Raw genomic sequence first — 57,671 nt, forward strand, 5'->3', positions numbered from 1 at the left:
TCTGGCTCTGGCTCTGGCTCTGGCTCTGGCTCTGGCTCTGGCTCTGGCTCTGGCTCTGGCTCTGCAGGATGTTGTTGCTCAGGGCTGGAGTCAAGTGCATTTTGCTCGGAATGTGTTTGTTCATCCAAGTCGGAATCTAAAGCTGACTCTAGTGCATCAGAATCGACACTTTTATCTGTTTCGTTTGCTTCTTTCTTGTCTTTTCGAAACCAAGAAAACAAACCCTTCTTTTTTGCCATGTTGCAAACCTATATTTGATATTCAATTTGGCCGCTGCGAATGCAAGGACAAGCCTTTAGGCCTGATTTTACACGAAAGCAAGCCTTGGGGTTAAGCTCTTACCGAGCTTTTATAAAATAGCACTTAAAGTACCATTTATTGCGACAACAACTGCCGCGGTATGGCAACTTTAACTACTTAAAACCAACTCACATTGCGAAGGTTTTATTTTAGGCTTTTTCTTAGCCTTAGGAGGGCTCGGTTTTTTAAGAGAAGGGTCTTTCTTTTCGCGCTCAATTTGCGCATAGGTGGTTTTCCACCATTGCATATCATTACAACCATTTCCTGGCGGCGGAGGTGCTTGATCGACACAGCTTGTGTCGCCTTCTGGGCAGTTGAGCCGCACATGCATGTGATAGGTATGCCCCCACCATGGTCGAACTTTTCCAAGCCAAGCATCATCACTCCATTCCATGGCACATAGCTCTTGTTTGATAATGGGACTTACAAAAATTCGGGCGACGCGCTCATCACTAGCAGCCAGTTGCACCATCTGGGCATGTTTATCAGACCAGTTTTTAGGATGTACACGATAATTGGCAAGATCAACCATGCTTACAGCACTGATGTTTTCACGCTGCTTTATCGATAGCATTTTTTGCTGGCGCTTAAACCAAATGTCCGCATCAAGACCAATTTGGTGACTTGCGTGCCCTGAACTGAAATTACCACCACGGGGCATCGACATATCTCCCACCAACAGATAAGGCAGTCCAGCTTGATGGGTTAATTTCGCATAGTCTTGTACAAAATCGACCAACGACGGGTGGCCATAATAACGATTTCGCGAGGTTCGCATAACCATGTAACCTTCACCATCAATCGGCAAAGGTTTCGCACCTGCGAGGCAGCCATTACTATAACTACCAATAGCATCGGCCGGTTTATCGAGTGGCGATTTGAATGCTTCCCATGGATTAGCATTTGCACCATGGCTGATGAATAAAATGAAACCTAATAAATGGAGTTTGTTTTCAGCATGCAAGCTTTTAAAAGCTCGATAAATAAATTTAGTTAACTCGCGATACATGAACGAACTTTCCTTTTCATATCGATAACGACCATTAATGATGCCTTGAATAGTAACGGTCAACTCCATCGCCAACAAGCGCTAGCATTAGGCATTTTTACAGCTTTTACCAAAAGTTCGAACAGAGCGCGCACAGCTGCGTGTTACACTTATGACTATTCGCATCTTAAACTATTTCGAAATGCCAAAGTCTATTGTTAAATCCAGCGCTCAAAAAACGGCTGCAAGTGGTCAAATTCGCATTATTTCGGGCCAATACCGCGGCCGAAAACTCCCAGTCGCAGATGCTCAAGGCTTAAGACCAACCACAGACCGCATCAAAGAAACAGTGTTTAACTGGCTAAACATGGATTTACCAGACAGCCAATGCTTGGATCTTTTTGCAGGTAGTGGAGGTCTAGGTTTAGAAGCTGTTTCCCGTTTCGCGGCACACGTTGATGCCTGCGAACTAAGCCCTAAAATTGCAGCGCTGCTTCGAGATAACGCAAAGCGTTTAAGTTTGGATCCTAAACGCTATCAAGTTCACCAAATTGATGCCTTGGCATTTCTAGCAAGACCGACTACAACTTTATATGATATCGTTTTTATCGACCCGCCATTTCGACAAGGTTTGGTGTCGTCAAGCTGTGAGTTGCTGAATAATCACTTGCAGGAAAAAGCATTAATATATATTGAACACGAAAGCGATCTGAAGGATTGGATAACCCCTAGTACGTGGACCCAACTAAAAACCAAGACCGCTGGTCAGGTGACCTTTTCCTTATATCAAAACGTTAATTAACAGGACTTATTTACGTATGCTGGTAAAAATCGGCAAGCCATTGATGGCTTTAATTTGGTTAGGTATGTTCGCGGCCATCGCATTTGCACAGCCGCCTTCACCGAAGTATTTTCTTTTTGCCGCTATCGGTATTGCTATCTTGCATAGCCTACAATTTATTACAATCCGCAAAGCGTTGCGCGAGGCAGGGATACTCCAAAAAGGTGACGCCTTGCAAGTTGTTATATTCGGCTTTTTTGCCCTATGGCAAATCAGATCTCGCTTGGAAACGAAAACCACGGAAGGTGACTCTTGAAATCTTCAATAAGGACCGCATGTTTCGCAGCTCTATTAAGTTGTGGAGCAGCCCAAGCTAGTTATGTCACTGTTGTTGATGATGCAGCGATTGATCGTGGTGAAGATGGTTGGTGGGAAGTGCTGCCCTATGTCTTTTATACCTCTGGTATGGAGTGGTTTGCTGGAGTCGGCGGTGGAATGAGTGGCTACGGCCAACCTAACTTGAACCTTGTTGGTACGGCTTTGGTATCAACCAATGACAGCGCCCTTGGTTTTGTGTATATGTCTGATTTGCAAATGCCGCGCGCCAATCGTTTGTTTGTGGATGCACTCATTTACTCAACACGATTTACTAAAGACCAGCTTTATATACCCACAACTGGTAGAGGCCCAAATCCTGCAGGTAATCCAGGCAGCCCTGGTTCGAACGACTCGGATGTAGACGACTACGTTTTTGCCCATACAGAGGGACAAGAATACCGTTTATACCTGAACTACCTGTTGCCTATTGGTGATGGCGCAGGGGCCAATCCTGTCCATACTTATCATACCCGTAACGGAGTGGTTGTTCCCGGAAGCGAATCCGGAGGCCGAGAATGGAACCCCTTAACCAGCGGGCGTAGTTTTTTGAAACTTGAACCCTATTTCTGGGAACAAAATGTCCAAGATCAATCAGACTATACCTATGATGAGCCGGAACGTTCAGTGGGTTTGCGCTTTGAACTGATGTACGACAACCGAGATTATCGCTCCAACCCTACGCGTGGAAGTTATCAAAAATTTACGGTTAATCGTGACTGGGGTGATAGCAAAAGACCAGAATGGTACACCTGGGAATTCGAAGCATCAAAATATGTCGCGTTAGGCGAAAACAAATGGGCACATCAACAAGTGCTCGCCTTTAACTTTTGGACTATTGATACCCCAACGTGGAATGACACTAGCGTGGTTGGTGGTCAAAGTACCTATCAACGCCCAGCATGGTTTGCCGGAGCTCGTTTAGGTGGCTGGAAGCGTATGCGCGGTTATCAAACTAATCGATTTTATGATCGAAGCGCGATTTACTACAGCGGCGAGTATCGTTTTACGCCCAAGTGGAACCCCATGCCCTTAATCCCCTTCGTGCGCCGTTTCAATATCCCTGCATGGCATTGGGTAGCCTTTGGCGAATTAGGCCGTGTAGCGGATGACTATGACTTGTCTGAGCTACATAAAGATATGAAATACAGTGTGGGTGCAAGTGTTAGAGTCATGCTTGAAGGATTAGTGTTGCAAGGCTCCTATGCCGTAAGTGACCAAGACAGCAAAGTCTACGTGGGGGTTAATCACCCATTTTAAATGGCAGCGACGAAGCATATTAATCCGCCTAAGTCGCTGATCTTCAGCTCACAGCAATTAGTGAGAGTGGGAACAAATTTTATCGCTAGAGGTGTTAAAACCAGCATCGCTGGCGATGAATTTACCGCGAGCTTCCAAAAACTCGATAATCTCCGCCGCAGTTTTATCCTGCGCTTTGCAGGTATGGAAACGCGCATCCATTCCAAACTGCTGTTGTAATAGCTCAAGTAAGGACTGCTGAGTGAACGAACCTCCGTTTTCAATCATTAGTTCCATAACCGCATGCGCATGTATTGATTCAGACATCATCGTTGTTCTCAAATAGTTTAAGTGCGCTGATTATTGGCCAAATTCGAGACAAAAAAAATGCGCTGAAACAAGCTCAACGCATTTTCCTGAATTACCAGCTAATCAAACGATATTGTTTAAAGTCCCTGCGGCTTGTTCACGCTGTTTTTGACTCGAAAGAATTGAGCTCTCAAACAAAGCTTGATTTTGACTTTGCTGAGAACTTGCTTGAGCGTAGTTTGTATCCAACAAGCGGGAACGAGCTGCGGACTGAGCTTCAATAGCGGCTTGTGCGCTTCGGATTGCGGACTCTGCGACATTGCTTTGCGCACCTAATTGAGCTTGTAGACCATCGCTAGTCTGTTGCGCGGCCGCGTATGCGTCGCCTGCACCAGGACTGGTAATATCAACACCTGCGACAGCTGACGGATCACTTAGCCCTTCGGTGTTAGCATCAGCTTGGGCTTGCAGAGCGGCAAGGTCGTCATCATTATAAATGCCATTGCCCGCTTGAATCGCTAAACTTTGGTTTTGTTGCAGTAACTCTGTATCAGATTGCAGCTGTGCTGATTGGATGTTGTTCTGGCCAATTTGATTTTGATAAATCTGAGAATAGGCTTCGTCAGCATTGATTTCAGAACTCAAACGATTACCAATCTGCAAAGCAGCGGGATCAATAGACGCCTTGTTTACGCGCTTGCCGCTAGCAAGTTGCTCGTCTTGTTCCTCTTGCTTCTTTTGAACTTGATCCAGATAGAAGCTATTGCTACTTGAATTAACGTTATTCGTTATCATATTGAACCTTTGCTTAAAGCCTCAGTTGGCTTGTTTTGAGCCATGCCACCAAGAAAATAGTCTGAACTGTTTAATAATAGCACAAACCATATTAAGCAAGACTAAAGTAACCCTAACTTAGTCTGAGCCAACCCCGTCAAGAATTGTTTCCAGAATGAGCGCTTTGGCAGTTCCAGCACCAATCAAAGCTACTGCCGTTGACTTCATTGCATGTCGAACAATACCAGTCGAGCTGGCGTTTTTTCTCATATTCAGTGATTAAATTGCGAGCTAATTGAAAATCCTGCTTCTGGCAAAACAGCTCTTGTTCCAAAACTGCGCCTGGTAATTCGCCCAAACCACCACTAAGAAAACTTTGCGGGAACATCACTTCAAGCCCTTGCTGTTGAAAGGCACCACGGATCAGCTGGGCTTCTATTTGATGGCCAGCTCGATAGAAAACTACCCAGGTTCGGCTTCGCCACTGGATTTCTTTAGTCACGCGATATCCTTAATCAAATGCATCTTTACAATCAGGGCAATCTAACAGCAAGCGATAGCCAAGGTCGTCATAATAGCGAACTTCATTTTCAAGATCGGCAATCGTCAAGGGACTCTCCGCGACCCATTCTTGGCTGACAGTTAAACGCAGGGTATGTTTAGTCACCTCAAATTCAATAGTATCAGTCACGCTATTTTTTTTACCGCGACTTAAAATGACTGCCAAACGCAATAACAAGCATAACCTTAATAAGTTGGTATTTTGAATTGGAAACAATTTACTTGGGAAACGCTTACGGTGGGCGCGAACCAAGGCTGCCAAGGCCTGCTGCTCAGATCGAGAAAAGCCAGCTAAGTCAAAATGCTGGACAATATAGGAACCATGCTTATGAAAATCACTGTGGCTGATATCAAGGCCTACCAAGATTAATTTGGCCGCCCATTGTAGTGCCTGTGTTGCTTGTTGGGTATCCAAGTTCCAATTTTCGCTAGCTTGTTCCAAAAGATGACATGCATTCAGACTAACTAGTTCTGCATAATCTTGATCCACGTGAAAACGCTCACTGAGCTTTTGAATACTTGCAGGACGTATATCGTGATGATCCAAACGGCCTGTCAACTCATAAAGTAGTGCTTCCCTTATGGCCCACTGTGCGCTGATCATGCTTTCGATTCCTAAGCCTTCAAACAAGGCTCGCAGGACCACAACACCGCCTAAGAAGACCGGCTCGCGATCTTTGGACAAACCATCAATGCTTAGTTCTGTAGAGCTATGTTCTTGGTAAAGCTTCACTATTTTATTTAGAGATTTAAGAGTAATTGCACCTTCACTCCATTGTTGCGCAATGCACACTTGCGCAACCGCCTTGATGGTTCCAGATGCACCAAGGCATTCATCCCAGGTTTCGCGCAAAAAAGCTTGGACAACCGGTTGCAGTTGACCGGCGCAATAGACATGTGCTTTTTGAAGGCGTTTAGCACTCACTTTTGATTGTTTAAAAAACCGACGAGTGAGCGCTACGCACCCCATGTCTAAGCTTTCTTTAAGTTCGATGTCCAAGGCTTGACCCAATATAACTTCGGCACTGCCTCCGCCAATGTCGATAACCAAGCGTTTGCCTTGTTTCGGGGTTTTATAGCGTGCGACCCCAACGTAAACCAGTCGCGCCTCTTCATCCCCCGAGATAATTTCGATGGGGTGACCTAGCAACTGCTCCGCTTGTGCTAAAAACTGCTCACTTTTTTTTAGACTACGCAGGGTTTTAGTGCCCACAATTCTCACGTTGCCTGATTGTAGTTCACGCAAACGCTCACCAAAACGTGAAAGACACTCTAAGGCGCGCTCCCATGTTTCAGCATCGAGACTGCCGTCGGATTTCAACCCCCATCCCATACGAACCATCTCTTTAACCCTATCCCTAACCCGAAGCTCTCCGTCTTCCAAGTCAGCAATTAGGAGATGGAAACTATTACTTCCTAGATCGAGAGCGGCGATAGTTTGAGAACGCGGCTTAAGTAATCGACTAAAATTGAACACGCTCTTCTCCGAATAAGGGCAAAATTGCTATACAAAGTATGTCATAAAAACTCAGAATTTCTTATGGATCAAGCAGCAAGGCTTCAAAGCACTGTTCTTTCAGCGTAGGGGCATCGGCTCTAAGCTCTAGTACAAACGCGTTTTGATTCAGCTGCTGGCGAAGAAACTGCAGCCAATCTCGTTGATGATTAGCTAAGCTATCACTGGGACTTTTCACCTCAAACCAACAGTATCGCCCATCTTTATAAACAAAGAGATCTGGCATTCCACTGCGATAATGTCGTAAATCTAACCAAAGCCTTTGGAACAGTTGTCGCCACACTAGTTTTGGAATGGTTGACACCAACGTGGTTAAAATGGATACCGACATTCGATTCCAATCAACCCACGGATTAGCAATAGAATGCTTTTGTCGATAGCAAGTTAACAAATGTTCAAGCCAATCTTCACTTTCAAATAAGCGCCAAGCTTGCGCCAATTGTTGCTCTCGTAAACGGCAAAAATCTGGCGAATACAAATCATGGGGCCGGCGTTGATAAGGATGGCTAAAAGCCCCAGGTATGTTGGCGAAAAACACCGTCCAAAAGCTTAAGCCAAAGATACTATTTACTAAGCTATTCTCGAGATGCCAACCTTGCCAGCCAAATTGACCCAGTTGCGCCAACGCTTGCTGTTCAGGCCCAAGATCGCTTCCAAACCATTCCAGCTGCACTATTTCAACCTGATAGCGGACTGGTGCAGAGATCTCCATATCGAGGTGCTTACGTTGACGAAAGGCGAAAGCCCGAGCAAAACGCTGCAAGCCATCGTTAGCCTGTGGCGAGCTATATGCTATTAAACACTGCTTTGCCTTTGAGTAATTCGTTAGTTGTATATGGATTCTAGCCTGCCTTTCTTTGGCAAAGTCACTGCTACTTATGGCATACAGCTGCAAAGCTAGCTCAAAGTTAGTTTGGCGCTCATGTTCACGCGCAATAAGGTCTAGACAACGCTTTTGAATCGATCTTAGTTTACTTAAATCGAAACGAGCCTTTTGTAGCCAAGTCACTTGCTCGTCACTTGGCGAAATTGCCAATTCCAAATTGCTGGAAATGAGAAGTAACTGCCAATAGTCACTAAGCTGTTGAGAATTTTGCCAAAGGCGACTTTTGCGGTCCACTCGATAATCTTCGTAACTCACTTGTCCAATATCAGTTAACACAAACTCAGAAAGCTGTTGGCGAGAGTTTTCAAAGTACCAAGCTTGAAATTGTAGCCACGGGTTATCCTTAAGCTCAAGGATTGTATAAGGTGTGTTGGCTTTAATAGGCAGTTGCTTTAAAGCCAAATGGAACTCAGCTTTAGCCAGCTTTTTTAGCGGTTTAAGTTGCTCAGCGTTGAGGTCAATGCAGCTTAGTAACTCTAATTTAGTAAGGCATTCGCAATACGGTGACCAAGAGGCTTTTGAAATCAGGATTAATTGACTCTGCTCTAGAAACTCTATCGCCGTATCCAATTCATCAATCTCTGGATATTTTAGTTTATGCTGTGCGAAAACAATGGGTTTGCGCTGAAGCAAGCGAATATATAGCAATTGCGAATTAAACGGTAATGCTCGCAGCTTCGATATCCACTGGCTTTGCTGAGCATTGAACAAGTCTCCTAGGCGCAGTTCGACACTGTCAATGAGCGCCCAAAAATGCAGCCAATAGTAATGTTGTTGCGAATCAAAGTTGATCATATGGACAGTTTTTTTAATTGCCTTCTTTATTTTTTCATACTAGAGACATAAGCTTAGCCTTAGGAAACCATAAGATCACTAAAACAAGGAAACACGGATGAAATCCAATCTATTCAAGCTTAGTGTGATAAGCACGGGCCTTTTTCTCGTTGCCTGCAGCGTAACCACCCCCTCTAGCAATTATGACCCCGAAAAGAGCTACCAAATTACCATTATTCACACCAATGACCACCATGGTCGTTTTTGGTCGAATAAGTACGGCGAATATGGCATGGCAGCCCGTAAAACTCTGATCGACTCTATTCGAGCAGACGTAGCCGCAAGCGGTGGCCAAAGCTTACTGCTCTCTGGTGGCGACATTAACACCGGTGTTCCTGAGTCAGACTTGCAAGATGCTGAACCTGATTTCAAGGGTATGAGCATGATTGGTTATGATGCAATGGCTATTGGAAACCATGAATTTGATAACTCTATAGACGTGCTACGCAAGCAAGAAAGTTGGGCTAACTTCCCAATGTTGGCTGCAAATATCTATCAGAAAAGCACTGGAGAGCGCTTGTTCGCCCCCTACGAAATTTTTGACCTAGACGGCTTACAAGTTGCGGTTATGGGTTTAACAACCGATGACACTGTGAAAATTGGTAACCCTGAATATTTAGGCGATATCCAATTTACGAGTCCAATTGACGAAGCCGCAAAAGTGGTCCCAGAGTTGCGCGAAAAAGCTCAGATCATTATCGCAGCAACCCACATGGGTCATTATGTTGATGCCCAGCACAGTATTAACGCACCAGGGGATGTCACACTAGCGCGCGAAGTTAACGGCATAGATTTAATCGTTGGTGGACATTCGCAAGACCCAGTTTGTATGGCCGCACAAAACGAAGCCAACACTGACTTTAAAGCTGGTGATGCTTGTGTACCAGACACCCAAAACGGAACTGTTATTGTGCAGGCCCACGAATGGGGCAAATATGTTGGTCGCGCTGACTTTACCTTTATCGGTGGGGAGCTTAGCTTAGACAGTTACCAGTTAATTCCGGTTAATTTGAAGAAAAAAATCAAAGTTGACGGTGAAAGCAAACGCGTTCTAATTGCTGACGCTATCGCAGAAGATGCCGCTATGGTGGCCTTCCTTCAGCCTTACCAAGATTCAGGCGCAGAAGAACTTAATGCAATTGTATCTAATAGTAATGGTAAGTTAGAAGGCGACCGTAACGTGGTTCGCTTCCAACCAACGAATTTAGGCGAGCTGATTGCATTGGCGCAAATGACGTCAGTTAAAGCTGACCTAGGTGTGATCAATTCTGGTGGTATTCGCGATTCAATTGCAGCTGGTGATATTAGCTACAAAGATGTGCTTAAAGTACAGCCATTTGCCAACATTGTAAGTTACGTTGAAATGACGGGTTCTGAACTGAAAGACTACTTAGCCGCTTTGGCCGCTATGCCTATTGATTCGGGCGCGTTTGCTCAATTCGGCGGTGTTAGTTTTGACTATGCCAATGGCAAAGTGAGTAATCTTTATGTCTATGGCCGTGGTAAACAAAAAGTACAAGACGATCTCGTTTACCGTATGTCAGTGAACAGCTTCTCGGCCTCTGGTGGCGATAAGTACCCTAAACTATCTGACCACCCAGGTTTCGTAAACAGTGGTTTGGTCGATGCTGCAGTACTTAAAGACTATCTAGCAGACCTAGGTAGTGTGGATGTTGCAGACTATGAACCGGGCACTAAAGTAACGCGCCGTTAGACCAATGAAGTGCCGCTAGTGACGACTCGCGGCACTTCATCTCATAAATGACGTATCTTTATAAATATTTGACTTGTTTTACGCCCTTCAAACTACCTCGATATCAAAATTTCCCTTATTATTAGATAACTAAGCGCACGCGGCTCCATTCACTTCGCAAAGGCACTTTACGTTATGAGCAAACCGCATACGGTGCCTTTTAGTTGGCATAAGTTTGAAGTTAGACGCGCCAAGTTACGCCTTCCCAATCAACAACTTCAAGAACATACTTTTCTTCACCATCCAGGTGCCGTTGTTATTGTCCCTTTATTCGATAACCTTGATCTTTTATGTATTCGCCAATATCGAGCAGCCATTGACCAATGGATAATCGAACTGCCAGCAGGCACCTTAGAACCTAATGAAGCTCCAGAGCTAAGTGCCAAAAGAGAGTTGATTGAAGAATGTAATTACCAAGCACAAACCTGGCAAAAGCTAGGGGAGTTGCTTCCAGCACCCGGGTTTTGTGATGAACGCCAGTATATATATATGGCGCAGCAGCTCAGCCCCTGCCTTGGTCAATGCGACGAAGACGAGTTTATTGAGCCACTGCGCCTAAGCTTTGAAGAGTTTGAGGGCAAGGTATTTAGCGGTGAGATAATAGATGCGAAAACGATAGCAGCCTATTTTAAAGCCCGTCAGTTTCTCCTGCGAAAGGAGACCAACAATTAGTACCATTGATAAGGTTTATAAGAGGTTCTTGTCTAAGCTTAGGCTTCCTAAGCCCTCGATGATGTCGGTGCAGCCTTCGGCTGAAGATTATAGAAACCGCGCCGCTCTCGTCATGAATAACATTTTATTTTTTGGTAGCTTGGGATACACACTATTTTGGGGAAGTTTAGGTTTTGAACTTCTAATTGTGCTCAACATCAGCTTTACCTTTTGGTATTTTTTGTGTTTCTACCCTTTAAGCAAACAGCAAACCTTACTTGCCAAAAACATGCTTTTTTATGGTTTGATTCTGCACTGCTTTGCCTACAGTAATTTCTTATTTGATAAGCAATCTGGAATGCATTTATATGCCATAGCAATCATTCCAACCTCTTTTTTAGTTTATAGTAATGAAGAAGGTATTCACCGCATATCGGTGATCCTTTGTGCAGTTTTTTTGTTGTGGTCAACCGAACTCGGTTTGTTTCCGAATGGCTACTACAGCCTTAGCACCACTCAAAATACCATTGCCTTACTAATTGCCCTATCTACAATTGTTGCCGGCAGCATTGCTATCATGTTTGTTTTCGACGCAACCTTAAAGAACTATCAATTAGGTTTAACCCGCATCTCACAGCGCGACGCCTTAACCAATTTGCAAACTCGGCGCGTATTTATGGACAAACTTCAACTACGTTTCGGTGACACGGATAATGGGCCAAATAACGACTACTTACTCATGCTCGATGTCGATGACTTTAAAACCGTAAATGATAATTACGGTCACCATATTGGCGATAAAATGCTAATCCACATCAGTCAGCAAATGAGTAAGGGACTCAAAGAGCAGGACTTGTTAGCTCGATTTGGTGGTGAAGAGTTTGTGATTTTACTTTGCGAAAGAAGTATTGAACAAGTCAAACAATATAGTGAACAGTTACTTGAAGCGCTGCAACAAAACCCTCTAAAAATGGAATCTCAGCCAGCCCTTAAGCGCAGTGTTAGTATTGGGATTAGCGAAGTAGGACAGAACTATCATCTCAGCTTAAAAGCTGCAGATCGCGCACTTTATAATGCTAAAAACAATGGCCGAAACCGCTATGTTGTTGTCTAAATCAATACTCGAACGCATAAATTTCAGCCATATGACTCACCGAGTTTACTTGCTAATGCTCATTCTACTATCAAGCATACATGCTATTTTATTCGCTATTTTTGGTGCACCATTCTTAGTCAGCTTAGACTTTGTTGTCATCATCATTTACGGGCTTACTTTACTAGTCATCGAAGCTCGCTATCCGCTAATTTCTCGAACCATTTCTCATTTTTTACCCCTGCTACATTGCTTCGCCTATTGCACTATATTTCTCAGTCGCGATTCGGGAATGTTTCTATATTTACTGGCGTTAGTACCCGCCAGTTTCCTGTTTTTTGAAAGACGCGATTATTGGTTACGGACGCTGCTAACTTTTTTCGTTTTTGTTCTAAGCTCCTTGTCTCTTAGTTTTCGCATCACGCCGCCCTGGTATCAACTAGATGCTTTTCAAAATGGTATTTTGACGACACTCGCAGTTGGCGCTGTTAGTTTTTCACTTTACTTGTTCTATCTAAACTTTAGCCGCCGACTTGAAGATAAAAACCAAGAGCTCATTTACTTAGCTCAAACCGATTCGCTTACAAAGCTATCTAACCGCCGACACTTTATCGAACAAATTAAGTTAGCGATTCACGCAAAACCTGACTGCGCAGTGCTATTAATCGATCTGGATCATTTTAAAAACATTAACGACAGTTACGGTCATTTCGTCGGAGACATTGCACTAGCACAATCAGCAGAACTGTTTTCAGAACATATAGGAAATGAAGACCTAGTTGCTAGGCTCGGCGGCGAAGAGTTTGCGATTATGATTAAGAACTGCTCCCCGGCAAAAGCCGTAGAGGTTGCGCAGCAGATCCGTGGTGACTTTGAAGCACATAAATTTAAAGCTGAAAATGACCTTAGTTTTCATATGACGTTAAGCATTGGCATATCACGTTTGGGAAGTGACTATCAATCCAGCTTAAGCCGCGCAGACCGAGCCTTGTACCAAGCTAAGCAAGGTGGTCGAAATCAAGTGATTTTAGCAGAATAAGGGCCAACTGAAGTATTGTCCCTTATTCTATTTCGTCACTAGTCTTTAAGTTCAATCATAACCGGACAGTGGTCCGAACCCATCACCTCAGTGTAAATGTCTGCCGACTGTATACTTTCCCTCAGTACTTTGGATGCTAAAAAGTAATCAATTCTCCAGCCAACATTGCGTTGCCGAGCTCCGCCGCGGTAGCTCCACCAGCTGTACTTAATTTCCTCTGGGTTTAGAGCCCTAAAGCTATCAACAAAATCAGCTTTAACTAGATTATCCAAACCATCAATTTCGGCCTGCATATAACCGGCGCTTTTATTGTAGTTTGGCTTTGGACGCGCCAGGTCTAATTCAGTGTGTGCCACATTAAGATCGCCACAAACAACAACTGGCTTTTCTGATTCAAGGCTTTGCAGGTAGTTTAGAAATGCTTGATCCCAGCTCACTCTATAATCTAAACGTTTAAGCTCACCACCAGAATTTGGGGTGTATACGGTGACCAGAAAATAGTTTTCAAATTCAGCTGCGATAACGCGGCCTTCTTGGTCATGTGCTTCATCACCAATACCGTAACGTACTGAAATAGGCTCTGCTTTAGAGATAATAGCCGTACCTGAGTAGCCTTTTTTTACAGCCGAGCTAGAGTAGATATGCCATCCCTCTAATGACTCGAGTGCAGTAGCCACTTGATCATCCTGAGCCTTGGTTTCTTGAAGGCACAATGCGTCACATTCAAACCCCTCTAAGGCCTCAAAAAAGTCCTTTTTAATTGCGGCTCGAATACCGTTCACGTTCCACGAGACAAAACGCATAGTTATTTCCTTTTCCAAATTTTGTAGTCCACGTTGATTACCACAGCATACAAGGATAGTTATCTGGCTGCATCAATTTGTGCTTGGAGTCGCGCCAAACAAAGTTCACAAAAGTGAAACCTAATTTAGCTCTCGCTGTCATGAAATAGACTCAATCTAGCCACTCAATCATCTTAACAAGGAAGCTAGAATGATTTCATCGCGCCATCTCTATTCAGCTGGGCTCGGACTGAGCTTAAGCTTTGGGCTTAATTTAGCCTCATTTGCTCAAACCAATTTCGTTGACCAACAACAAGCCTATAACTTTAATCGAATTGCGACCTTTGCTGTTTGTCGTCAGCTTGATGAAAACTGTAACACCGACACTGAAACCTCCGCCGAAATCGTGACCGCGAGTAACGATGGCAATACACTCATATACTCTAATAGTCCCTATCAGTCTTTAGGCTTTGTCGATATAACTAAACCCCAACAAGCTCAAGCCTTAGGCGAACTAAAACTCGCTGGGGAACCCACTTCGGTTACCGTGCTTAACGACTGGGCACTAGCGGCTGTAAATAGCTCACAAGACTATGTAAATGTCAGTGGCCAGCTTGTTATCGTAGATATCAAAACCCAGACTATCGTCCATCAGTTTGAATTAGGCGGGCAACCGGATTCTATCGCAGTAAGCCCAGACGGTAATTATCTAGGCGTTGTAATCGAAAATGAACGCGACGAAGACCACCAAGCAACTGAAGGAAAGCCTTATCAGATGCCGGCCGGTGAATTTATTGTGTTTAATACCCAAGATCCAGACCCAAGCCTTTGGCAAATGAAGCGAGTTGCTCTTACCGGGTTAGCTGATTGGTACAGCGACGATCCAGAGCCAGAGTTTGTTGATATCAATAGCCAAAACATCGCGGTTGTGACACTTCAAGAGAACAATCATATCGTTCTTATAGATCTTAAGAGCGCCAGTGTAATCAATCATTTCAGTGCAGGCAGCGTAGATTTAGAACACGTTGACGTAGAAGAAGAAAAGCCTGCCTTAGTAGCCCTTAGTGGCAACTTGAAAGGCCTTGCTCGCGAGCCTGACGGCGTGACCTGGATTGACGACCAACACTTTGTCACCGCAGATGAAGGTGACTTGGCTGGGGGAAGCCGCGGATTTACAATATTTAACCGAGATGGCGTGGTTGTCTACGGCTCAGGAAATAGCCTTGATCATTTAGCAGTTCAATTAGGGCATTACCCAGATTCTCGTTCAAAGAATAAAGGTAATGAGCCAGAAAACGCCGAGTTTGCCCAGTTTGGCGACACGCCTCTGTTATTTGTTAATTCTGAACGCTCAAGCCTGATATTCATCTATGACCTTAGCGACATCAATCAGCCTCAACTACGTCAAATACTACCTACCGCAGCAGCCCCTGAGGGCGTTTATGCCATCCCTGAGCGCCAACTACTGATTGCAGCAAGCGAGAAAGATGATCGTGGTGACAAATTACGCTCGGCATTGAATATTTATCAGTACGCCAAACAATCACCAGACTATCCAAGTCTAGTCTCGGTAATCGAGCAGCAACGACCAATCGCATGGAGTGCGATGTCAGGCTTAAGTGCAGATTTAAAAGATCCCAAGTTGCTGTACGCGGTTAATGATAGCTATTACCAACAAAATCAGGTCTTTACGATTGACACCAGTCACTACCCTGCTCAAGTTGTGGCTGCACTTTCAATTAAAGATACCAATGACGTGTTAGCAACGACTCCGGTAGTCACCGTCGACGCGCAGCTTTCACCCGAACATCCAGAGCGGCGCAATGTTTTCGACTCTGCCGACTTAAGCGCGATGACCAATGCCGATAAAACTGTCAATATTGACCCCGAAGGTATCTCTGTCTCTCAAGATGGGGGATTCTGGGTAGCTTCTGAAGGTGCCGGTACAGTTGGAGATGATAAACGTCCAGTCATGAGTAGCAATCTGATTCTGAAACTTGATGACAATGCCGTCATCGAAAAAGTGATTCAATTGGAACCTCAGCTAAATCTAAACCAACAACGTTTCGGTCTCGAAGGTATCAGTGAGTATCAAGGTAAGCTGTATTTTGCGATCCAACGCCCTTGGAGTATGCAGAACTTCACACAAATTGGGGTCTACGATTTAGCCAGTGCCACGACCACAATGCTCAACTATCCCTTGGATAACGTTAGTTCCCCCAACGGTGGTTGGGTGGGGATAAGCGAAATCACAGCCATAGGTGAGCAGCAATTTTTGGTTTTGGAGCGAGACAATCAGTCGGGTCCAGATGCCGCGGTTAAGCGTATCTATAAAGTCGATTTAAGCCAGCTGAGCGAAGGTAGAAATCTAACTAAAACGCTTCATTTAGATCTACTCAAAGATACGCGCAATAGCGCGCTTAGCTTTGAAAAGTATGAAGGGATGGCCAGAACGATCGATGGGGCTCTTTATGTCATCAACGATAATGACGGCCTTAAAGATAATAGCGGCGAAACACAACTGCTTCGCTTAAAGTAACTCTGTTCAAGCTCTCTCACGCCGCCGCTCATAGCCCTTGAGCGGCGATCTCTACAAACGCAGCGTTAAGCCAGAAAATCGTTCAGTGCCTTGTTCTACGGCTTTGGTAAAGCTTAAGTCGTCAGCATACAAGGTGAAGTGCTGTTTTGCTCGGGTGATACCGGTATACAGTAGCTCTCGACTGACTTGTGCTTTGCCTTGGGGAGGTAGTAAAAGACTCACTGATTGGTATTCAGAACCCTGCGATTTATGCACCGTCATGGCAAATACAACTTGATGACTAGGTAGTCGGCTAGGCAATATCCAGCGCAGTTGCTTTGCGTTCTCAAACACCACCATTAAACGCCCCTGCTCATTAAGCGCAAAGATACCAATATCGCCATTGTAAAGCTGTTGTTCATGGTCATTCGCCAAGACCATAATTGGTAAGCCTGCGCTCCAGCCTTGCTGTTCGCCTAACAGGCCCATTTTTGCAAACCGCTGTTGTATACGCTGATTGAAGCCCTCAACTCCAAAGTCGCCTTCTCTAAGTGCGAGTAATAACTGGAACTGATTAAATCGTTTAAATACGTCCAGCATATCCGCACCTTGCTGCAGCGCTTCAAGGTAATCACGATAATGGTCTTGGGCTTGGTCGAGCGCCGTTTGGTAACTGTTTTGGTCGAGTTGATGCCAATCAATATCGGCGAACCCTCGCGCAAACTGTTGCTTACTAGACACCACATCAGCTCGATTTACCGATGCTGCAAGTTGTCCAATGCCGGAGCTTGCATCAAAGCGATAGCTTTTATGTAAAAGCGCTAAGTTGTCGTTAATTGCCCGCGTTGGACCTTGTGCTAATCCGTCAAAGCAACTACCGGTTGCTACAGCTAAATACGCTAATAAGTCTTGGCTTTTAGGCTGCTGGGCAAAGGAGCAAAGGTCAGCCATCACCGAACCCGCTTCTACCGAAGCCAATTGGTCTTTATCCCCAAGCAGGATAATGCGCGTGGATGAGTCCAGAGCATCGAGTAGTTTGGCCATCAAACTAAGGTCTATCATACTGGCCTCATCAACAACTAACAGATCCAATGCTAGCGGATTATCAACATGATGTATAAATTGTTGTCGCCCCGCTCGAACACCAAGCAGACGATGGATAGTTGTGGCCTGTTCGGGAATTGCCGAGACCACTTGCGCACTGGCATTAAGTTGTCCTCGAGCACCAGAAATCGATTCACTCAAACGGGCAGCGGCCTTTCCGGTTGGGGCCACCATAGCTATTTTAAGAGGGCTTAAGCCTTGTTCTATTTGCAATTGTTGAAGCAATGCGAGGAGTCGGGTTACGGTGGTGGTTTTACCGGTTCCCGGCCCGCCACTAATCACCAACAATTGTTGACGGCAAGCTTGCGCAACCGCAACTTTTTGCCAGTTTAGTACGGCCAATTCGGGTAAGGTTTTATACCAAGTTTCAAGCTGCGTTGGCGATTCTATCGCCGCAAGCTCATTCATAATTTGTGGATTAGCATCCACCCAAGCATTTTGCAGATCCAAGTAATGCTCTACATAATACGCACGTCGCTCGGGGCTTGTTTGGCTGAATATCTGCCACTGAAAACTCCAATCATGAGCGAACAAGCTATCAATTCCGCTGCGAACTAAATTGGGTTCGGGGCTAATCTTTAGCGCCGGCGCGCTAAAACGCTGCGCAACGCTACGTTCAAATTGCCAATATCGATTTAAGTAGAGCCTATCAAACTCTAGTACCAATGGGCGCTGTTCACCAACCACAGACGCAAGTTCTAGCTCGCTAATCCAATCGTGATGCGCTTCAGGCAAATCAAAATCGATGGCTAAATCGGTTTGTTGCTGCAAACGACTTAGCTTGAATTTAATATGAGCAATTTCTAAGCAGCTATTCCCATTTGCCAATTCTGAGCTAAGTAGCGCGGCAGCAATCACACTTGCATTGTTAGCGCCATGCTCGTGTAGGAACTTAGCAAAGTGAAAATCGAGTTCATCAAGGCGCTCATGGCTTAAGCAATGGTTCAGCCAACCAAGCGCAGATGCTGTATCAATGTGGTTCAACATGGTTGCGCATCCTCGCTAAAACTATGGCTACCATCTTGAAAAGCACGGTCTAAAGCCTGAATGAAACTCGCATCTGGCCTAGCAAAATAGACACCTTGATGTTGTTGCCCGTGCGCAGGACTATGCAGCGTTGCGCCAGGCATACCGCGCATAAATAGATAATACACACCACCAAAATGCTGCTCAAAGTCATAATCGACCACACGCTGTGCCAAAAATCGATGCAAAGCCAAGGCGTATAACTGGTATTGAAAATCATAGCGGTGTTCAATCATGGCCGTTTCCATGGCTTGATTGTTATAATCACTGTCAACATAACCAAGATGATTACTCTTATAATCAAGCACGTAGTATCGGCCTTCGTGTTGATAAACTAAATCGATAAATCCTTTAAGCATGCCTTTGATTTGTTGGAAATCTAAGCCGCGAGCTTTGGCACTTAGAGCGTCAAAATGTCGCAATAGTCGATTCATCTCCGAGCTTTTGAGATTGGCCATAGGCAGCACAAATTCCATTTCATTGAGTCGCTGCCCTGCTTGAATGTCTGCTAAACAATAGCGGCCATTATCGAGTAATGGCGTCTGTAGCACCTGAGTTCTAAGCTGTATTAGCGCGGGCAACCATTTACTATCATAGCCATGGTCTACCAGCAACAGCGCTAACTGCGCTTCAACTTCGGGCGCCGCTAGCTGAAAGTCTAATTCTTCAAATACCAAGTGCAAGAAGCTTCCCGCCTCACTACCACGCGGAAAATGAAACACATCTAAAACATCGAGGTCTTGCTCTAAGCTATCTTGTTGTAAAGCTAAATCTAAACCTTGAACTTCAAAACTGGCATCAAAGTTATGTCTGTCGTGGCGGCTTCGACTTAAGGCCGAATAACTGCTGATCCACCAATTATTATCGATACTTGACCTAAACGGCTTGGCTTCGAGTTGATCGGCCGCGCTTTGAATAGGCGCATAGATGGGTCGTTCATCGTCGATACAACTCTCTAAACTGGCGTGTTGGGTGGTTTGTAAAAAGGCTTGAACCTCTTGTTGTAGAAACGTTTTATCGCCACTTTGATTACGTTGTAGCAAATAGCCCAAGGCGCTTTTTTGCGATGAATAACTGTTAGAACTTTTGTTAACTTTTCCAATCGCTGCAATGCCAATAAAACAACAGTAGACAGCGCGAGTTAAGGCTACATACAACAGCCGTAAATCTTCGGCGAGACGTTCTTTTTCAGCGGCTTCTTTAGCTAATTCATCACCGTTTAGGTCAAACACCAGCTGTTCTTCGATATGATAAATGCATTCTCTAGCGGGCATAAAGCTAAAGGCAAAGGGCAAAAATACGATGTCATATTCAAGGCCTTTGCTTTTATGGATGGTTACAATCTGAACTAGATTTGCATCACTCTCTAAGCGAAGTTGTTGTTCACTTGCATCCCCGTCCGGCTCCAGTAGTTGTTGTGCAAACCAACGTTGTAGTGCCGCTTCACTTTCGAGTTTTGCGCTTTGTTGCTGTAGTATTTCAGCCAGCTGCAACAAGTTGGTTAGAACCCGATCGCCCCCCATTTGCGAGAGCAATTTTTCACCGAGTTTACGTTGCGCCAACCATTGGTAGAACATCGCTAATACTCCGTGACGTTGCCAAACCCGCTGGTGCTCGTGGTATTCATCCACTTGCTGCTGCCACAAGTTTTCGTCTTGGGTTAAGGCGTCTAATACGGCAAAGTCATAACCCAGCACCGGGGCTGCCAAGGCTGCTCGCATCAATCGTTCGTTATTTGGGTTTAGCACCGCTTGCATTTGCAAATACCAAGCCATGGCTTCTGGGCAACTAAATACGCTATCGCGATTGGATAAACTAACACTGGCAATGTTTTGTTTCGCCAATTGCTGGGCAACTAGCTCACCTTCTTTTCGAGTACGCACTAGCACGGCTATGCTACTCGCGCCAATTGGCTTTTGCTTAGGTCCAATAGTGCCTCGCCCTTCATCACCGGCTTGTAATAGACCTTGAATGCGTAGCGCACAATCTCGCGCTTGAGCCAACTTATAGGCGTTGTTACTCATCACGGCGTTGTCACCCTGAGCTTCAATCAGTTGTAGTGCTTTTTGTTCAATACCATCGATACAAATCCCAGCTATATCCTGGTTTTTCTCAGCGGCGCTCACCGGCTCAAAATCAATTGCATCTTTAAAAATAAAGGGATGAGTATGCCAATTGAAGACCGCGTTACTGGCGTCGACCATTGCGGCGCTAGATCGCCAATTAACCGGAAGCGTATAGTGATCGCTTAACTCTTGTCGGGCTTGCATGTAAGTAAAGATATCAGCCCCACGGAAGCCATAAATAGCTTGTTTCGGGTCTCCAATCAAAAACATACCTAAGTCTTGTTGTTGACCATAGAGCCGATTAAAAATGAAGTATTGCTGGGCATCGGTATCTTGAAATTCATCTATCATCGCAACTGGGTATAACTCGCGGATCCCGGTTGCCAAACGTTCTGCACTTTCGCCTTTTAAGGTCAAAGCCAGAAAACTTAATAGGTCATCAAAGCTTAAGCTTTGTTGTTGCTGCTTAAGCGCTTGATAACGCGCTTTAATTTGAGGATATAAGCTTGCAACAATCGCATCTTTAAGCCGTGTGGTATCAATTAACAACTCATCAATAAGGCTAAACACTGCATGCAACGGCGGCTCACATCCGTCCTTGGTTTGACTAATCAACTCCGCTTGCGAGAAACGGTAAACATTTTTATTCAGCTCATCGCTATCTTGGGTATTGGCCGCAAAGCTTTGAAGCTCTGCTAACCATTTCGGCAGAGTGTTCTTTTTATATACTCGACCATTAAGTTGAGCCTTACCCAGTAGTGTTTCAATCTCCTGTGCATGCTCTATCCATAGATGTTTAAAACGGCCTATCGCTTGGCAGCGCGAGTTAAACCAAGCCTCAAAGTCTTGGTCTAATGGCTGACCTTGCAGCTGAATCTGGGTTTGCGAAAACAAGCTACGCAATTGCCCAAGCAATTGCATTGGACCCTCGCTCCACAACTTCATCACTCGCGCTACCATTGCAAGGTCACTTTGGTAGAAGTTCTCGCGCCAAATGTCTTCAGCCGCTTGCAGTCGCAATTGCGCTTCACTGCTAATAAACTCGCTTTCAAAAGGCATGCCGCTCTCAAACGCGTGCTGCTTTAACATGCGCTGGCAAAACCCATGAATGGTAAATACGGAAGCCTGATCCATGTTTTGCTCAGCAATCAGTAAGCATTGAGCGTCCGCAAGTCGATCGCCGCTACTTTCGATCAAGGCATTGATTAATAGGTCGTCACTCTTAAAAATATGCTCTTGAGAGCGCAAGAAAGCGATCCGCGCTTTATGGATTTTATCTCTGATCCGAGAACGCAACTCAGCGGTAGCGGCTTCAGTAAAAGTCACCACCAGAATTTCTTCTATTTTTAGAGGGCGATGGTAGGCGTTTTCACCACCATGCCCAAGTAGTAGCCGCAATACCAAGCCAGAAATGGTATAGGTTTTACCGGTACCGGCACTGGCTTCAATTAAACGGCTACCAAATAATGGAAATCGAACAACATCTAAAGCATTACTCATAGTTATTGCTCTCCAAGTATTCAAATATTGGGTCCACAAAGGGGCTAGCAAGCGCTAACATTTCTGGCCACTGAGCACTGAAATCCGGCAGCAATTGATCAAGGTAAGGGTCCTGATTTTCTCCTACCATTATAAACCCGCCTTCAAAGCACTCTTTAGCCGCAAGCTCTGCTTTGGCTATTTTACTCGGGTCATCATCTAAGCCTTCGCCTGGCTTCCACAATTTAAGATACCAAGCCCACACGCTGCGAGGTGCCCAAATATTGGTTTGATTATGGCTGCGCTCATATAATTCGAGCCAAGCAAAAAGCAATTCTTTGGCAAGGGATGCGTCAATCGGGCGTAAACTGATCGACGAGCTACGGCCAAATAGCAGCGAGGGTAAGGGAGGATATTGCATCGCATGATAAGCCAAATGATTGAGCCACAACTGCGTGACATCCGGTGCGCGTAAACTACCGGCTCGGTATTGAATCAGAGCGGCGCTATGTGGTTCAACCCAGCCTTGCAAAGTAAAGCGCTCCAACTCAAGGTTAACGCGCTGCCGGGCTTTAGTTATGGGCAAGTAAGGATCTAAAGCCGACATCAAAGCATCCAACTCATGCCAGCGCTGACTTAATGTAAGTTCCCCGAAATGCGCATGAGGCAATAAACCACTGGCTAAATGTTGCAAACGCAGCGCTTCAAACTCTTGACCTTTAAGACGCGCTGTTAATAGTTGGCTATCGAGTTGATAACGCGAAAGTGGATCAAGCGCAAAGCTTTCCGCTTCAACTAACTGTTCTTCCAAGCGAGGATAGAAAACTTTTAATCGACGTTGAAAAAAGCAATGGCTTGGTGCGCGAGCGAATTTCTGTAAGTCTGCCAATTGTTGGTCAGGTTCAAGCTCTAGTTGCTCCAATACCGCGACTGCAGAAGTACTGCTGTCAAAACCTGATTGTAACTGCGACGCCAGTGGTAACCAGCGTTGTTGATATGAGAACAGCGAACTTTGTTTCTGATAATAACGTGGACTAAAAGCTTGCAAAGGATGCTGTGTTGAAAGTGCATTCAGCAGTTTGTTAGCGGATGTATCACTATCCAAATCGCGGTCTTGCTCGAGACAAAAGCATTGCCCGATGTATTCTTTTAGCTCAGCAAGTAGTACCGAGGGTTCTTGCTGGGTATCGTCCACAGCACTTTTAGCAATATACGATAGATATAATCGATCTTGGGCTGCACCTAAGGCTTCTAAAAATAAATAGCGGTCATCATCACGCCGACTTCTATCACCGCGCTGCGCCGGTTGACTGGCCATCAGATCAAAACCAACCGGAGCTACACTACGCGGATAGTCTTTATCATTAAGCCCCAATAGACAGACAACTTTGAAAGGGATCGCTCGCATGGGCAACAAGGTACAAAAGTTTAACTGCCCCGCTAAAAAGCGCTGACTACCGCGTTGTTCACTGAGTTGATTGCGGCAATAATCTAAGGCTACTTGTGCTGAAATAGTGGCCCGATACTGGCTTGACTCGGCACCAGCGTGAAATTTTTGAATCAGAGACAGTAATTGCTGTTGCTCTGCTAGTTCTTGCGCTTCAAAGTCATAAAAGTCATGAACCAGCCGCTGCAAACTAGCTTGCCATTGCTGGGCATCTTGCTCAGATAACCATAGTTTTTGTACCTCAATTAACGCATCAACAAAATGGGCTAAACGACCTAACACTCTAGCTTGTAACCCTTGCACTTCGTCAAAGGGCAAAACCCCCTCATGCAACCCAATATTCGAGTCCATGGCGTAGCCGAGCAACATCCGTTTTAAACCAAAAATCCAAGAGTTGCGCTCGCCTTCGGGCATAGACCAACGTTGCATGTCGTCAGCATCTAAACCCCAACGCACTCCACTTTCTAGTACCCATTGGCGCAGCATTGGTATGGCACTGAGTTCAATGCCAAAGTGCCTAGCGATAGCCGGTACTTCAAGTAAATTGAGAATGGTGCTTGCCCCGGCTCTATTTTGGCTTAAACCTAAAATCTCAATAAAACTTAACAGTACCGGACTTTCAACCGTGGCACTGCAATCAGAAATAGCAAACGGGATCGCTTGTTCACCAGAACGTGAGCTAAATACAGCTTGAATCAGTGGACTATAGGTATTGATATCCGGAACCATCACAATTATGTCGCGTGGCGACAGGCTTGGATCCTCAGCTAACATGTCCAACAGTTGGTCATGTAAAATTTCAAGTTCACGTCGCGGACTATGGCACAGCTGCAAACAAACACTACGGTCCGTTTCAGCCACAACACGCTTATGCTGGCTGGATTCGAAAGCTAAGGGATCAACCGGGTTCTCTAAATTCAATATATCTCTTTGTATATTCGCCAGCAGCGTATTTGCTTGCGGCTCTACAAATGGCTGTTGGTCAAGTTCATGCTTGTTCACTTGTGCGAGTAGCTCGATGTAATCGCGGCCAAGCTTACCCATAGACGCCAACAGAGGATTACCAACGCTTAAGCTGTCCTGTGGATTACTGTCTTTAATATCTCCCCAATACAGGCAACATGGATTGGTTAAGAACAAATGAATTTCAATATGCTTACCCAGTGCTTCCAAGGCTTTAAGGTAGGCTGGAGGCAAGGCCGAGATGCCAAACACGTATACTTGCTGCGGTAATTGCTCAAGCTCACCGACTTGACGTCGCTCTACGGCTTCAACAAAATCTTGAAACAAATTACTTCGATGATACGGATTGTGCATATTCTCAACCGTATCATCCACCAGCAAGCGCCATAGCAAAGGCTGCCAAGGATGGGCTGCGCTTATGTCACTAAGGTCGTCCCCTTCTTCCCAAGCTTGCGTCCATTGCGGCCGGTAAACTAAGTATTGATCAAAAATATCAGCAATCTTTTGGCATAATTGCCAAAGCTTACGCCCACCATGTTGCTCATCGCCCTCTAAGTAGAAGCGCAGCGGTGAAAATGGGTCTTGGTCTAGTTGCCCTGGTAATATTCGCATAAGGCGCCAGGCCATTGCTTCTTTGTTAAATGGGCTTTGTTCGGGCACATCATCAAGCACCAAATGAAACATTTGCCAAATGAAGCTCGCTGGTAGCGGAAAATCGGTATTGGCACTAATCCCCATGGTGCGTGCCATCTCAAGCTTTAGCCATTGCGCCATACCTGGGCTTTGAACCAGAATTTGCTGACGGGCTAAAGGATTAGCAAGGGGTTGTTTTTGAATCAATGAACAAAGTAGATGGGAAAGCACATCCAATTGATTACTTTGGTAGAAATATAGCAAGCGTTGCACCGAAGCCGAAGAACCAGGCACTACTTTACCGCAGCTGTAAGCCTTAGCAAACCGCAATACAACTTAACTTTTGCTATGTGTATTACGCTTGCTTTTCTTAGTTCCAACACATAATGATTAACTGCTAGAAAAAGCCAGCTTGAGCAACTTATCCATGGCCCTAAAATTTAGTGCCTCGAGTAAATGCTCCCGTTCAATCGTGTCTGATAAACCAATATCCGCAATCGTTCTGGCTACTCGCCATACTCGGTGCTGCGCTCGCAGCGATAGCTCAAGCTTTTGATTGGCTCTCTCAAATAACAGCATTAGGCTCTCGCTTAGGGGCGCAAACGTTTGTAATTCGCTACCGCTAAGATGGGCGTTTAGTTTGCAACTGCGGGTAAGCTGTTGCCGGCGAGCAGCAACCACCCTCGCTCTAATATTAGCACTGCTCCAATTCGGATCGGGTTTTTGAAGATGCGCTTTAAAAAAGGCTGTATCGGGCACACTGACTTCAACACTGAGATCAAATCTATCCAACAATGGTCCCGATATTTTACTTAGGTAGCGCTGAATTTGAAGCGGGTTACTACGCAACTTTGTGCCGCTCATATGACCGCATGGGCTTGGATTCATCGCCGCCAAAAACTGAAATTGTGCGGGAAACTCAACTTGCGCACGCGCTCGCGAAATATGTACTTTTCCTGACTCTAAGGGTTGGCGTAAGTGATCAAGTACCTGCCGCGGCGCTTCTGCCATTTCGTCTAAAAACAACACGCCATGGTGAGCAAGGCTGATTTCCCCTGGACGCGGGATGGTCCCGCCGCCAATTAAGGCTGCCGGAGAAGCGCTATGGTGGGGTGCGCGAAATGGCGGTACATACCAGTCCTGCTCGGCACGCCGGTGTTCTGTAAGAGAGTACAGCGCTGCAACTTCAATCGCTTGCAGCTTGGTTAAACTTGGTAAAATACTAGGCATGCGGCTAGCCAACATGGTTTTACCACTACCCGGAGGGCCAATAAACAACAGGTGGTGTCCGCCACTAGCAGCAATTTCTAAGGCTCGCTTGGCCTGGGTTTGTCCTATAACATCAAGAAAATCGGGATAGTTTGGCAACGCGATTATGTTTTCAATTGTTGCTTCACTAGTTGGCTGCTCAATTTTTCCTTGTAGAAAAGCGCATAGCTGCTGTAAATGTTGCAACCCATACACCTCGGATCCCGGAACTTTTTTGGCCGCAATCAATCCCTGCTGCGCAATAAACAATTGATGACCAACATTCGTAGCCGCCAAGCAAACTGGTATTTCACCACTTACCGGTCGCAGCTCTCCACTTAGTGCAAGCTCAGCAACAAACTCTTGGCTATCAGACTTAACAATATCGATGCAACCTGCAGCCTGTAAAATACCCAGCGCAATGGCCAAATCAAAACGACCACCTTCTTTGGGTAAATCGGCAGGCGCTAAATTGACCGTGATCCGCGAGCTTGGGAAGTCAAATCCACTATTAATAATCGCGCTACGTACCCGGTCGCGAGCTTCTCTAACCGAAGCCTCAGGTAAGCCAACGATATTAAACTGTGGCAGTCCATTCCCAATATGAACTTCAACATTGACCAAGGGCGAATCAATCCCAACACACGCCCGAGACTGAATTGTAGCTAATCCCATAGTTACCCAAAACTGTTAATGACTTAATTAACAATAGTGGATAATGACAGTTTAGCCAGCCCGCTTAGATTGTTAGCAGCTAGTTTGATGCTCGCTAATCGCTTTAAGTACCGCGTGTCTGTCAATCACGCCAACTAGTTTGCCAGCTTCAACGACCGGATAACTCTTGGGTTTTTGTTGTAGCATCTGCTCTGCTAGTTCAACAATGCTGGTATCGGGCAGTGCCAATAGCACGTCCTTGCGCATAACATCGCTCGCAAGCGCAGTCTGTTCGCAGTGATAAGTACTTTGCAACATTTGGTGCAAACAATCTTGCTGCGATATCCAACCAATGACTAAACCTTCACTGTCGAGTACTGGTCCACCGATTAGCGCATGCTTATTTAGAGACTCAACAATCGCAGCTACGGGTTGCTCAGGTTGAAAGCTTATCGGTGAGCGATTCATGTAGTGACTTACTTTTAGCTCTTTCATATAGACTCCTTGAAAGGCAAATAATGCGAATAATTTTTATTTGCCTAAGTGATCACACTATAGATATAGACCGGCGATAACAGAAATCGATTACAACAATGAATTGAATTGGCAAAACTGATTAATCCTTGATGATAGTCAGCGCTAGCTCTCGTTTCTTAACACGTATAGATTAGTGCTGCATCAATCATTGCTAGTATCTTCCAATATCGAGAACAAATATGAGGTGGCGAAAACCATGAATGTTGATTTAAGTAATAAATGGGCGCTAGTAACCGGAGCCAGTAGAGGTGTGGGATTACGAATCGCCAAGGGTCTTGCGCATCAAGGCTGCAAGCTAATTTTGCACGCCCGTGACGCTAAGTCCTGTGACGAGCTAGCTCAAGAGCTCAAATCACAAGGATGTACCGTTGCTCAAGTTGGTGCTGAGCTATCTGATAATAAACAAGTTGAAGCGCTGATAACCCAAGTCAACACGATTACCCAGCACAACTTAGAGGTTCTATACTGTAACGCTGCGATTATGACACCGTGGAGCGAGCCATTTAAGCAACAGGCGCAGGACTACGCACTAAGTTTTCAAGTTAATTGCATCGCACCCGCTAAACTTGCTGACGCCTTTATCCCACAAATGCTGAACTCGGGATTTGGCCGTGTGGTTATGATGACTTCCGGTATAGCCGACCAACCGCAACTGATGGCTTATAGTTGCTCTAAAGCGGCCATCGACCGTTATGTCCGTGACATGGTTTCAACGCTTGAGGGCAGCGATGTATTAATCAATTTAGCTGATCCTGGCTGGCTTACAACAGATCTAGGAGGCCCAGACGCACCCAATCATCCAGATAGCGTTCTTCCGGGAGTGTTGGTGCCTGTCGTCATCGAAAAAGCTAAAGGCAGTGGTGGTTTTTATGCTGTTCAAGAGCTCAAAGACTATCCGCTATAAGTCCAAACAATTATAAACGCTCAGCCTTTCGAGCCTTAAAGCACATTGCTATTGCTGACAGCAATAACAGGATAATGGAACTTGGTTCTGGAATACTGGGCGCAGGGGGCACATCAAACACAACAGGGCTAAATACTGAGTCCAAAGCCCACCAATTGATGTGCGAAACGCCTTGCTGCTGGGCTTGGTTCTTGCCTTTGGGCTGATTAAAAATACCGTCTGTTGACCAAGCACCGCTAGTTTGTCCCGGAGAGTAGTAGTAAAGCAAAAATGATTGCGCAGATTTTACAGTCATAAAGTTTGCTGCAACCGGGGTCAGCCACGTGCCACTTAGAAGACCACTATTAGCCTGATCACTGCCGTAGCTATCTTTTCCTAAATGGATCAAGCTCTCAATGACAAAACCATTGTCATCAAGAAAACTATAAGTACCATTATAGTTTCCATTTAAGGAACTGTGGCTTAGACCATAATCCGTCATAAACCCAAGTACATTTGCTACATCAGATAAACTCTCGCTACCCAAGCTGATATTGTAACTATAGTTATAGCTAGAACCCGCAATATCAGAAGCATTCCAGCTGAATTGATCGCCATCGTCAACCACACAAGGTGAGCCGCTAAGTAGGTTACTAAATCCCCCACTACTAACTGACAAGTTATTACATTTGAGCGGCGAAGCAATACTAGAGCTACTCACGCACAACAACAAAAGCGCGAACCAACATCGAACAAATTTTAGCGTTTTAGCTGCAAACATACGACCACCACCGACTACTATATATGCGTAACTACTTGCATATTTCACACCGACTATAGTTTTACTATCTTATTCAACCGCTTAAATCATAAGTCGGATTATTGATTTATCAACAGTAGCAAAGATTGTAAATATAACTGACACCTACGGTACTGGATAATCAGCAGGGATATTTTTATTCACAGCTTCGACTTCCATACTATGCTCGGCATTTATATATATTTGCAATGTTATAGACTGCATATAAAACCATGAGCAGTTCAATATGCCGCAATTTTGCTATTTGACGGGTAAAGCACAGTCCTTTACGCTAATCATTGCTACTTTGGCAACTTGTTCTGCTATTCGCTCTATGTTAAAACAGAAGCATATTTTGAGAGGATTCATATGTTGAATTTGGTTACAGTGATTATTGTCGAGGTCCTTGTGGTGATTATTCAAACACCACGCGGGGATGCTGGATTGTAACCAAAAATTACGACTAACAGTTTCTAACCCCCGCGTCGCAAGACTCGGGGGTTTTTTAATATTAAAGGGTAGAGTTCTATGAACGGTGCACAACTAATAGTCGAGACACTAAAGCATCTAAGTGTGACCCAGGTATTTGGTTATCCTGGCGGGGCAATAATGCCTTTATATGACGCTTTGTACGACGGCGGCTTAGCCCACCAGCTAACACGCCACGAACAAGGCGCAGCAATGGCAGCTATTGGCTATGCCCGTGCAGGACAATCAGTTGGAGTCTGCTTAGCGACATCTGGCCCTGGTGCAACCAACTTAGTCACTGGACTCGCTGAAGCCCAATTAGACTCAATTCCCTTAGTTGCAATCACCGGACAAGTACCCCAAACCTTTATTGGAACAGATGCCTTTCAAGAAGTTGACGTATTAGGTATGTCGCTAAGTGTGACCAAACATAGCTTTCTAGTCACCGATGTTAACGAGCTGCAAAGCACCATCGAACAAGCCTTTGAACTTGCTTGTAGCGGACGCCAAGGCCCGGTCCTTATTGACGTGCCTAAAGATGTGCAGCTTGCCGAAGTTGAAGCCAACTTCCCCTTGCAAATAGTCGCAGACCTAAACCATCGTTTGGATAGTGAGCTCCTAAACCAAGCTAAAGCCTTGTTACAAAACAGCCAGCGACCTATCGCCTACGTCGGCGGCGGCGTCGGTATGGCCAATGCAGTACAAGCACTACGCGATTTTCTAAGCCAAAGCCAAATCCCCAGTGTGGCTACTTTAAAGGGCTTAGGCTCTATCGCGCCAAACACGCCGGGTTACCTAGGAATGTTAGGTATGCATGGCACCAAAGCGGCTAATACTGCAGTCCAAGAATGTGACTGTTTACTCGTCATTGGGGCTCGTTTTGACGACAGGGTAACCGGTAAGCTAGATGAATTTGCAAGTCTTGCTAAAGTAATCCACCTTGATATCGATGCGGCCGAAATTGACAAACGACGCTTAGCCGACGTAGCAATCACTGACCCACTTAAGGCGGTACTTCCTAAACTGGCATGCACACCGTCGATTAGCCCATGGTTAGAGCACTTAGCGCAGTACCAAGCGCAATGGCCATGGCGATATGACCATCCGGGCAAAGGAATTTATGCCCCAGCGCTGCTTAAACAACTTAGCGACCAATTACCCAGTGACCGAGTAGTTGCCTGCGATGTAGGTCAACATCAAATGTGGGTCGCCCAGCATATGCAATTTAATAGTCCTCATGACCACTTATCCAGTGCAGGTTTAGGCACAATGGGGTTTGGTTTACCTGCCGCGATTGGCGCCAAGTTTGCGCGCCCGGATGCAACCGTGGTTAATGTTGCAGGCGACGGTTCATTTATGATGAACGTGCAAGAACTTGGCACCATAAAACGCGCTCAATTGCCGGTAAAAATGCTACTGATCGATAACAATCGTTTAGGCATGGTTCGACAGTGGCAAGAACTGTTCTTCAATGGCCGTTTCAGCGAAACGATTTTGGAAGACAATCCTGACTTTGTCACCTTAGCTAAAGCCTTCGATATCCCCGGTGAGACCATTGTTGAAAAAGGCCAAATTTCTGCAGCTTTGGATCGCATGCTTAACTGCGAAGGCCCTTATCTTTTACATGTACTCATTGACGCACAAGATAATGTTTGGCCTTTAGTGCCGCCAGGTGTATCCAACGAAAATATGCTGGAGGAAGTGTAATGTCTGATTCTCAAGTTCATCAACTAAAACTGGTTTGTAACAATAGCCCTGAAGTTATGGAGAGAGTTCTGCGCGTGGTCCGCCACCGTGGGTTTGTGCTTGATAACTTAAGCATGCAAAAGCTAGAACGCGAGCCGCAACAACAGCAACTGGAGATCCAGTTGCGCGTTACTAGCGTTAGACCCATTACCCAACTTCAAGCTCAACTCGAAAAACTCTTCGATGTTGCCGAAGTTACTTTGCAACAAGACACTAAGCAGCCACAACTAAAAAAAGCATAGGAAGTAATTATGGCCAATTCAGCTGAGTTTATTTGGTTCAACGGAGAAATCATGCCGTGGCAAAATGCCACGGTACACGTCATGAGCCATGCCTTGCATTACGGCTCTTCGGTGTTCGAAGGCATTCGCGCTTATGATACGCCTAAAGGCCCAGCGGTTTTTCGCCATGAAGACCACATGCAACGCCTTTTTGATTCGGCCAAAATCTATCGCATTCCAGTGCCTTATCAAAAACAAGAGTTAATGCAAGCATTACGCGAAACCATCCGAGTTAATGGCTTGGCTAGCGCTTACATTCGCCCAGTCGCTTTTTGGGGGGATGTTGGCCTCGGCATAAATGCCGGCACTGGAAAACCAGCAGATGTTGCAATCGCAGCAATGGAATGGGGATCTTACCTAGGTGAAGAGAGTCTAGAGCATGGCGTCGATGCGGCTGTCACGTCGTGGAATCGACTTGCCCCAAATACCATGCCTACAGGTGCTAAAGCCGGCGGAAACTATTTGTCATCTCAACTGATCTCAGGAGAAGCCCGTCGACACGGCTATACTGAAGGTATTGCACTTGATGTTAACGGAACCATCAGCGAAGGTGCTGGCGAAAACATCTTTCTGGTGAAAGATGGCGCTTTATATACCCCTCCAGTTACCGCATGCATCTTGCCGGGTCTCACTAGGGCCAGTATTATCACTCTCGCAACAGACAAAGGTTATACTGTGCATGAACAGTCGATCCCACGAGAAGCGATGTACCTTGCCGATGAAATGTTTATGTGCGGCACAGCAGCTGAGATCGTGCCAGTTAGAAGTGTTGACCAAATAGATATTGGGAGCGGTAAACGGGGCCCGATTACTCAAGAATTACAAACTAGCTTTTTTGGCCTTTTCAGTGGTGAAACTGAAGACCGCTGGGGCTGGCTCGATTACGTAAACGCAGAATAGGAGAATCACGGTGCCAAAATTACGCAGTGCAACCACGACTGAAGGTCGCAACATGGCTGGCGCTCGCGCCTTATGGCGAGCAACGGGAACCAAAGATAGCGACTTCGGCAGACCTATTATAGCTGTGGTGAATTCATTCACTCAATTTGTACCTGGTCACGTACACCTTAAAGATCTGGGGCAATTGGTTGCTGAATCAATTTATGAAGCTGGCGGGATCGCCAAAGAGTTCAATACGATTGCCGTTGATGATGGTATCGCTATGGGGCACGGCGGCATGTTATATAGCCTGCCCTCGCGTGACTTGATTGCTGACTCAGTCGAATACATGGTCAACGCACATTGCGCTGACGCTATGGTATGTATTTCTAACTGCGACAAAATTACCCCAGGTATGCTAATGGCCAGTATGCGCCTAAACATTCCGGTGATATTTGTGTCTGGTGGCCCCATGGAAGCGGGTAAAACCAAGCTTAGCGACCAGCTAATCAAACTAGATTTAGTTGATGCGATGGTGATGGGTGCAGACGAAAATGTCAGCGACGAAGATAGCGAAAAAGTTGAGCGCAGCGCCTGTCCAACTTGTGGTTCTTGTTCTGGTATGTTTACCGCTAACTCAATGAACTGCTTGGTTGAAGCCCTTGGTTTAGCTCAACCTGGTAATGGCAGCATGTTAGCAACTCACGCCGATCGTAAGGTCTTATTTGAGCGTGCTGGCGAACGTATTGTTGAACTGTGTAAGCGCTACTATCAAAATGACGACGAGTCTGTATTACCACGTAATATTGCAAGCTTCGAAGCTTTTGAAAATGCTATGACTGTCGATATCGCCATGGGCGGTTCAACTAATACCGTGCTGCACCTTTTGGCAGCCGCTCAAGAAGCTGGTATTGATTACAACTTGCAGCATATGGACGAACTATCCTTACGCGTACCACAACTATGTAAAGTTGCCCCTTCAACACCTAAGTATCACATGGAAGACGTGCATCGTGCCGGTGGTATTTTTGCCATTCTCGGAGAACTTGACCGAGCGGGCTTACTACATCGTGATGTCACAAATGTCTTGGGCGAAACCATGGCTGAAAGTCTAGCAAAGTGGGATATCAAGCAAACTCAAGATCCGGCTGTGCATGAATTTTTCAAAGCAGGTCCAGCGGGTATCCGCACCGTTAAAGCGTTCAGCCAAGACTGCCGCTGGGACAGTGTTGATGATGACCGCGAAGATGGTTGTATTCGTAGTATTGAAAACGCCTATAGCCAAGAAGGCGGCCTAGCCGTTTTACGCGGTAATATTGCCGTTGATGGCTGCGTGGTTAAAACCGCCGGTGTTGACGACGACAACCTAGTGTTCCGTGGCCCAGCTCGAGTATTCGAAAGCCAAGATGATGCCGTAGCAGGTATTTTAGACGGCACCGTGGTTGCTGGCGAAGTCGTTCTTATTCGCTATGAAGGTCCTAAAGGTGGCCCTGGCATGCAAGAGATGCTCTACCCCACCTCTTACTTGAAATCGAGAGGGCTTGGTAAGAAGTGTGCACTACTTACCGATGGTCGCTTCTCTGGTGGCACATCAGGCCTTTCAATTGGGCATGTTTCGCCTGAGGCTGCTAGTGGTGGTACTGTCGGTTTGGTTGAAAATGGCGATATTATTGCTATCGATATTCCAAAACGTAGTATCACGCTTGAGGTCAACGAAGCTGATTTGGCCGCTCGTCGAGAAGCCAAAGAAAGCGAAGGCTGGAAACCTAAACATCGGGTTCGTGAAGTCAGCACCGCACTAAAAATATATGCCAGCATGGCAACCAGCGCCGATAAAGGTGCTGTTCGTGATATTAGTAAACTGGACTAGAAATGCCTGCAAACACCCCAAGCGCTAACGAGTATTTGCGCCGTATACTGTTGTCACCTGTCTACGAAGTGGCCCGCGTGACACCATTACAGCAAATGAAAAAGCTCGAACAACGCCTGGGGCAACAGGTACTACTTAAGCGTGAAGACCTGCAGCCGGTTCATTCGTTTAAATTGCGCGGGGCATACAATTGTCTGGCGCAATTAAGCGATAACCAGAAACAAGCAGGAGTCATTGCGGCGTCCGCCGGCAACCACGCCCAAGGTGTGGCTATGTCGGCGCAAAAAATGGGCATTAAAGCCGTCATTGTTATGCCCACCACCACGCCCGAAATTAAAGTTTCGTCGGTGCGAGCGTGGGGAGCACAAGTGCGATTATTTGGCGACAACTTTGACGAAGCGAGCCAACATAGCCAGCAACTAGCAACACAATACGGCTATACCCGTATCCCTCCTTTTGACGACATCAATGTGATAGCCGGTCAAGGAACTATTGGCAAAGAGTTACTCGAACAAGATATGCACCTCGACGCGGTTTTTGTACCCGTTGGCGGCGGCGGCATTGCTGCTGGTATTTCTGTCTATCTAAAACAACTAATGCCACACGTTAAAGTGATTGCGGTTGAATCTGAAGATAGTGCTTGTCTAAAGGCTGCACTTGCCGCTGGGGAACCCGTCGACTTAGACCGGGTTGGTCTGTTTGCCGACGGTGTTGCCGTCAAGCGAATCGGCACCGAAACCTTTCGCCTCTGCCAGCAATATGTGGACGAAGTTATTACGGTTAATTCAGATGAAATTTGCGCAGCCATTAAAGATATTTTTGAAGACACACGCGCCATTGCCGAACCCTCAGGAGCACTTGCACTAGCGGGATTAAAGCAGTGGAGCAAGCAACAGGCTCCCAATCAACGTTTGGCGGCGATTCTAAGCGGGGCCAATCTTAATTTTCACAACCTGCGTTACGTATCTGAACGTACTGAAATAGGTGAGCGTAAAGAAGCAATTTTAGCCGTTACCATTCCTGAGCGCAGTGGTGCCTATCTTGATTTTGTGCGCCATCTAGGCGGGCGCGCCATTACAGAATTTAATTACCGTTATGCGGACGCCGATCGAGCAAGTATTTTTGTTGGGATCAGAGTCAGCGACGCCGACCAAGAACTGCCAGGACTGATCCAAAACCTAGAATCAGATGGCTACGAGGTGGTCGATTTGAGCGGCGATGAACTTGCCAAACAACATGTTCGATATATGGTTGGCGGGCGACCTAACTTAGAACTAAAAGAGCACCTATTTAGTTTCGAGTTTCCCGAGCAACCCGGTGCGCTACTTAAGTTCTTAAGCACCTTAGGCAGCCAGTGGAACATCACATTATTCCACTATCGCAACCACGGTGCTGCCTATGGTCGGGTATTAGCAGGATTTGAGTTAAGCCAAGATTCACTTGGCGTATTTCAGCAGTACTTAGAGCAACTCGGTTTCGACTACAGTGACGAAACCCAGAACCCTGCTTACCGGTTTTTCTTGCGCTAACAGCAAAATTGAGCTGCTGGTTAGCGTAGGTGACTATCAGCTTATAACGCGCTTACCACCAGCATGATCAATGGCAGGCTAAACAAAAATACGAGCGTGGAATAAAACCAACCCGTGTTCGCTAACTCTTGGTCAAGTCCAAATAAGACTGGAGGCAAAACCGACATAAAGCCTGTGGGCATGCAAGCCAGTAGAAATGCAACTTGCAAAACTAATCCATCCAAGCTATTCCAAAGACCGAAAACCCACACCGAGGCCATTGCGACCAGAGGGCATAAAATCATGCGGCTCACTGCCAAGCCCAAGCCTAGATTTCGCCAGCGGCTTAGTCGCGCAATCTTAAATACTAGCCCGACTGAGCAAATTAACGAGAAACTGCCTAAAGGCACTGCAATACTGGTGACCGTCGCCATAAAGTCAGGCCGTGGAATTTGTAGCTGATTTAGTAAAAAACCTAGGGCTACAGCACTCAAGGATGTAATGAGAATTGGATCTTGCCAAAATGGTTTTCGTTTGCCTTTATCAAAACTCCCCATGGCCCGCACCATTGGAAATATCACCCCGAAATAAATCAGCTCTTCAAATAGCTTATAAATCGGCACCAATGCCAAACCACTTTCGCCCAGAAATAGATAAACACACAAGCTCCCCACAGCACCAATATTCATAAAGGTGCCTACAGGTATCAACGCACCTTTTTGCTCAGAATTTAGTTTGAGTTTGCCCGCCACTATCCATGCGAGTACGCCACCCGAAGCGATAGTGAGTAGCCCAACAATAGGTAGTTTGAGCAGACTAGGGTCTAGATCTGGCAGTTGCCACATAGCAGAAAACAAGGAAAGTGGAATCGCAAATACCAATGCGATTCGGGTAAACAGTAAACTTAGAGTGCGTTGGTGTTGTGGGTACTTAAACTGAAGTATTTGACCAAGAGTAAAACCTGAGACAATTACCGCGATGGTAAACAACAGTGCGTGTAGCATTCAAGGGCCTTATCAGCGATAGATGGTCCAAACGAGTTCATTTGGATAAGACAACAGGCAAAAAAAAGGAGTGCGATGGCACTCCTTTCGACAATAGCTTTTAGAGCTTAGCGTGCTGCTTTGATGTGGTCAGCGATTAAAAACGCTAACTCCAAGGCTTGGTCTGCGTTTAAACGTGGATCACAATAAGTATGATAGCGCTCAGCTAGATCGTGTTCTGTGATCTGGAAAGCACCTCCAACACATTCAGTAACATTTCGACCGGTCATTTCGAAGTGGATACCACCCGCATAACTACCTTCAGCCTTATGGATTTGGAAGAACTGTTGTACTTCACGCAAAATGTCGTCAACTCGGCGAGTTTTATAACCATTTGGAGCTTTAATGGTATTGCCGTGCATTGGGTCACTGCTCCAAACTACGTTCTTACCTTCGCGTTGTACCGCCTTAATCAATTCAGGCAAGTGATCTCCAACTTTATCTGCACCCATGCGTACAATAAGGTTGAGGCGACCCGCTTCATTGGTCGGATTAATAATATCAATGATGCGTAAGAGTTCGTCTGGATCCGTTGTAGGGCCAGCTTTAATCCCAATCGCATTTTCAACACCACGTAGAAATTCGATATGAGCATGATCGATTTGACGGGTACGATCGCCAATCCACAACATATGCGCAGAACAGTCATACCATTTATCTGTCAAACTATCGCAGCGCGTTAATGCTTGTTCATAAGGTAATAACAAGGCTTCATGCGAGGTATATAAGGTTGTCTCACGCAATTGTGGAACACTGTTTGAATCAAGGCCACAAGCCTTCATAAAGGCCAGCGACTCTTCAATGCTGTTACTTAAAGTCTCGTAGCGTTCGCCAAGAGGGCTTTTCTTAACAAAATCCAAATTCCATTTATGAACTTGGTTCAGATCTGCAAGGCCGCCTTGCGCAAATGCTCGAATCAGGTTTTGAGTTGAAGTTGCTTGGTTATAGGCCAAGATCATACGCTCAGGATCTGGGACCCGCGACTCTTTAGTGAAATCAATCGCATTAATAATGTCGCCGCGATATGAAGGTAGGCTTACCCCATTAATTTCTTCCATATCAGCGCTGCGCGGCTTAGCAAACTGCCCTGCAATACGGCCAATCTTAACGACTGGCTTTTGACCACCAAAAGTCAACACAACAGCCATTTGCATTAAGGCCTTAAAGGCATCGCGAATATGGCTAGTTCTAAATTCGTCAAAGCTCTCTGCGCAGTCACCACCTTGAAGCAAAAATGCTTCGCCGCGTGATACTTTTGCAAGATCTTCACGCAATGCACGACACTCACCTGCAAATACAAGCGGTGGTTGATTAGCAAGGTTCTTTTCTACTTCTGCAAGCTTGGCTTGATCAGGGTAGTTCGGTAGTTGCTGCACTGGCTTATCACGCCAGCTAGAAGGGGTCCATTGACTCATTATATTGCTCTCAATTCATTGTGTTTAATTGTGACTAAAATTCTTCTTAATTTTTGATTCCAATCACATCATAAGGCTTTTAATGCCCTTGACTAGACCAAAGCCACAAGAAAATACAAAAAAATACTATTTAAGCCGTTTGCGCGAGATCAAAGCCTTAAAAATGGTATTACTCTTTAGTTATTGCGCGCTGCGACAAGACCTTTTAGTGCCAAATATCATTCAATCGTTGCTTGGTACTACACATAAATGCAAAAAGGCGACCAATGGCCGCCTTCAAAATTTTAAACCATAAATATGTAGTCTACTGTGCAAGTTCCAGTTTGTAGAAACTCGCTTGAGTATAGTCGCCTGCCTCTATGCCCTTATTCTCACAACCAGACGATCCTTGGTTACACTGGTTATATGCACCAGCTTTGTAATACATCCAATCGCTGCCGTAGCTGGTATCGAGTTTTTCTTGGCCTGGGTAAGCTTTAGCTAAGTCTACTTCAAAGTTCTTTTTAATCTCATTGGCTTCACCTGGGTTCTTGGTGAATTCGAGCTTCATGACAGTGCCAACAATATTAACTTCGTATTCGAATAGTTCGCCTAACAAAATTCCGTCTTCTGGATTCGCATCGCTTTTTTGCAAGTCATGGATACCAAATACATCATGAGAGATATCAAAACGGTCTTTTTTATCTTTAGGATTGATTTCATAATTCCAGAACAAACTGCCATGAGTATGGTTTGGCAATTTACGGTAATAGATTTTGAGTGGTTCATTATCTGAGCCGTGAATTTGTCCAATCACGGAAGCAAAAGCACCCATCTTTTTATCATCGCCACTTTGGCTTACCGCATCAACGGTCAGTGCTGCACTTAAACGTCCACCAATGGCCCCAAATTCGGATGCTTGTGGATGTGACGCCACAGCAAAATTGGTAGCAGGAGCTTTGTATTGATAGGCCTGTGTTGTATCTAACATCGCGCGCAGTTCACTACGAGTGTTCTTACTATTGGGAGTCGTAGGACCGGTATTGGGGGCAGCAAAGACCATAGCGCCTGTTTGCGCATCAGTGTAAAACCACTGCGGATGAACATATGGATAATTCACGTTATTTAACTCTGCTGCAGTAATTTCCATTTCCTTACCAGCACGCTCAGGCTTGTTATCACCAATCGGTAAGTTGATTTTCCACTTTTCCATCTCAAAGTTTTCAGATGGAGCTTTGCTTGGATCTAATTTGTCAGACAATTGCTGCTGATAAGGTGTCATTGCTGACCATGCGTTTACGCTCACTAGCGCTGCTAGCGCGATAACAGACTTTTTCATAGATTCCTCAATATTAAATTACCAAATCATTAAGTAATACAATACTACTCTTTGGTGAATTCGAATAGAAAGATGCGATTTTGGTTTCCAATTTTGTGAGCGCAGCCAAAAAATGACTTGAATTTGATGTAAATTGAGCAAATAAAGGAACGGTTGGGAAATGCAATAGAGTAGAAGTGGAAAGTGGAAAGTGGAAAGTGGAAAGCGGAAAGCGGAAAGCGGAAAGCGGAAAGCGGAAAGTGGAAAGCCTATCGCTTTAAACTGAAAGCAAAAGGCTTTGGTGCAATTGACGCTATTTAGATTTCTCTTCCAAGGCCGCTACTTTTTCTTCCAAGGCCTGTAATTTTTCACGAGTGCGTTGTAGTACTTGGGTTTGTACATCAAAGTCTTCACGGTTCACAACATCCATACGATTAAGCTGGGCTTGCAGTACTTGTTTTACCTTCGACTCGAATTCGTCGCCCACAGCCTTAAGTCCAGGGGGTACTAGGCCATTTATTTGTTTAGCTATTTCTTCAATTTTGCTTGGGTTGATCATCTTCAGTCCTAATCCATTTAGCTTGCTTGCAGTGTAACCTAGCCTAGCTGCTAGTCAAAACCTAGAGCTCAGTTCTTATGTTGGCATAACATGCATTAAGTAAGCTGCAGAAGTCTTGCGGCGATACGCCTATCGACAAACCGCGTTTACCACCACTGACAACAATTTGTGAAAATTGCTGTGCACTTGCATCAAGATAAGTAGCCAGACGTTTTTTTTGACCAAAAGGGCTAATGCCTCCTTTAACGTAGCCACTGACTCGCTCAGCTAAATCCAAGGGAGCCATCTGCAAGCGCTTTATTTTGGCAGCTTTGGCTAAGGCTTTAAGATCTAAACTAGAATCAACAGGCACCACCGCAACTATCAAATTTTTACTATTGTGCTCATCAACAGCCATTAAGGTTTTAAACACTTGCGACTCAGGCAGCGCTAGTTTTTGCGAGGCCTGCTGACCAAAATTATCAGCTTGACCTCGCCCTGCACTACTATGCTCGTATTCGTAAATCTTAAAGTCTATCTTGTGCTTTTCTAAATACCGAATCGCAGGCGTCATAGCGTTGATCCCGTTAAATAAAGTTAATGACTAGGAGCAGCAATCTGCCAAAATTTTTGTACCAATGGTTCATGTAATCGACGTGACAATACTGCGATCCCCAAATCAAAGGGCTCTAGTTCAAGGCCTAAGTTTAAACTTTGCACCCGGTCACGAACTGGACTATTTTCTAGTACCACTTGTGGTGCTATGCCAACACCTGAACCAAGCGCTACCATACTTACAATAGCCTCGTGCCCTACAACTGTCGCATAGACATTCGGTTCAATTCGCATTGCCTGAAACCAGCGTTCAAAGCGTAACTTAGCGGGACCGTGCTCCGGCAATATGAAGGGTATTTGCGACCAATCGATGGGTTTAGTGTCAAGCAGCCGCCTTGAGGCGCAATTCACCATCGGTGCAATAATCGAAAGCGGTACTTTAGCAATACTGGCAAATGCCATACTAAGTGGAAGTTGCTCGGGCCGCGCTGCAAGTGCGATATCAACTTCACCATCGGCAACTTTATCAATAGCCAAGGCCACATCACCTGTTACCAACTTGATGTCTGCATTGGGGCAAACAATACGATATTTATCAAGAATCTCAGGCAAGTGACTATAGCTTGCCGTCACTGAGCAATAGACTTTTAGCTCGCCACTTAGGCTGTGCTGTTTATTAGAAAACTCGGTTTGTAGGCCTCGCCACTGCTCCAACCAAAGTTCGGCAAAACTTCGAAACCGCCCACCAGCAGAAGTTAAGCTCACACTGCGTTTATCTCGAACAAAAAATTCGGCCCCCATCTCTTGCTCTAGTCGCTGGATAACCCGGCTTAAGGTCGAAGGAGTAACGTGCATCGCCTTACTGGTTTTGGCGTAATGCAGGCTGTGACTGAGGTGTAAAAATAGCTCAATACTGCGAGCGTCCATTCAAAGTGCCTTGAATTGCAATTATTGCAACACTCTATCGCAAAATAATCATTTTACGCAACAACAAAAGCCCCCTATAGTTTCAATCATACAACAGGTCAAAGACCGCAAACACAACATACTTTTAGCATCGAATCGCTTGGCGAATTGTAAACCAGATTAGGAAGAGACATGGCTAACTACTTTAATACCTTGAACTTACGACAAAAATTAGAACAACTTGGTAAGTGTCGTTTTATGGATCGCAGCGAATTTGCTGACGGATGTAATTACATCAAAGATTGGAACATTGTTATCGTTGGTTGTGGCGCACAAGGTCTAAACCAAGGCCTAAATATGCGCGATTCTGGTCTTCAAATTTCTTACGCCTTACGCGATGCAGCGATTGCTGAAAAACGAGCTTCTTTCGTTCAAGCTTCTGATAACGGTTTTACCGTTGGTACTTACGCTGAACTAATACCTCAAGCAGACCTAGTGTTGAACCTAACACCAGATAAGCAACATAGCAGCGTAGTGAACGCGGTTATGCCTTTGATGAAAGAAGGCTCAACACTAGCGTATTCACACGGTTTCAACATTGTTGAAGAAGGCATGCAAGTTCGCGAAGACATCGCAGTTGTAATGGTTGCTCCGAAGTGTCCTGGTACTGAAGTACGTGAAGAATACAAGCGTGGTTTTGGTGTTCCTACCTTGATTGCAGTACACCCTGAGAATGACCCTCGTGGTGACGGACTTGCGATTGCTAAAGCCTATGCTTCTGCAACCGGTGGTGACCGCGCGGGTGTGCTTGAGTCATCGTTTGTCGCTGAAGTTAAATCTGACCTTATGGGTGAGCAAACTATTCTTTGTGGCGTTCTACAAACGGGTGCAATTTTAGCCTATGACAAGCTAGTTGCTGAAGGACATGAGCCAGGTTACACCGCTAAACTGATTCAATTTGGTTGGGAAACCATCACTGAAGCACTTAAGCATGGCGGCATCACCAACATGATGGACCGTTTGTCTAACCCAGCTAAAATCAAATGTTTCGATTTAGCAGAAGAGCTAAAAGTAAGCATGCGTCCTCTTTTTGAAAAGCACATGGATGACATCATTGAAGGTGAGTTCTCACGTACCATGATGGCTGACTGGGCAAACGACGATGTAAACCTTCTAAAATGGCGTGAAGAAACCGGTCAAAGCGGTTTTGAAAAAGCCCCAGTAAGCGACGAGCATATCGAAGAGCAAGAATACTTCGACAAAGCGATCTTATTGGTTGCCTTAGTTAAGTCGGGTGTTGAACTTGCGTTTGAAACCATGGTTGCTGCTGGCATCATCGAAGAATCGGCTTACTACGAGTCACTTCATGAAACACCGCTTATCGCAAATACCATTGCTCGTAAGCGTTTGTATGAAATGAATGTAGTTATTTCAGACACAGCTGAATATGGTTGCTACTTGTTCTCTCATGCGGCGATTCCATTGTTGCGTGACACCGTTAACAACATGAGCCAAGACTATATTGGCAAAGGTTTTGAAACGGCTGACAACGGCGTCGACAACCAACGCTTAATCGAAGTTAACGATGCGATTCGTAACCACCCAGTAGAATGGATTGGTCAAGAACTACGTGGCTACATGACCGACATGAAAAATATTGCTGTTGGCGGCTAATTAGCCCGCTAAGTATCAAATTGTCAGCCCCTCACTCGAGGGGCTTTTTTTTGCCATTCCAATTATTTTACTAGCCTGAGTAAGCCCCGTTACGTTAACGTAACCGACTATCATTTAATCGCAGGGATCTAGCGTGAAAAATATGCCCTTCAATGTTTGGCTGCTTATGCTGTGTGCAGCATGCGCAATGTCCGCTGCACCACTGGTTGTTTTTAGTGGTGGTATTGTGGGTAACGCATTAGCGCCAAGCTCAGCCCTTGCTTCGCTGCCGATTGCTTCAATGGTCGTGGGAACAGCCATCGCGGTGATCCCTGTAAGTTTGCTAATGGGCGTTATAGGACGAAAACTTGCCTTTATGCTTGGTTCTGGGATAAGCATTGCTGGATCCTTGCTAACGGCCTTCGGCATAAACCAACAGAATTTTTGGTGGTTCTGCGCCGGTACTTTTTTACTGGGTGCTGGTTTAGCCTTTGTTCAACAGTATCGCTTCGCGGCGATGGAATCGGTTAGCCCTCCACAAATGCCCACTGCGGCCTCAACTGTTTTACTCGGAGGCCTCATAGCTGCTGTTATCGGCCCAGAGCTCGCTTTGCGCAGCAAAGATAGCTTCGAAACTGAGTTTGTCGGCCCATTTTTATGGCTGGCGTTGATTTATGCATTTTGTATAGCCTTGTTATTTTTATTCAGAGAAACAAAAAGTAAAAAGGTACATCAAAAAACTGAGGGCAGAGCGCTTATTCAAATTGCAAAACAACCGGTGTTTTTGCTAGCAGTAAGCTCTGCTGCCATTGGCTATGCGGTGATGAGCTTTATTATGACCGCCACTCCAATGAGTATGCATATTCACAGTGGCCATAGTCTCGAAGATACAAAGTGGGTCATTCAAAGCCATATTATGGCGATGTTCATCCCTTCATTTTTTAGCGGGCGTTTGATTAGTAAATTTGGTCCTGAACGCGTCATTGTGGCCGGGCTTATCGCTTTCGCAATGTGTATATTGATAGCCGTAATCGATCGAAGCCTATTGCACTATTGGTTTGCGTTAATTTTGCTGGGTGTTGGATGGAATTTCTTATTTGTAGCAGGCACCAGTCTACTGCCGCAAAGCTATCAAATTGGAGAGGCCTCAAAGGCTCAAGCAGCAAACGAATTTATAGTTTTTGGCCTACAAGCTTTAGCTTCATTGTCAGCCGGTTGGATACTATTCAGCTACGGATGGCAGACTTTACTGCTAGTTAGCATCCCCCTTTTATTATTGGTTCTTTTGAGCTTGATAAACCACTCGAAGTTGCTAAGAACCTAAAACAACAACGGTGTTCAAATCAGACGTTTGAACACCGTTTGTTTAACTATCAATTGAATAGCAAAATTGTATCTAGTAATAACTAGTCTTTTGAAGTTGCGCGGATTTTATGAATCGCCAAGTCAGCTCCCATGAATTCTTCTTCATCGCTAAGGCGTAATCCCGAAACTTTATTCACAACGCCATAGACGATAACGCCACCAATTAGCGCCACTGCTATACCGGCAATAGTGCCAATAATTTGAGACATCAATGATACGCCACCTAATCCACCGAGCGATTCTAGACCAAAAATTCCTGCGGCAATACCACCCCAAGCACCACATAAACCATGTAAAGGCCAAACACCCAATACGTCATCAAGCTTCGAGCGTTGTTGTAACCAAGTAAATACCCAAACAAATAAAGCACCAGCAATACCACCGGTAATCAAAGCACCAACGGGGTGCATTAAGTCAGAACCAGCGCACACTGCAACTAATCCAGCCAAGGGGCCATTATGTACAAAACCAGGGTCATTTTTACCTAGTAATAGAGCTACAATCGTTCCACCAATCATCGCCATCAGGGTGTTGACTGCGACCAAACCACTAATGCCATCAAGGGTTTGAGCAGACATCACATTAAAGCCAAACCAGCCAACGGTAAGAACCCATGCACCTAAGGCTAGGAACGGGATATTTGAAGGGGCAAAGGCAACGCCGGGCTTACGCCCCATGCGTGCTCCTAGAATGGTGATAGCCACTAAGGCTAACCAACCGCCCATCGCATGAACCACAACCGAGCCAGCAAAATCATGGAAGGCTGCGCCAAAGCTTTCTTCGAGCCAAGCTTGAAAACCATAATTCCCGTTCCATGCAATCCCTTCGAAAAACGGATAAACAAAAGCAACAATTAGCGAAGAGGCAATCAAGAACGGATAAAATCGCCCGCGTTCTGCGATACCACCGGACACAATCGCGGGAATTGCAGCGGCGAAAGTTAATAGAAAAAAGAACTTCACTAGCTCATAGCCATTGCCTTCAACTAATGACTGAGCTCCACTGAAGAAGTGATTGCCGTAAGCAAGGTAATAGCCAATAAAAAAGTAAGCTAAACCAGAAAAGGCGAAGTCGGTAATGATTTTAACGAGGGCATTTACTTGGTTTTTATTTCGAACAGTACCCACTTCTAAGAATGCGAAACCAGCATGCATTGCCAAAACCATAATTGCCCCAAGTAGCACAAACAAGGTATTGGTACTTTGCGACAAAATGCCTATCGCATCACTAATGTTATCCATCTATATTTCCCTTTAAACTCTATTTATTGTTGCTTGCGCCAAAATAGAGCAAAAATCGCGCCTAGTTTTCTACAAAACACCTCAGGCGGCACCAAAACAGGGAGAAATAGGCAGCAAATAGGGAATAAGCTTAAACAACAGCGAACTAAAAAGCGCTTTAGTAGTGCAGAGAAAGAGAGCGAACACTTCACTAGCGCACGCTTATGGTGCGCTAGTGAACCAATATAGTGCTTTTAGTTTTTAACTTGCTTGCGACGGCCAAGCCAGTAGGCGCAAGCTAAACCTAAAGCGAAACCAGCTATGTGGCCTTCCCATGAGATAGCTCTCTGGGTTGGAAAGAGACCCGTAAGGCTCGAATAAAAGAAGAAAACCACGACCACACTCAGCAAAATTGATTTCCAATTCTTTGCAATAAAACCGTAAGCCATCAAAAAGCCCAAGTAGCAATACACAATACCGCTAGCACCACCGACCATGGTTTGTCCTGATCCAATCAACCAAATCAATATACCGCCGCCTAGCCAACCGACTGCCGTTACAATTAAAAAATAGCGACTTGAATAAACACTAATTAAACTTCCAAGAACAATCACCCCAAGGCTATTCGATACAAGGTGGGGTATCGAAAAGTGCACCAAAGGATGAAACAAAATGCCACTGAAGTGGCCTAACTTGCGCGGGTGTACACTCATTGCAGAGATAAGCGACTGCGGAAGTAGAATTTCTAATATGAACATAATGACCAGCGCAGCACTAAAAAATAGTGGCAGTTTAACCGCTTTGCGCCAGGGTAAATCCTTAAACATCTGAGTATCCTTTGCTTATCTATTCGCTACCAAAATTTGGGTAACTGTCGAACCCTAAGTCTAAAGATATTTGCGCCGCATGTTCAAACATTTGGGCCAATACTTGTTGTTTATTACTCGAATCAAAGCGAATTGTTGGGTAGCTGACGCTTAATCCTGCAATAGCGACTCCAAATCGGTCAAAGATAGGAACCGCAATACAGCGAATCCCGAGCTCTTGCTCTTCATTATCCTCTGCATAACCATTTAGTTTGACTTGATCAAGACAAGCTGCAAATAAAGCGCCCTTACTAATCGTATTTGGCGTATGCACCTCAAAGCGCATTTGACTTAAAATTAGGGCTTGCATATCGAGATCTTGAAAAGCAATTAATACTTTACCAATAGCCGTAGTATGTAGCGGATTTCGTCGACCAATGCGGCTATGCATTCGTAGACTGTAGGCCGAATCAATTTTATCTACATAAACGATGGCGTCGTCATCAAAGCAGCCCAAATGAACCGTCTCTTTGGTTTGCTGAGCCAACAGCAGCATGTGCTTATGGGCAAACTGAGTTAAGGCATTTTCTTTAAGACTTAAACACCCTAGCTGAAACAGTTTAGGACTTAAACGATACTTTTCTCCATCGTCATTTTGCTGAACAAAACCAAGCTGTTTCATCGTTTGCAAAAAACGATAGACCGTTGCTTTGGACATCGATAAGCTTTGTGCCAGTTCGGTAACGCCTAATTCGTCAACTTCTCCCAGCGTTTGCAATATACCAAACACCTTAATCACAGAAGATACTGAATCTGGTGACGACGTCTCATTCATTGTATGACCTCAAAACAGCTATTAAATCGAAATTTTCTTAACATATATCGCGCATGCTAGACTATTTTTTAATTTTGTCATACAAATACCTTTCAATTTTTGAAACAATGTTTTAAATTATACTTAATTCAACTAAATGATGCACAAGTGGGCAAATGTTTGAGCACCAGCAACTTATAGCTCAGTTTTTTGGCTTTGTAAGCCTTACTTTGGGTATCCTTAGTTTGTGGCAAAAAAACGATGTCCGTTTAAAGCAGTTTATGTGTGGTCTGAATTGTTCCCATACTTTGCATTTTTTCCTGCTTGACGCATATCCAGCAATGATAGCAGCCGCTATTTCTGCACTACGCTCAGCTTTATCGATAAAGTTTCGTTCATCATGGATGGCGGCTATATTTATAGCTTTAACGATAATCCTTAGCTATCCACAGATTGAAACGTGGACCGATTGCTTTCCGATTATGGGAGCAAGCATGGGAACGCTGGCATTCTTTTGCCTAAAAGGCATCAAAATGCGCTTAGGTTTGTTGGTAGGCATGTGCTGCTGGCTGACCAACAACATTATTGTTGGCTCGATTGGCGGAACCTTATTAGAAGCGACGCTAATGGTCGTAAACTTAAAAACGATATATCAGATGTGGAGGCACTCACAACCAGCTGCCGCATTAGTATGTAACAAACTATAAAGATAGAGAACCCTTATGACTACAAATCCAAAAGTTGCCATTATCGGCGAGTGCATGATTGAACTGTCAGAAAACAAAGGACAGGTGGCACGTCGTTTTGGTGGTGATACTTTGAACACCGCTGTATATCTTTCACGCCTTTCAGCCTTCTCCCCGTACTATGTAAGTGCGTTAGGCGACAACGACCCATTTAGCCAAGAAATGGTAGATGCTTGGAATAGTGAAGGGGTTGATACCTCTTTGATCCAGCGCCTACCAAACTACCTTCCCGGCCTCTACTATATTGATGTCGATGAAAGCGGCGAACGTAGCTTTTTTTATTGGCGTGAGCAGGCTGCGGCTAAGTTTTGGCTCGATCAAGACTGCAGCGAAGACACGCTCGCGCAGCTAATGACAATGGACTGGATTTACTTAAGCGGAATTAGTATCGCTATTTTGTCTGACGAAAGCCGTGAAAAGTTTTTCACATGGCTAGCCGCGTTTCGGGCTAATGGTGGCAAGGTTGCATTCGACAACAATTATCGCCCTCGCCTATGGCAAAGCAAAGAACATGCACAAGTGGCTTACCGACACATGATGGGATTGTGCGATTTGGCTATCTTAACCTTCGACGATGAGCAAGACTTGTTTGGCACAGATACACCGCAAACCTGTATCGACAACTCGCATCAAAGTGGTGTTAACGAAGTTGTGATTAAGCAAGGCTCTAATCCATGCCAGATCTCTTACCCAGAACACTTTTTGAGTGTAGCAGCACAAAAAATCACCAACGTGGTCGATACTACGGCCGCCGGTGATTCGTTTAGTGCAGGCTACTTAGCCGGTCGCTTAGCCGGGAAAGATCCACAAGCAAGTGCTGAAATCGCCCACCGTGTTGCTGGAACTGTTATCCAACATCGCGGCGCAATCATTGACCAACAGTTTATGCCGCAAATTGGCTAATACCGAATCAAAACCAAAGGAAAAAAAATGTCTAATTTAGTTGAATCGTTACGCGCGATTAAAGTTGTTCCAGTAATCGCTATTAACAACGCTGAGCATGCGGCACCCTTGGCAAAAGTTCTAATCGAAAATGGTTTGCCATGTGCTGAAGTTACGTATCGTACACCTGCAGCAGAGCAAGCGATCCGCAACATGCGCGACGCTTACCCAGATTTGATTATCGGTGCGGGTACAGTTTTAACCTCAGCTCAAGTTGATAGTGCTATCGACGCTGGTGTTGATTTTATTGTAAGCCCTGGCCTGAACCCTACTACGGTTAAATACTGCCAACAGCGCGGTGTTACAATCGTCCCTGGCGTTAACAGCCCAAGCCAAGTAGAGCAAGCGATGGAACTAGGTCTAGAGACATTAAAGTTCTTCCCCGCTGGTCCTTCAGGCGGTGTAAACATGCTCAAAGCACTAACAGCTGTATACCCAATTCAATTTATGCCTACTGGTGGCGTTTCACCAAGCAACGTACACGAATATCTTGATATCCCAGCAGTATTTGCTTGTGGTGGTACGTGGATGGTTCCAAATAACTTGGTAGACGAAGAGCGTTGGGACGAGCTTGCTGAGCTGGTTGCTAGCGTTGCTAAATTGTTCGACTAAGTAATTAATCGCTACTGAGAAATGAAAAACCGTACTACGCTTAATAGCTTAGTACGGTTTTCTTTATTTGGCTGTTAGCAAGTGGCCAAGGGTTCTAGCTTAGGGTTCTATTACTCCCGCTAGCTAAGCGGTTGTTTGTTCATCGATAATTTGTAGCAGCAGTGCTTTAACATCGCTAGATTCACGAGCGCCGTTGATTAAATACTTTGAGTCGACAATCACAGAAGGCACGCTGCTAATTCCTGCTTGCGTCCAACGATTTAGTTCAGCGCGCACAAAGGTGTTTAGTTCATCATTGGCTAGAACTTCACCAGCCTCCGCTGCACTTAAGCCCGCAACTTCAACTGCAGCAAGTAACACTTCATCGTTCTCAATATTTTGTTGCGCAGTAAAATAGCTGTCAAACAAAGCTAGCTTTAAAGCGGTTTGTTTATCGAAATCCTTGGCCCATAACAGCAATTTGTGCGCATTAAAAGTGTTGTAAATTCGGCTTTCATCGTTGAAGTTAAACTCAAATCCAATATCGCTGCCAATATTTTGTAGCTGTTGGCGAGACTGTTGACTTTGTTCAGGACTAGATCCGTATTTTTCTTGAATGTGTTCACCCAAGTGCTGTCCACCAGCTGGCATTTGTGGATTCAATTCGAAAGGTTGCCAGTTAATCGAGAACTCGGCTACGTCACTAAGCTCACTAATAGCCGTTTGCAGTCGCTTGTAACCAACAATGCACCATGGGCACACGACGTCAGAAACAATATCGAGTTGAACTTGGGTTTTACTTGTCATTTTAATATCCAAATACTTGTTGGCCTTTTGACCAAACTTTTTCAATTGCCAAATGCTGTTCATCGACCAGAACTAGATCCGCATCATAACCACCGCTAATCAGCCCTTTTCTATAAAGACCAAGCGCAGTTGCTGGGTTTTGCGTAATACTCATCAAGGCTGTTGAGAAATCGACACCGTAATCGCAATGAGCCTCGCACACCGCTTCATACAAACTGGCAATTCTCCCGACATCAACCCCGATCGCACGTCCAGTATCGTCAAAAACCGGTAAGCTGGCGTTAGCATCTGAACTCATGGTAATTAAGTTTGGGGCAACCCCTGCATTTATCAACTGGGCTAAAGCGCTAGCACTTTTTACCTCTCCTAAGTCCAACAACTGCTGATTACTACTGGTGGTTAAATCGACATAACCGCCAAGCTTTGCAAAACGGATGGCATTAGCACATAAACTGGGGTTACGATTCATATGAGTTGGAACAAAGTGACTGATGTGAATATCGGCTTGTTCTGCAATTTGTTCTAGCAGCGCAAGTTGCTCGCTGCCATCCCCCATATGACAAAAGATGACCCCTTTTTTGCCTGCAAGCGACGCACTGGTAATCGTTCGTTTCGCAATGCTCAATAAATCTTGATACTCCAGTACGGAGCCGCGATGGTCACTAAGGGCGATTTCACCAACACCGATGATTTCAGGGATATAAAGCAGATCGGTCTCTAAACTCTGAGTTAGTGTTGCCAAGGGGATGTGGTAAGAACCACTGTAAAAGTAGGTCGATAGGCCCTTGGCTTGCAGCTCTCGGGCTTTTCCCAGTACGTTACTTAAGGTACGAGTAATTGAATCGGTACCCAAAGCACCAACTAAGGTCGTGACCCCTGCAGCAGCAGCCTCAGGTGCAAGCAGTTCAGGAGTTCGATTCCCAAAACCACCCTCTCCACCGCCGCCACAAAAATGCACCAGACCATCAACAAAACCAGGTAATAAACGTTTTGCCCGACCATCAACACAGCTAAGCAGTCCTTGCTGCTTTGCGACGACCAGCCCTTCCGGCAGTTCTTCATAGATTGCAGATATTTTATCGGCTGCTATCAGAACTTGCCGTTGTCCTAGGTACTGTGGTGCAAACAGTTCAACATTTTCTATTAGAGTTAACATGTTATTGCGCAGTGGTTTGTGGGAACTGGCTAAACATTTGGTCAATTTGCTCATTGATAAACACACTGCGTTTATCAGTGCTCATCGTTTGGCTAAGTTTGCGTTGCGACTGTGCTCGCCAAACAACTTGACGCGATTGAGAGTCAGCGACTTCGACGACTAGTTTGCCATATTTTACTTCGCGGTAGCGCTCAGGTGTACGCATGCCTACACCATAACGATTACTCGAATATCCAACGCCAAAGCTTCCACCGTAACTTTGCAGCTCAGACTCTTCCAGAATATCAAAGCTCACGAGCAAGTCCGGATCAGCATCGACTTTCTCAATTCCTTTTAACTTCAATTGGCTGGTCACTGCATTTTGGGCGCGCCCCGCGTCCAAGCTTAGAATGTTTTCATTCTCAGCATCATCGTAGCCAAGAAATGCAAAGGAGTTGTATTGCGATAAATCAACACTGCTATCGTAATCATAAATAGGGCTTGGTGTACAAGCAGCCAAACTAAAAAGCACTACTAATGCCGATACAAGTTTTTTCATAGAGATACCCATATTTGAAAATAAAGTTGAAAATTTGATATTCGAGTTTGTCGAACTTTTATGTATTACGGCACAAAAATCAACAAGAGTCCAAGAAGACGTATCTTTTGCCAAAGCTAGATGGCTGTTATAATCGCCAACCTTTTGCAAAAGCGCCACACTAACATGTCTGATTATCAAACTCGCTTCGCTGGCATTGGTCGTTTATACGGTCAGCGTGCCCTCCAATATTTTCGAGGCAGTCATGTCTGTGTCATTGGCATCGGTGGCGTGGGATCATGGTGTGCTGAATCCTTGGCACGCAGCGGAATCGGCAAAATCACTCTCATCGACTTAGACGATGTTTGCACCACCAATACTAATCGCCAAATTCATGCCCTTCGCAGCCAAATTGGTGAATCCAAGACGGCGGTGATGCGTACTCGTATTCTAGATATCAATCCCGAGTGCGAATGCCTTGAAGTCGAAGACTTTATTACGCCTTCCAATCTCAATGACTATATTAGTGACGAATTTGACTACGTGATTGACGCTATTGATAGTGTTAAAGCTAAAGCTGCTCTTATCTCTTTTTGTAAATATCGCAAAATTAAGCTCATCAGCATTGGCGGAGCCGGTGGTCAAATCGATCCAACCCAGATCGTTATTGGTGACTTAGCCAAGACCATTCAAGATCCCTTAGCTAAGAAAGTACGCTCTGAACTGCGACGCTTCTATAACTTCACTAAAAACCCTAAGCGAAAGTTTGGCGTCGACTGCGTTTACTCAACCGAGCAGCTTATTTATCCAGACAACGACGGTGAAACTTGTATGGCCAAAAATACCCAAGACGGTAGCATGCGCATGGACTGCTCAGAAGGATTTGGTGCTGTAACTCACATTACCGCAAGTTTTGGTTTTTTTGCCGTATCTAGAGTATTGAAGAAGCTCGCGGAACAATCGGCTAAATCCTTATAATTAGCTAATCAACTATTCATTGTCAGCCAGCTGCAACTCATAAATTAGGGCTTATCAATCACTTTTCGAGCCACCAATGGCTCGAACCTTATTTCCCCCCTCGTCAGCGCTGTTGATAAATTAAACGAATTAATCCAAAAACCCTCACCTAGATCAATAAATATTAGATTTTAGAAATTTATCGGTATTTTTAACGCTCTCGTCACAAGTTTATACAACCACCTCATGATACATTTGCCGCGTGTTCAAACTGGATAACTTAATAGAGATAGGTTTTTATGTGGAATAAACTAAATAAGTCCATGATGATATGCCAGATGGCATTTGGTCTTTCTTTCTACGGCGTGATGGTCATTTTGACCCGCTTTTTCTTGGAAGACTTACAATATAATGAAGCAGACACCATGATGGTTGTTGGTGCATTCTCTGCAATCGGCCCCTTGTTTGCCATTGCTGGCGGTTTTATTGCTGACAAATTTTTGGGAGCCTATCGCTCTTTAACCATCGCCTATTTTGCCTTTGCGGCGGGTTACGTTCTACTCGTCCTCGGCGCAAGTACAACCAATGTGCCCATGAGTTTGGCTGGTATCGCGCTTGCTAGTTATGCGCGCGGTTTAATGTCGCCAAGCTACCCAAGTTTGTTTAAGCGTACCTTTAACAGCCAAGAGCATTTCGAAAACTGCTATCCAGTGAATTATTCGGTTAACAACGTTGGCGCATTCCTAGGGCAATACCTATTCCCAATGTTTGTTTTGGTTATCGGTTTTAGCGGTGGTTTTGTCTTATCAGCAGCCATGGCAACCCTAGCCTTTGTTATCCTGGTTATTTCTCGTAAATCATTTGTAGAAATTGGTTCTGAGATAGACCAAGAGCCAGTTAGTGCTAAAAACTGGGCTGCATTTAGCGTGTTGTCGCTAGCAATGATTGGCTTAGTGTTCTTCATGTTCTCAAACATGGATATCGGCCAAAATGTTGTATACGCAATCGGCGCTGCAGCGATTCTTTATTTCATTAGCTTAATGTTCAAAGCTGGTCGTTCAGACGCTCTCAAGATGGGCACCATTTTGATAATGACCGCTTTAACCACTGCATTTTTCGTTTACTACGGACAAATGATGACCTCAATGACCATGGTGACTATTAACACCATGCGCGGCGATCTATTCGGATTTATTCCAATTGCTCCAGAGGCGGCGATGTCGATGAACCCACTATGGTGTATGGTTGCAGGTCCAGTTATTGCGCTAGTTTTCTCAAGTCTTGAAAAGCGCAATATCAACTTAACTACCGCCACTAAAGTTGCCTTCTCGTTTGTATTAACTGCAATCGCGTTTGGCATATTAACCTTTGCCGTGAAGAACGTAGGCAACGATGTAGTGATTCGTCCAGAAATCTTCTTAGCGATTCACTTCTTCCAAGCCTTTGCCGAAGTGATTGTTGGCTCCATGGTAGTTGCGTTTATCTTGTCGGTTGCCCCTAAACACATTGAGAACTTCTCGGTGAGTTTGTTCTCGGTAGCTATCGCACTTAGCGGTATTGTTGGGGCGGTTTTCTCAACCTCTATCGCACTTGAGAAAGACCAAGAAATCACTCAAGAAATTGTACAAAACGTATATGGCGGTTACTTTAGTACGCTTACGTTCTGGGCAGTTGTGATGGTTGGCATCGCTTTGGTTTCATCGGTCATTATTCGTAAAATGCTTGCAGCTGGCGATGATGAAAACAACACCACGCTCGAGCAAGTTGAAGCCTAATCGGTACTGGCTCTACTAACTAAGCGCCTTCGGGCGCTTTTTTATTACCCAAGCTAAATCAACTGCTTTATACTACCGCGCAAACATTTAGAGAGACTCAATACCATGGCTAATACTGCTGCAGCACTGCACATTCTTGTGAAAGACAAAGAAAAAGCTGACGACCTACTTCAACAAATCGAAAAAGGTGCCGACTTTCAGGCGCTTGCTAAAAAGCACTCCACTTGCCCATCAGGCCGTAAAGGTGGTGATTTAGGTGAGTTTCGTCGCGGACAAATGGTCCCGGCCTTTGACAAAGTTTGTTTTGAGGGCGAAATACTTAAACCAAGCCTGGTTAAAACACAGTTTGGCTGGCATATCGTGAAAACCTTATACCGTTCGTAGGACTTCCTTAAGCGATAAGACAGTTTTACTGACATAAAAAAGCCGCGAGTCGTTCGCGGCTTTTTGCTATTTAGGTTTAGTTGCTGCTACAAATGCTCTACTTCTGGCAAGGCTTTATGGTTTGCCCCTAACAGAGTGTAGATGGTTGGCAATACAAACAATGTAAAGATGGTGCCGATTGATAGTCCTGCACAAATCACCATGCCGATATCAAAACGCGCCGCAGCCCCTGGTCCAACAGCGAGTAGCAGTGGAATAAGACCCGCCACCATCGAAATAGTGGTCATCAAAATCGCCCGCAGACGAATACGCGCTGCATATTGAATCGCCTCTACTTTGCTCTTACCAAACTCCATTTGCTGCTCTTTAGCCACTTCACACATTAAAATACCGTGCTTGGTGATTAAGCCGACCAAAGTAATCATGCCGATTTGGGTGTAAATATTCATCGAGGCTAAGCCCCAGCCCATCAGCAGCAGCGCGCCACAAATCGCCAAGGGTACCGACACCATGATCACCAGCGGGTCGCGCCAGCTTTCAAACTGCGCAGCTAGGACTAAGAAAATAATCGCCAAGGCTAGCGCAAAGGTAACGTAAAGCGCCGAGCCCTCTTGCACAAATTGTCGTGATTCACCTTTGTAGTCAAAAGTGTAGCCCGGTGGCAGTATGTCTGCCGCTTTTTGCTCTAGGAAATTCAAGGCATCGCCCATCGCTTGTCCTGGCATAAGTACCGCGTTCAGTGTCACCGTGTTTGACTGATCCATTTGTAGCAAGCTTGAAGGCTCACCATTAAGTTTCCAATCGATTAAGTTGACCAAGGGAACCGGCGCGCCCGACACACTGTTGACATAGTAGTTACCGATCAACTCAGGCGTAAGACGATCGCCACGTTTAACCTGAGGAATAACCTCGTAACTTCGACCATCGATATTAATGTGATTGATGTAACCGTCGCCCATGAGCATCGACATAGTATTGGCAATATCTTCCATTTTCACGCCATAGGCGCCAGCTTTGTCGCGGTCAACTTCAACGCTCAGCTGCGGAGTTTTGTACTTAAGGTCAAGATCTGAGAATACAAAGTAGCCCGCTTGCGTGGCTTCATTTTGTAACTCGGTTGCCATTGCCAAGATTGAGCGATAGTCGCCAATACCTTTAATTACCATTTGTACTGGATAACCGCCACTAGAGCCGGGCAGCACTGGCATAGGAAACGAAGTAGCACTCACGCCAGCAATGTCTTTACCGGTGTCTTTGACCATATTCATTAAAGTGTCTTGGTCATGTTCACGTTGATCCCAAAGCACCGACCGAATAATCCCAAGACCACTGTCAGCAGATGGGATACCCGCCATGGTGAAGGTACCTTCAATATCATTGATCTCAAGCGTGCGTCGACTCACTTCGTCCATGTATTGGTCGATGTAATCCAAATTTGAGCCTGGCGGAGCTGATACCATTAGAATACTAGCGCCTTTATCTTCGGCGGGCGCTAGCTCTGATGGGATTAATTGCATCAATGGGTACAAACTTGCAAATACAATAATGGCGAAAATCACAATCGCGGGACGTCGCTTTAGAGTCACCGCTAAAGTACTTGCATAGGCATCATCGAGTCGATCTAGAAACCGATGAACAGCAAGTTCGAAACGACCAGGGTTTTCGTTCTTCTTCAAGATCCCAGCACACATTACCGGCGATAAGGTAAGCGCCACAAAACCTGACACAAAAACTGCGCCAGCGAGGGTCAAGGCAAACTCTTTAAACAGTGCGCCAGTCAAGCCACCTAGTAAAGCGATTGGAGAGTAAACCGCAATCAAGGTTATGGTCATTGAAATAACCGGAACCGCAATCTCACGAGTCCCGATAACAGCAGCATCAAAGGGAGATTTCCCCATTCGAATATGTCGGTCGACGTTTTCAACCACCACAATCGCGTCATCGACCACCAGCCCAATTGCCAAGACCATGGCCAATAGTGTCAATAGATTGATGGAAAATCCTAAGACTTGCATCGCCAAACACACGCCAATCAATGACAAAGGAATAGCAATCACCGGAATAATAACTGCGCGCAAATTTCCCATAAACAGGAAGATAGTAATAACCACAATTATGGTGGCTTCGACTATCGTGGTTAATACTTCATTGATTGAGGATTCAATGTATTCCGTGGAGTCATACAATAACTGCA

At 45.2% G+C, this 57,671-nt stretch carries 48 protein-coding genes (1 of these 48 cut by a window edge); 22 read left to right on the plus strand and 26 right to left on the minus strand.

Translation table 11 applies throughout. The features are described from left to right. Positions 1–409: 409 nt before the first annotated feature. Positions 410–1,372 (minus strand): penicillin-insensitive murein endopeptidase, encoded by a 963-nt coding sequence (gene mepA, locus DBZ36_RS02310; RefSeq protein WP_233558080.1) that lies wholly within the window; start codon positions 1,370–1,372, stop codon positions 410–412. Between the two features lie 88 nt (positions 1,373–1,460). Between mepA and rsmD the strand changes: the two genes are divergently transcribed. The 3 genes from rsmD to DBZ36_RS02325 are packed head-to-tail and all read left to right on the plus strand — an operon-like array spanning position 1,461 to position 3,704. Further along, complete coding sequence (rsmD, locus tag DBZ36_RS02315) at positions 1,461–2,090, plus strand: 16S rRNA (guanine(966)-N(2))-methyltransferase RsmD (RefSeq protein WP_407641477.1); 630 nt, start codon at positions 1,461–1,463, stop codon at positions 2,088–2,090. A gap of 16 nt (positions 2,091–2,106) precedes the next feature. Further along, positions 2,107–2,385: a DUF1145 domain-containing protein gene (locus DBZ36_RS02320; RefSeq protein ID WP_120353307.1), complete on the plus strand. Its 279-nt coding sequence runs from the start codon at positions 2,107–2,109 to the stop codon at positions 2,383–2,385. After that, complete coding sequence (locus DBZ36_RS02325; protein WP_120353308.1) at positions 2,382–3,704, plus strand: BamA/TamA family outer membrane protein; 1,323 nt, start codon at positions 2,382–2,384, stop codon at positions 3,702–3,704. Before DBZ36_RS02320 ends, DBZ36_RS02325 begins: the two co-directional genes overlap by 4 nt. Positions 3,705–3,761: 57 nt before the next feature. Here DBZ36_RS02325 and DBZ36_RS02330 read toward each other — a convergent pair whose 3' ends face one another. From DBZ36_RS02330 to DBZ36_RS02350, 5 genes are all read right to left on the minus strand, one after another. Further along, positions 3,762–4,013 (minus strand): YecH family metal-binding protein, encoded by a 252-nt coding sequence (locus DBZ36_RS02330; protein WP_407641478.1) that lies wholly within the window; start codon positions 4,011–4,013, stop codon positions 3,762–3,764. A 102-nt stretch (positions 4,014–4,115) separates the two neighbouring features. After that, positions 4,116–4,787: a flagellin gene (locus tag DBZ36_RS02335; RefSeq protein WP_120353309.1), complete on the minus strand. Its 672-nt coding sequence runs from the start codon at positions 4,785–4,787 to the stop codon at positions 4,116–4,118. A gap of 136 nt (positions 4,788–4,923) precedes the next feature. Next, positions 4,924–5,268 (minus strand): putative signal transducing protein, encoded by a 345-nt coding sequence (locus DBZ36_RS02340; protein WP_120353310.1) that lies wholly within the window; start codon positions 5,266–5,268, stop codon positions 4,924–4,926. Positions 5,269–5,277: 9 nt separating this feature from the next. Then, the gene (locus tag DBZ36_RS02345) at positions 5,278–6,804 is read right to left on the minus strand and encodes a Ppx/GppA phosphatase family protein (RefSeq protein ID WP_120353311.1); all 1,527 of its coding nucleotides are present in this window, start codon (positions 6,802–6,804) and stop codon (positions 5,278–5,280) included. A 61-nt stretch (positions 6,805–6,865) separates the two neighbouring features. Next, positions 6,866–8,524: a VRR-NUC domain-containing protein gene (locus DBZ36_RS02350; RefSeq protein WP_120353312.1), complete on the minus strand. Its 1,659-nt coding sequence runs from the start codon at positions 8,522–8,524 to the stop codon at positions 6,866–6,868. 97 nt (positions 8,525–8,621) lie between these two features. On the opposite strand from DBZ36_RS02350, the gene ushA reads away from it, so the two are divergent. The 4 genes from ushA (at position 8,622) to DBZ36_RS02370 (ending at position 13,099) form a co-directional block, all read left to right on the plus strand. Continuing rightward, positions 8,622–10,277: a bifunctional UDP-sugar hydrolase/5'-nucleotidase UshA gene (gene ushA, locus DBZ36_RS02355; protein WP_120353313.1), complete on the plus strand. Its 1,656-nt coding sequence runs from the start codon at positions 8,622–8,624 to the stop codon at positions 10,275–10,277. Between the two features lie 174 nt (positions 10,278–10,451). Further along, positions 10,452–10,988, plus strand: coding sequence for an NUDIX hydrolase (locus tag DBZ36_RS02360; RefSeq protein WP_120353314.1), 537 nt, complete (start codon positions 10,452–10,454; stop codon positions 10,986–10,988). A gap of 28 nt (positions 10,989–11,016) precedes the next feature. After that, a complete protein-coding gene (locus DBZ36_RS02365; RefSeq protein WP_147394986.1) occupies positions 11,017–12,081 on the plus strand; it encodes a GGDEF domain-containing protein in 1,065 nt (354 codons plus the stop codon). After that, positions 12,053–13,099 (plus strand): GGDEF domain-containing protein, encoded by a 1,047-nt coding sequence (locus DBZ36_RS02370; RefSeq protein ID WP_158589010.1) that lies wholly within the window; start codon positions 12,053–12,055, stop codon positions 13,097–13,099. The genes DBZ36_RS02365 and DBZ36_RS02370 overlap by 29 nt, the downstream gene beginning before the upstream one ends. A gap of 38 nt (positions 13,100–13,137) precedes the next feature. On the opposite strand, the gene DBZ36_RS02375 is transcribed toward DBZ36_RS02370, so the two are convergent. Continuing rightward, positions 13,138–13,902, minus strand: a complete 765-nt coding sequence (locus DBZ36_RS02375; protein WP_120353317.1) for an exodeoxyribonuclease III — start codon at positions 13,900–13,902, stop codon at positions 13,138–13,140. Between the two features lie 190 nt (positions 13,903–14,092). On the opposite strand from DBZ36_RS02375, the gene DBZ36_RS02380 reads away from it, so the two are divergent. Next, positions 14,093–16,420: an esterase-like activity of phytase family protein gene (locus DBZ36_RS02380; protein WP_120353318.1), complete on the plus strand. Its 2,328-nt coding sequence runs from the start codon at positions 14,093–14,095 to the stop codon at positions 16,418–16,420. A 51-nt stretch (positions 16,421–16,471) separates the two neighbouring features. On the opposite strand, the gene recD is transcribed toward DBZ36_RS02380, so the two are convergent. The 5 genes from recD to DBZ36_RS02405 form a co-directional block, all read right to left on the minus strand. Next, complete coding sequence (recD, locus tag DBZ36_RS02385; RefSeq protein ID WP_120353319.1) at positions 16,472–18,490, minus strand: exodeoxyribonuclease V subunit alpha; 2,019 nt, start codon at positions 18,488–18,490, stop codon at positions 16,472–16,474. Next, positions 18,484–22,095 (minus strand): exodeoxyribonuclease V subunit beta, encoded by a 3,612-nt coding sequence (recB, locus tag DBZ36_RS02390; protein WP_120353320.1) that lies wholly within the window; start codon positions 22,093–22,095, stop codon positions 18,484–18,486. The genes recD and recB overlap by 7 nt, the downstream gene beginning before the upstream one ends. After that, positions 22,088–25,411 (minus strand): exodeoxyribonuclease V subunit gamma, encoded by a 3,324-nt coding sequence (gene recC / locus DBZ36_RS02395; RefSeq protein WP_158589011.1) that lies wholly within the window; start codon positions 25,409–25,411, stop codon positions 22,088–22,090. Before recC ends, recB begins: the two co-directional genes overlap by 8 nt. 96 nt (positions 25,412–25,507) lie before the next feature. Continuing rightward, on the minus strand, positions 25,508–27,040 hold the full coding sequence (locus tag DBZ36_RS02400; protein WP_120353322.1) for a YifB family Mg chelatase-like AAA ATPase: 1,533 nt from the start codon (positions 27,038–27,040) through the stop codon (positions 25,508–25,510). Positions 27,041–27,112: 72 nt separating this feature from the next. Continuing rightward, the gene (locus DBZ36_RS02405; protein WP_120353323.1) at positions 27,113–27,514 is read right to left on the minus strand and encodes a CBS domain-containing protein; all 402 of its coding nucleotides are present in this window, start codon (positions 27,512–27,514) and stop codon (positions 27,113–27,115) included. 238 nt (positions 27,515–27,752) lie between these two features. On the opposite strand from DBZ36_RS02405, the gene DBZ36_RS02410 reads away from it, so the two are divergent. Beyond that, the gene (locus DBZ36_RS02410; protein ID WP_120353324.1) at positions 27,753–28,460 is read left to right on the plus strand and encodes an SDR family NAD(P)-dependent oxidoreductase; all 708 of its coding nucleotides are present in this window, start codon (positions 27,753–27,755) and stop codon (positions 28,458–28,460) included. Between the two features lie 10 nt (positions 28,461–28,470). Here DBZ36_RS02410 and DBZ36_RS02415 read toward each other — a convergent pair whose 3' ends face one another. Then, a complete protein-coding gene (locus DBZ36_RS02415) occupies positions 28,471–29,220 on the minus strand; it encodes a PEP-CTERM sorting domain-containing protein (RefSeq protein WP_120353325.1) in 750 nt (249 codons plus the stop codon). Between the two features lie 546 nt (positions 29,221–29,766). On the opposite strand from DBZ36_RS02415, the gene ilvG reads away from it, so the two are divergent. From ilvG to ilvA, 5 genes are read left to right on the plus strand one after another with little or no spacing between them, the layout of a single operon-like run. Beyond that, complete coding sequence (gene ilvG / locus DBZ36_RS02420; protein WP_120353326.1) at positions 29,767–31,413, plus strand: acetolactate synthase 2 catalytic subunit; 1,647 nt, start codon at positions 29,767–29,769, stop codon at positions 31,411–31,413. Continuing rightward, positions 31,413–31,694: an acetolactate synthase 2 small subunit gene (gene ilvM / locus DBZ36_RS02425; RefSeq protein WP_120353327.1), complete on the plus strand. Its 282-nt coding sequence runs from the start codon at positions 31,413–31,415 to the stop codon at positions 31,692–31,694. The genes ilvG and ilvM overlap by 1 nt, the downstream gene beginning before the upstream one ends. 9 nt (positions 31,695–31,703) lie before the next feature. Further along, positions 31,704–32,633, plus strand: a complete 930-nt coding sequence (locus DBZ36_RS02430; RefSeq protein WP_120353328.1) for a branched-chain amino acid transaminase — start codon at positions 31,704–31,706, stop codon at positions 32,631–32,633. 10 nt (positions 32,634–32,643) lie between these two features. Next, positions 32,644–34,482, plus strand: a complete 1,839-nt coding sequence (gene ilvD / locus DBZ36_RS02435) for a dihydroxy-acid dehydratase (RefSeq protein ID WP_120353329.1) — start codon at positions 32,644–32,646, stop codon at positions 34,480–34,482. A 2-nt stretch (positions 34,483–34,484) separates the two neighbouring features. Continuing rightward, the gene (gene ilvA, locus DBZ36_RS02440; RefSeq protein ID WP_120353330.1) at positions 34,485–36,011 is read left to right on the plus strand and encodes a threonine ammonia-lyase, biosynthetic; all 1,527 of its coding nucleotides are present in this window, start codon (positions 34,485–34,487) and stop codon (positions 36,009–36,011) included. Positions 36,012–36,052: 41 nt separating this feature from the next. Here the strand turns inward: ilvA and DBZ36_RS02445 are convergent, their stop codons facing one another. From DBZ36_RS02445 to ilvY, 6 genes are all read right to left on the minus strand, one after another. After that, positions 36,053–36,994 (minus strand): AEC family transporter, encoded by a 942-nt coding sequence (locus DBZ36_RS02445; protein WP_120353331.1) that lies wholly within the window; start codon positions 36,992–36,994, stop codon positions 36,053–36,055. 107 nt (positions 36,995–37,101) lie between these two features. Beyond that, the gene (locus DBZ36_RS02450) at positions 37,102–38,448 is read right to left on the minus strand and encodes a class II 3-deoxy-7-phosphoheptulonate synthase (protein WP_120353332.1); all 1,347 of its coding nucleotides are present in this window, start codon (positions 38,446–38,448) and stop codon (positions 37,102–37,104) included. Positions 38,449–38,752: 304 nt separating this feature from the next. After that, entirely contained in the window at positions 38,753–39,766 is a 1,014-nt protein-coding gene (locus DBZ36_RS02460) for a polysaccharide lyase family 7 protein (protein WP_120353334.1), read from the minus strand. A 292-nt stretch (positions 39,767–40,058) separates the two neighbouring features. Continuing rightward, positions 40,059–40,304, minus strand: coding sequence for a ubiquinone biosynthesis accessory factor UbiK (ubiK, locus tag DBZ36_RS02465; RefSeq protein WP_120353335.1), 246 nt, complete (start codon positions 40,302–40,304; stop codon positions 40,059–40,061). Between the two features lie 61 nt (positions 40,305–40,365). After that, entirely contained in the window at positions 40,366–40,857 is a 492-nt protein-coding gene (gene ybaK / locus DBZ36_RS02470) for a Cys-tRNA(Pro) deacylase (protein ID WP_120353336.1), read from the minus strand. Between the two features lie 23 nt (positions 40,858–40,880). Next, the gene (gene ilvY, locus DBZ36_RS02475) at positions 40,881–41,765 is read right to left on the minus strand and encodes an HTH-type transcriptional activator IlvY (RefSeq protein ID WP_120353337.1); all 885 of its coding nucleotides are present in this window, start codon (positions 41,763–41,765) and stop codon (positions 40,881–40,883) included. 171 nt (positions 41,766–41,936) lie between these two features. On the opposite strand from ilvY, the gene ilvC reads away from it, so the two are divergent. Together ilvC and DBZ36_RS02485 are read left to right on the plus strand one after the other, a co-directional pair. Continuing rightward, positions 41,937–43,418, plus strand: coding sequence for a ketol-acid reductoisomerase (gene ilvC / locus DBZ36_RS02480; protein WP_120353338.1), 1,482 nt, complete (start codon positions 41,937–41,939; stop codon positions 43,416–43,418). 142 nt (positions 43,419–43,560) lie between these two features. After that, on the plus strand, positions 43,561–44,721 hold the full coding sequence (locus DBZ36_RS02485) for an MFS transporter (RefSeq protein ID WP_120353378.1): 1,161 nt from the start codon (positions 43,561–43,563) through the stop codon (positions 44,719–44,721). Positions 44,722–44,803: 82 nt separating this feature from the next. On the opposite strand, the gene DBZ36_RS02490 is transcribed toward DBZ36_RS02485, so the two are convergent. The 3 genes from DBZ36_RS02490 to kdgR all read right to left on the minus strand — a co-directional run bounded on the left by DBZ36_RS02490 (position 44,804) and on the right by kdgR (position 47,623). Continuing rightward, positions 44,804–46,003, minus strand: coding sequence for an ammonium transporter (locus DBZ36_RS02490; protein ID WP_120353339.1), 1,200 nt, complete (start codon positions 46,001–46,003; stop codon positions 44,804–44,806). 233 nt (positions 46,004–46,236) lie between these two features. After that, positions 46,237–46,809: a rhomboid family intramembrane serine protease gene (locus DBZ36_RS02495; RefSeq protein ID WP_120353340.1), complete on the minus strand. Its 573-nt coding sequence runs from the start codon at positions 46,807–46,809 to the stop codon at positions 46,237–46,239. A 19-nt stretch (positions 46,810–46,828) separates the two neighbouring features. Then, the gene (kdgR, locus tag DBZ36_RS02500) at positions 46,829–47,623 is read right to left on the minus strand and encodes a DNA-binding transcriptional regulator KdgR (protein ID WP_120353341.1); all 795 of its coding nucleotides are present in this window, start codon (positions 47,621–47,623) and stop codon (positions 46,829–46,831) included. A 155-nt stretch (positions 47,624–47,778) separates the two neighbouring features. On the opposite strand from kdgR, the gene DBZ36_RS02505 reads away from it, so the two are divergent. From DBZ36_RS02505 to DBZ36_RS02515, 3 genes are read left to right on the plus strand one after another with little or no spacing between them, the layout of a single operon-like run. Beyond that, the gene (locus tag DBZ36_RS02505) at positions 47,779–48,309 is read left to right on the plus strand and encodes a YgjV family protein (RefSeq protein WP_120353342.1); all 531 of its coding nucleotides are present in this window, start codon (positions 47,779–47,781) and stop codon (positions 48,307–48,309) included. A 15-nt stretch (positions 48,310–48,324) separates the two neighbouring features. Then, a complete protein-coding gene (gene kdgK / locus DBZ36_RS02510; protein ID WP_120353343.1) occupies positions 48,325–49,251 on the plus strand; it encodes a 2-dehydro-3-deoxygluconokinase in 927 nt (308 codons plus the stop codon). A 27-nt stretch (positions 49,252–49,278) separates the two neighbouring features. Next, on the plus strand, positions 49,279–49,902 hold the full coding sequence (locus DBZ36_RS02515; RefSeq protein WP_120353344.1) for a bifunctional 4-hydroxy-2-oxoglutarate aldolase/2-dehydro-3-deoxy-phosphogluconate aldolase: 624 nt from the start codon (positions 49,279–49,281) through the stop codon (positions 49,900–49,902). Between the two features lie 123 nt (positions 49,903–50,025). Here DBZ36_RS02515 and DBZ36_RS02520 read toward each other — a convergent pair whose 3' ends face one another. From DBZ36_RS02520 to DBZ36_RS02530, 3 genes are read right to left on the minus strand one after another with little or no spacing between them, the layout of a single operon-like run. Next, complete coding sequence (locus tag DBZ36_RS02520) at positions 50,026–50,688, minus strand: DsbA family oxidoreductase (protein ID WP_120353345.1); 663 nt, start codon at positions 50,686–50,688, stop codon at positions 50,026–50,028. A 1-nt stretch (position 50,689) separates the two neighbouring features. Beyond that, positions 50,690–51,844 carry a beta-aspartyl-peptidase gene (gene iadA, locus DBZ36_RS02525; RefSeq protein ID WP_120353346.1) on the minus strand — a complete coding sequence of 385 codons (1,155 nt, stop codon included), beginning with the start codon at positions 51,842–51,844 and terminating at the stop codon, positions 50,690–50,692. Between the two features lies 1 nt (position 51,845). After that, the gene (locus tag DBZ36_RS02530; RefSeq protein WP_158589012.1) at positions 51,846–52,382 is read right to left on the minus strand and encodes a DUF4136 domain-containing protein; all 537 of its coding nucleotides are present in this window, start codon (positions 52,380–52,382) and stop codon (positions 51,846–51,848) included. 165 nt (positions 52,383–52,547) lie between these two features. Between DBZ36_RS02530 and tcdA the strand changes: the two genes are divergently transcribed. The 3 genes from tcdA (at position 52,548) to ppiC (ending at position 55,477) form a co-directional block, all read left to right on the plus strand. After that, positions 52,548–53,339: a tRNA cyclic N6-threonylcarbamoyladenosine(37) synthase TcdA gene (gene tcdA, locus DBZ36_RS02535; protein WP_120353348.1), complete on the plus strand. Its 792-nt coding sequence runs from the start codon at positions 52,548–52,550 to the stop codon at positions 53,337–53,339. Positions 53,340–53,617: 278 nt separating this feature from the next. Beyond that, positions 53,618–55,093, plus strand: coding sequence for a peptide MFS transporter (locus tag DBZ36_RS02540; RefSeq protein WP_120353349.1), 1,476 nt, complete (start codon positions 53,618–53,620; stop codon positions 55,091–55,093). Between the two features lie 105 nt (positions 55,094–55,198). Further along, a complete protein-coding gene (ppiC, locus tag DBZ36_RS02545; RefSeq protein ID WP_120353350.1) occupies positions 55,199–55,477 on the plus strand; it encodes a peptidylprolyl isomerase PpiC in 279 nt (92 codons plus the stop codon). An 86-nt stretch (positions 55,478–55,563) separates the two neighbouring features. On the opposite strand, the gene DBZ36_RS02550 is transcribed toward ppiC, so the two are convergent. After that, positions 55,564–57,671, minus strand: partial view of an efflux RND transporter permease subunit gene (locus tag DBZ36_RS02550; protein WP_120353351.1) — the 3' portion only. Its footprint extends 943 nt past the window's final position; the window shows 2,108 of its 3,051 coding nt (coding positions 944–3,051); the start codon falls outside the window, past its right edge; it ends in the stop codon at positions 55,564–55,566.

This window comes from Alginatibacterium sediminis (genome assembly GCF_003610775.1).
GTDB lineage: Bacteria > Pseudomonadota > Gammaproteobacteria > Enterobacterales > Celerinatantimonadaceae > Alginatibacterium > Alginatibacterium sediminis.

Bases quoted from the DNA above. Each gene is read 5' to 3' on its own strand.
- rsmD (WP_407641477.1), top strand. From the start codon at position 1,461: ATGACTATTCGCATCTTAAACTATTTCGAAATGCCAAAGTCTATTGTT.
- DBZ36_RS02320 (WP_120353307.1), top strand. From the start codon at position 2,107: ATGCTGGTAAAAATCGGCAAGCCATTGATGGCTTTAATTTGGTTAGGT.
- DBZ36_RS02330 (WP_407641478.1), bottom strand. From the start codon at position 4,013: ATGATGTCTGAATCAATACATGCGCATGCGGTTATGGAACTAATGATT.
- DBZ36_RS02335 (WP_120353309.1), bottom strand. From the start codon at position 4,787: ATGATAACGAATAACGTTAATTCAAGTAGCAATAGCTTCTATCTGGAT.
- DBZ36_RS02350 (WP_120353312.1), bottom strand. From the start codon at position 8,524: ATGATCAACTTTGATTCGCAACAACATTACTATTGGCTGCATTTTTGG.
- ushA (WP_120353313.1), top strand. From the start codon at position 8,622: ATGAAATCCAATCTATTCAAGCTTAGTGTGATAAGCACGGGCCTTTTT.
- DBZ36_RS02360 (WP_120353314.1), top strand. From the start codon at position 10,452: ATGAGCAAACCGCATACGGTGCCTTTTAGTTGGCATAAGTTTGAAGTT.
- DBZ36_RS02370 (WP_158589010.1), top strand. From the start codon at position 12,053: ATGGCCGAAACCGCTATGTTGTTGTCTAAATCAATACTCGAACGCATA.
- DBZ36_RS02375 (WP_120353317.1), bottom strand. From the start codon at position 13,902: ATGCGTTTTGTCTCGTGGAACGTGAACGGTATTCGAGCCGCAATTAAA.
- DBZ36_RS02380 (WP_120353318.1), top strand. From the start codon at position 14,093: ATGATTTCATCGCGCCATCTCTATTCAGCTGGGCTCGGACTGAGCTTA.
- recD (WP_120353319.1), bottom strand. From the start codon at position 18,490: ATGTTGAACCACATTGATACAGCATCTGCGCTTGGTTGGCTGAACCAT.
- recB (WP_120353320.1), bottom strand. From the start codon at position 22,095: ATGAGTAATGCTTTAGATGTTGTTCGATTTCCATTATTTGGTAGCCGT.
- DBZ36_RS02400 (WP_120353322.1), bottom strand. From the start codon at position 27,040: ATGGGATTAGCTACAATTCAGTCTCGGGCGTGTGTTGGGATTGATTCG.
- DBZ36_RS02405 (WP_120353323.1), bottom strand. From the start codon at position 27,514: ATGAAAGAGCTAAAAGTAAGTCACTACATGAATCGCTCACCGATAAGC.
- DBZ36_RS02410 (WP_120353324.1), top strand. From the start codon at position 27,753: ATGAATGTTGATTTAAGTAATAAATGGGCGCTAGTAACCGGAGCCAGT.
- DBZ36_RS02415 (WP_120353325.1), bottom strand. From the start codon at position 29,220: ATGTTTGCAGCTAAAACGCTAAAATTTGTTCGATGTTGGTTCGCGCTT.
- ilvG (WP_120353326.1), top strand. From the start codon at position 29,767: ATGAACGGTGCACAACTAATAGTCGAGACACTAAAGCATCTAAGTGTG.
- ilvM (WP_120353327.1), top strand. From the start codon at position 31,413: ATGTCTGATTCTCAAGTTCATCAACTAAAACTGGTTTGTAACAATAGC.
- DBZ36_RS02430 (WP_120353328.1), top strand. From the start codon at position 31,704: ATGGCCAATTCAGCTGAGTTTATTTGGTTCAACGGAGAAATCATGCCG.
- ilvA (WP_120353330.1), top strand. From the start codon at position 34,485: ATGCCTGCAAACACCCCAAGCGCTAACGAGTATTTGCGCCGTATACTG.
- DBZ36_RS02445 (WP_120353331.1), bottom strand. From the start codon at position 36,994: ATGCTACACGCACTGTTGTTTACCATCGCGGTAATTGTCTCAGGTTTT.
- DBZ36_RS02450 (WP_120353332.1), bottom strand. From the start codon at position 38,448: ATGAGTCAATGGACCCCTTCTAGCTGGCGTGATAAGCCAGTGCAGCAA.
- DBZ36_RS02460 (WP_120353334.1), bottom strand. From the start codon at position 39,766: ATGAAAAAGTCTGTTATCGCGCTAGCAGCGCTAGTGAGCGTAAACGCA.
- ubiK (WP_120353335.1), bottom strand. From the start codon at position 40,304: ATGATCAACCCAAGCAAAATTGAAGAAATAGCTAAACAAATAAATGGC.
- ybaK (WP_120353336.1), bottom strand. From the start codon at position 40,857: ATGACGCCTGCGATTCGGTATTTAGAAAAGCACAAGATAGACTTTAAG.
- ilvY (WP_120353337.1), bottom strand. From the start codon at position 41,765: ATGGACGCTCGCAGTATTGAGCTATTTTTACACCTCAGTCACAGCCTG.
- ilvC (WP_120353338.1), top strand. From the start codon at position 41,937: ATGGCTAACTACTTTAATACCTTGAACTTACGACAAAAATTAGAACAA.
- DBZ36_RS02485 (WP_120353378.1), top strand. From the start codon at position 43,561: ATGCCCTTCAATGTTTGGCTGCTTATGCTGTGTGCAGCATGCGCAATG.
- DBZ36_RS02490 (WP_120353339.1), bottom strand. From the start codon at position 46,003: ATGGATAACATTAGTGATGCGATAGGCATTTTGTCGCAAAGTACCAAT.
- DBZ36_RS02495 (WP_120353340.1), bottom strand. From the start codon at position 46,809: ATGTTTAAGGATTTACCCTGGCGCAAAGCGGTTAAACTGCCACTATTT.
- kdgR (WP_120353341.1), bottom strand. From the start codon at position 47,623: ATGAATGAGACGTCGTCACCAGATTCAGTATCTTCTGTGATTAAGGTG.
- DBZ36_RS02505 (WP_120353342.1), top strand. From the start codon at position 47,779: ATGTTTGAGCACCAGCAACTTATAGCTCAGTTTTTTGGCTTTGTAAGC.
- kdgK (WP_120353343.1), top strand. From the start codon at position 48,325: ATGACTACAAATCCAAAAGTTGCCATTATCGGCGAGTGCATGATTGAA.
- DBZ36_RS02515 (WP_120353344.1), top strand. From the start codon at position 49,279: ATGTCTAATTTAGTTGAATCGTTACGCGCGATTAAAGTTGTTCCAGTA.
- DBZ36_RS02520 (WP_120353345.1), bottom strand. From the start codon at position 50,688: ATGACAAGTAAAACCCAAGTTCAACTCGATATTGTTTCTGACGTCGTG.
- iadA (WP_120353346.1), bottom strand. From the start codon at position 51,844: ATGTTAACTCTAATAGAAAATGTTGAACTGTTTGCACCACAGTACCTA.
- DBZ36_RS02530 (WP_158589012.1), bottom strand. From the start codon at position 52,382: ATGAAAAAACTTGTATCGGCATTAGTAGTGCTTTTTAGTTTGGCTGCT.
- tcdA (WP_120353348.1), top strand. From the start codon at position 52,548: ATGTCTGATTATCAAACTCGCTTCGCTGGCATTGGTCGTTTATACGGT.
- DBZ36_RS02540 (WP_120353349.1), top strand. From the start codon at position 53,618: ATGTGGAATAAACTAAATAAGTCCATGATGATATGCCAGATGGCATTT.
- ppiC (WP_120353350.1), top strand. From the start codon at position 55,199: ATGGCTAATACTGCTGCAGCACTGCACATTCTTGTGAAAGACAAAGAA.